The sequence below is a fragment of the Streptomyces sp. NPDC001315 genome (assembly GCF_042896175.1).
GTDB lineage: Bacteria > Actinomycetota > Actinomycetes > Streptomycetales > Streptomycetaceae > Streptomyces.
In genome coordinates this window covers 171,314-217,490 of record NZ_JBIAWZ010000014.1, presented here as the reverse complement: position 1 = coordinate 217,490, position 46,177 = coordinate 171,314, and the positions used below count along the sequence as shown (strand labels likewise).

Annotated in this window: 41 protein-coding genes and 1 pseudogene (1 of these 42 only partly in view); 18 read left to right on the top strand and 24 right to left on the bottom strand. The window is 71.9% G+C overall.

Features of this window, described 5'->3' with window-relative positions; translation table 11 throughout:
* Nucleotides 1-117 precede the first annotated feature (117 nt).
* Nucleotides 118-1,149: a hypothetical protein gene (locus tag ACFY16_RS31015; RefSeq protein ID WP_390650497.1), complete on the bottom strand. Its 1,032-nt coding sequence runs from the start codon at nt 1,147-1,149 to the stop codon at nt 118-120.
* Nucleotides 1,150-1,260: 111 nt separating this feature from the next.
* Nucleotides 1,261-2,232, bottom strand: coding sequence for an LLM class F420-dependent oxidoreductase (locus ACFY16_RS31010; protein WP_390650496.1), 972 nt, complete (start codon nt 2,230-2,232; stop codon nt 1,261-1,263).
* 97 nt (nt 2,233-2,329) lie between these two features.
* Between ACFY16_RS31010 and ACFY16_RS31005 the strand changes: the two genes are divergently transcribed.
* Nucleotides 2,330-3,784, top strand: coding sequence for a serine hydrolase domain-containing protein (locus tag ACFY16_RS31005; RefSeq protein ID WP_390650495.1), 1,455 nt, complete (start codon nt 2,330-2,332; stop codon nt 3,782-3,784).
* A gap of 47 nt (nt 3,785-3,831) precedes the next feature.
* Here the strand turns inward: ACFY16_RS31005 and ACFY16_RS31000 are convergent, their stop codons facing one another.
* The 3 genes from ACFY16_RS31000 to ACFY16_RS30990 all read right to left on the bottom strand — a co-directional run bounded on the left by ACFY16_RS31000 (nt 3,832) and on the right by ACFY16_RS30990 (nt 8,730).
* Nucleotides 3,832-5,487: a serine/threonine protein kinase gene (locus ACFY16_RS31000; RefSeq protein ID WP_390650509.1), complete on the bottom strand. Its 1,656-nt coding sequence runs from the start codon at nt 5,485-5,487 to the stop codon at nt 3,832-3,834.
* Between the two features lie 484 nt (nt 5,488-5,971).
* The gene (locus ACFY16_RS30995; RefSeq protein ID WP_390650494.1) at nt 5,972-7,399 is read right to left on the bottom strand and encodes a CAP domain-containing protein; all 1,428 of its coding nucleotides are present in this window, start codon (nt 7,397-7,399) and stop codon (nt 5,972-5,974) included.
* 95 nt (nt 7,400-7,494) lie between these two features.
* A complete protein-coding gene (locus ACFY16_RS30990; protein WP_390650493.1) occupies nt 7,495-8,730 on the bottom strand; it encodes a serine hydrolase domain-containing protein in 1,236 nt (411 codons plus the stop codon).
* 312 nt (nt 8,731-9,042) lie between these two features.
* Between ACFY16_RS30990 and ACFY16_RS30985 the strand changes: the two genes are divergently transcribed.
* Nucleotides 9,043-10,854, top strand: coding sequence for a M4 family metallopeptidase (locus ACFY16_RS30985; protein WP_390650492.1), 1,812 nt, complete (start codon nt 9,043-9,045; stop codon nt 10,852-10,854).
* Between the two features lie 298 nt (nt 10,855-11,152).
* On the opposite strand, the gene ACFY16_RS30980 is transcribed toward ACFY16_RS30985, so the two are convergent.
* The 5 genes from ACFY16_RS30980 to ACFY16_RS30960 all read right to left on the bottom strand — a co-directional run bounded on the left by ACFY16_RS30980 (nt 11,153) and on the right by ACFY16_RS30960 (nt 18,129).
* Nucleotides 11,153-14,107, bottom strand: coding sequence for an AAA family ATPase (locus ACFY16_RS30980; protein ID WP_390650491.1), 2,955 nt, complete (start codon nt 14,105-14,107; stop codon nt 11,153-11,155).
* A 60-nt stretch (nt 14,108-14,167) separates the two neighbouring features.
* The gene (locus ACFY16_RS30975; RefSeq protein WP_390650490.1) at nt 14,168-14,518 is read right to left on the bottom strand and encodes a UBP-type zinc finger domain-containing protein; all 351 of its coding nucleotides are present in this window, start codon (nt 14,516-14,518) and stop codon (nt 14,168-14,170) included.
* Nucleotides 14,515-15,975, bottom strand: coding sequence for an ATP-binding protein (locus tag ACFY16_RS30970; RefSeq protein ID WP_390650489.1), 1,461 nt, complete (start codon nt 15,973-15,975; stop codon nt 14,515-14,517). The genes ACFY16_RS30975 and ACFY16_RS30970 overlap by 4 nt, the downstream gene beginning before the upstream one ends.
* Nucleotides 15,972-17,648, bottom strand: a complete 1,677-nt coding sequence (locus ACFY16_RS30965) for an FAD-dependent oxidoreductase (RefSeq protein WP_390650488.1) — start codon at nt 17,646-17,648, stop codon at nt 15,972-15,974. Before ACFY16_RS30965 ends, ACFY16_RS30970 begins: the two co-directional genes overlap by 4 nt.
* A gap of 127 nt (nt 17,649-17,775) precedes the next feature.
* Nucleotides 17,776-18,129, bottom strand: coding sequence for a VOC family protein (locus ACFY16_RS30960; protein WP_390650487.1), 354 nt, complete (start codon nt 18,127-18,129; stop codon nt 17,776-17,778).
* Between the two features lie 65 nt (nt 18,130-18,194).
* On the opposite strand from ACFY16_RS30960, the gene ACFY16_RS30955 reads away from it, so the two are divergent.
* Nucleotides 18,195-19,067: a universal stress protein gene (locus ACFY16_RS30955; RefSeq protein WP_390650486.1), complete on the top strand. Its 873-nt coding sequence runs from the start codon at nt 18,195-18,197 to the stop codon at nt 19,065-19,067.
* A gap of 1 nt (nt 19,068) precedes the next feature.
* On the opposite strand, the gene ACFY16_RS30950 is transcribed toward ACFY16_RS30955, so the two are convergent.
* The 4 genes from ACFY16_RS30950 to ACFY16_RS30935 all read right to left on the bottom strand — a co-directional run bounded on the left by ACFY16_RS30950 (nt 19,069) and on the right by ACFY16_RS30935 (nt 23,106).
* Nucleotides 19,069-20,304, bottom strand: a complete 1,236-nt coding sequence (locus ACFY16_RS30950; RefSeq protein ID WP_390650485.1) for a DUF4032 domain-containing protein — start codon at nt 20,302-20,304, stop codon at nt 19,069-19,071.
* A gap of 78 nt (nt 20,305-20,382) precedes the next feature.
* Nucleotides 20,383-21,129 carry an MBL fold metallo-hydrolase gene (locus ACFY16_RS30945; RefSeq protein WP_390650484.1) on the bottom strand — a complete coding sequence of 249 codons (747 nt, stop codon included), beginning with the start codon at nt 21,127-21,129 and terminating at the stop codon, nt 20,383-20,385.
* Nucleotides 21,130-21,178: 49 nt separating this feature from the next.
* Complete coding sequence (locus ACFY16_RS30940; RefSeq protein WP_390650483.1) at nt 21,179-22,381, bottom strand: acyltransferase; 1,203 nt, start codon at nt 22,379-22,381, stop codon at nt 21,179-21,181.
* Nucleotides 22,382-22,476: 95 nt separating this feature from the next.
* Nucleotides 22,477-23,106, bottom strand: a complete 630-nt coding sequence (locus ACFY16_RS30935; protein ID WP_390650482.1) for an alpha-ketoglutarate-dependent dioxygenase AlkB — start codon at nt 23,104-23,106, stop codon at nt 22,477-22,479.
* 131 nt (nt 23,107-23,237) lie between these two features.
* Here ACFY16_RS30935 and ACFY16_RS30930 point away from each other — a divergent pair, with 131 nt between their 5' ends.
* Nucleotides 23,238-23,882, top strand: a complete 645-nt coding sequence (locus ACFY16_RS30930) for a TetR/AcrR family transcriptional regulator (protein ID WP_390650481.1) — start codon at nt 23,238-23,240, stop codon at nt 23,880-23,882.
* A 17-nt stretch (nt 23,883-23,899) separates the two neighbouring features.
* A complete protein-coding gene (locus ACFY16_RS30925) occupies nt 23,900-25,573 on the top strand; it encodes an FAD-binding dehydrogenase (RefSeq protein WP_390650480.1) in 1,674 nt (557 codons plus the stop codon).
* 23 nt (nt 25,574-25,596) lie between these two features.
* Here ACFY16_RS30925 and ACFY16_RS30920 read toward each other — a convergent pair whose 3' ends face one another.
* Complete coding sequence (locus ACFY16_RS30920; RefSeq protein WP_390650479.1) at nt 25,597-25,947, bottom strand: DUF488 domain-containing protein; 351 nt, start codon at nt 25,945-25,947, stop codon at nt 25,597-25,599.
* Nucleotides 25,948-26,113: 166 nt separating this feature from the next.
* On the opposite strand from ACFY16_RS30920, the gene ACFY16_RS30915 reads away from it, so the two are divergent.
* The 5 genes from ACFY16_RS30915 to ACFY16_RS30895 all read left to right on the top strand — a co-directional run bounded on the left by ACFY16_RS30915 (nt 26,114) and on the right by ACFY16_RS30895 (nt 31,025).
* A complete protein-coding gene (locus tag ACFY16_RS30915; RefSeq protein WP_390650508.1) occupies nt 26,114-27,529 on the top strand; it encodes a M1 family metallopeptidase in 1,416 nt (471 codons plus the stop codon).
* Between the two features lie 41 nt (nt 27,530-27,570).
* Entirely contained in the window at nt 27,571-27,978 is a 408-nt protein-coding gene (locus ACFY16_RS30910; protein WP_390650478.1) for a hypothetical protein, read from the top strand.
* Between the two features lie 17 nt (nt 27,979-27,995).
* The gene (locus tag ACFY16_RS30905) at nt 27,996-28,694 is read left to right on the top strand and encodes a response regulator transcription factor (RefSeq protein WP_390650477.1); all 699 of its coding nucleotides are present in this window, start codon (nt 27,996-27,998) and stop codon (nt 28,692-28,694) included.
* Nucleotides 28,691-30,526 (top strand): ATP-binding protein, encoded by a 1,836-nt coding sequence (locus ACFY16_RS30900; RefSeq protein ID WP_390650476.1) that lies wholly within the window; start codon nt 28,691-28,693, stop codon nt 30,524-30,526. Before ACFY16_RS30905 ends, ACFY16_RS30900 begins: the two co-directional genes overlap by 4 nt.
* Before the next feature lie 145 nt (nt 30,527-30,671).
* A complete protein-coding gene (locus ACFY16_RS30895; RefSeq protein ID WP_390650475.1) occupies nt 30,672-31,025 on the top strand; it encodes a VOC family protein in 354 nt (117 codons plus the stop codon).
* Between the two features lie 84 nt (nt 31,026-31,109).
* On the opposite strand, the pseudogene ACFY16_RS30890 reads toward ACFY16_RS30895, so the two are convergent.
* Nucleotides 31,110-32,329 (bottom strand): annotated as a pseudogene (locus ACFY16_RS30890) (saccharopine dehydrogenase family protein).
* Between the two features lie 118 nt (nt 32,330-32,447).
* On the opposite strand from ACFY16_RS30890, the gene ACFY16_RS30885 reads away from it, so the two are divergent.
* Both ACFY16_RS30885 and ACFY16_RS30880 read left to right on the top strand, forming a co-directional pair.
* Nucleotides 32,448-33,149, top strand: coding sequence for a TetR/AcrR family transcriptional regulator (locus tag ACFY16_RS30885; protein WP_390650474.1), 702 nt, complete (start codon nt 32,448-32,450; stop codon nt 33,147-33,149).
* Nucleotides 33,150-33,293: 144 nt separating this feature from the next.
* Entirely contained in the window at nt 33,294-34,589 is a 1,296-nt protein-coding gene (locus ACFY16_RS30880) for an MFS transporter (protein ID WP_390650473.1), read from the top strand.
* Nucleotides 34,590-34,599: 10 nt separating this feature from the next.
* On the opposite strand, the gene ACFY16_RS30875 is transcribed toward ACFY16_RS30880, so the two are convergent.
* The gene (locus ACFY16_RS30875; RefSeq protein WP_390650472.1) at nt 34,600-35,055 is read right to left on the bottom strand and encodes a cyclic nucleotide-binding domain-containing protein; all 456 of its coding nucleotides are present in this window, start codon (nt 35,053-35,055) and stop codon (nt 34,600-34,602) included.
* 407 nt (nt 35,056-35,462) lie between these two features.
* Complete coding sequence (locus ACFY16_RS30870) at nt 35,463-35,684, bottom strand: hypothetical protein (protein WP_390650471.1); 222 nt, start codon at nt 35,682-35,684, stop codon at nt 35,463-35,465.
* 183 nt (nt 35,685-35,867) lie between these two features.
* Here ACFY16_RS30870 and ACFY16_RS30865 point away from each other — a divergent pair, with 183 nt between their 5' ends.
* Both ACFY16_RS30865 and ACFY16_RS30860 read left to right on the top strand, forming a co-directional pair.
* The gene (locus ACFY16_RS30865) at nt 35,868-36,341 is read left to right on the top strand and encodes an ATP-binding protein (RefSeq protein WP_390650470.1); all 474 of its coding nucleotides are present in this window, start codon (nt 35,868-35,870) and stop codon (nt 36,339-36,341) included.
* 232 nt (nt 36,342-36,573) lie between these two features.
* Nucleotides 36,574-37,437 carry a SigB/SigF/SigG family RNA polymerase sigma factor gene (locus ACFY16_RS30860; RefSeq protein WP_390650469.1) on the top strand — a complete coding sequence of 288 codons (864 nt, stop codon included), beginning with the start codon at nt 36,574-36,576 and terminating at the stop codon, nt 37,435-37,437.
* Nucleotides 37,438-37,451: 14 nt separating this feature from the next.
* On the opposite strand, the gene ACFY16_RS30855 is transcribed toward ACFY16_RS30860, so the two are convergent.
* The 4 genes from ACFY16_RS30855 to ACFY16_RS30840 all read right to left on the bottom strand — a co-directional run bounded on the left by ACFY16_RS30855 (nt 37,452) and on the right by ACFY16_RS30840 (nt 42,731).
* Nucleotides 37,452-39,704, bottom strand: a complete 2,253-nt coding sequence (locus tag ACFY16_RS30855; RefSeq protein ID WP_390650468.1) for an FUSC family protein — start codon at nt 39,702-39,704, stop codon at nt 37,452-37,454.
* A gap of 52 nt (nt 39,705-39,756) precedes the next feature.
* Nucleotides 39,757-41,127: an NAD(P)/FAD-dependent oxidoreductase gene (locus ACFY16_RS30850; RefSeq protein WP_390650507.1), complete on the bottom strand. Its 1,371-nt coding sequence runs from the start codon at nt 41,125-41,127 to the stop codon at nt 39,757-39,759.
* Between the two features lie 277 nt (nt 41,128-41,404).
* A complete protein-coding gene (locus ACFY16_RS30845; protein ID WP_390650467.1) occupies nt 41,405-41,797 on the bottom strand; it encodes an STAS domain-containing protein in 393 nt (130 codons plus the stop codon).
* Nucleotides 41,798-41,867: 70 nt separating this feature from the next.
* The gene (locus tag ACFY16_RS30840) at nt 41,868-42,731 is read right to left on the bottom strand and encodes an RNA polymerase sigma factor SigF (RefSeq protein WP_390650466.1); all 864 of its coding nucleotides are present in this window, start codon (nt 42,729-42,731) and stop codon (nt 41,868-41,870) included.
* Nucleotides 42,732-43,190: 459 nt separating this feature from the next.
* Here ACFY16_RS30840 and ACFY16_RS30835 point away from each other — a divergent pair, with 459 nt between their 5' ends.
* The gene (locus ACFY16_RS30835; protein WP_390650465.1) at nt 43,191-43,562 is read left to right on the top strand and encodes a PRC-barrel domain containing protein; all 372 of its coding nucleotides are present in this window, start codon (nt 43,191-43,193) and stop codon (nt 43,560-43,562) included.
* A gap of 90 nt (nt 43,563-43,652) precedes the next feature.
* Here ACFY16_RS30835 and ACFY16_RS30830 read toward each other — a convergent pair whose 3' ends face one another.
* The gene (locus ACFY16_RS30830) at nt 43,653-44,087 is read right to left on the bottom strand and encodes an ATP-binding protein (protein WP_390650464.1); all 435 of its coding nucleotides are present in this window, start codon (nt 44,085-44,087) and stop codon (nt 43,653-43,655) included.
* 236 nt (nt 44,088-44,323) lie between these two features.
* Here ACFY16_RS30830 and ACFY16_RS30825 point away from each other — a divergent pair, with 236 nt between their 5' ends.
* The 3 genes from ACFY16_RS30825 (at nt 44,324) to ACFY16_RS30815 (ending at nt 45,475) form a co-directional block, all read left to right on the top strand.
* A complete protein-coding gene (locus ACFY16_RS30825; RefSeq protein WP_390650463.1) occupies nt 44,324-44,728 on the top strand; it encodes an SDR family NAD(P)-dependent oxidoreductase in 405 nt (134 codons plus the stop codon).
* Between the two features lie 322 nt (nt 44,729-45,050).
* Entirely contained in the window at nt 45,051-45,209 is a 159-nt protein-coding gene (locus ACFY16_RS30820) for a hypothetical protein (RefSeq protein WP_390650462.1), read from the top strand.
* Nucleotides 45,210-45,298: 89 nt separating this feature from the next.
* A complete protein-coding gene (locus ACFY16_RS30815) occupies nt 45,299-45,475 on the top strand; it encodes a hypothetical protein (protein WP_390650461.1) in 177 nt (58 codons plus the stop codon).
* 12 nt (nt 45,476-45,487) lie between these two features.
* Here the strand turns inward: ACFY16_RS30815 and ACFY16_RS30810 are convergent, their stop codons facing one another.
* On the bottom strand, nt 45,488-46,177 hold the final stretch of the coding sequence (locus ACFY16_RS30810) for an AMP-dependent synthetase/ligase (RefSeq protein WP_390650460.1). It continues 1,212 nt past the right edge of the window; the window shows 690 of its 1,902 coding nt (coding positions 1,213-1,902); its start codon lies beyond the right edge, outside the window; the stop codon is at nt 45,488-45,490.

Sequence of the window (46,177 nt, the reverse complement as noted above, 5' to 3'; positions counted from 1 at the left end):
AGAGCTACGCCGCAGGACTCCACCTGCGCGGATCCATCCTCTGGTTACGCAGCCTGCCAGCCCTCCCGTGATCTCAACTCAGAACAGGCCCTAGTACCCGCGCGGCGCGCGGAATGCTCAGCCCTCCGGGTGATTCCCGCGAGACCCGCGCAGCGCGGCGATGCACGTGCCGATGGCCGTCTGGAGCTCCTCGAGCTGCTGGACCATGTCGTCCTCGTAGAACTCCTGGGCGTCGTCGAAGGTCAGCTCCTCGAAGACCTTCGTCGCCTTCTGGAGGCTGCTGTAGAACTTCGTCCGCCGTTCCTGGATGCGCAGTTCGGGGTCCGCCTCCACAGCCTCGACGACGAGGGACTTCATGGTGTCGTAGGCCTCGGTGGCCCACTCGACGGTGTCCTCGTCGTCCTCCAGCTCGTCGATGAGCGACAGATGCCGTTCGGCCTCCTGGCGCAGCTGGACGGGCGCGTCGACGGTCTGTCCGGCCGGTGTCTTGATCTGCCCGGACTCGGCGATCTGGCGCACGTACCCGATGCGGTCGGCCGACCGGCTTTCGGAGGCCACCGCCTTCTTGAGGTCGTCGGTGCGTACGACGTCACGGGCCAGCTCGGTCTGGAGCTCCGGGTCCTCCCGGACGCGGTCGAGCAGCGCCTGCCGGGCCGCCCGGGCGGTGGAGGGGTCGGCGAGGATCGCGGCGCGCAGGGCGGTCGGGTTCTCGGCCACCTCCAGCGCCTTCGTCGGGCGGATGCCCTCGGCCTCGGCGGCCTCGGCGATGGCGGTGCCGCGCTCGGACGTGGCGCTGGAGCGGGAGACGTAGTAGCTCAACCACACGTCCGCGTCCGGCAGCTCCACCTCCTGGCCCGGTGCCAGCGCCTCGAAGTGGGGGACGACGCCGTCGTCGGCGGCCCGGTCCCAGGCCTTGTAGTAGCGCATGACCCGCTCGGCCGAGCAACCCGCCAGCTCGGCGAACTCCTTCGCCGACACCTTGGGCGTCCCGTCCGCGCTCTGCCCGCCGGGCCGCACGCTCCGCGCCACCATCAGGCCGAAGGCCCAGCCCCCGGTCCGCGCATAGACGCCGAACTCGCGTGCGTCCCGCGCGACGAGGTCGGACAGGGCTGCGGGGGAGGTCTCGGGCGGGACGATCGCTGGAGTCACAGGTGGCTCTCCTGGAAGCAGGGCTGGTCGGACTGCACACGTGCAGACCGACCAGCTTATATGGGCCCATTCTGTGCGCCGTGGCGTTCTCGTGTCCCCGCGTTCTCGCCCTCAGCCGAAGGCGTCACGCAGCGCGGGCAGCAGCGTCTTCTCCGACCAGGCGAGGTAGGCCGGCTGCGACTCGCCCCCGATCTGGACCAGGGCGATCTCGGTGAACCCGGCGTCCGCGTACGGGCGTACGGCCTCGACGAAGTCCGCGGGGTCGTCGCCGCACGGGATCGAGGCGGCCACGTCGTCGGGCGTCACGTACTGGGTGGCCGACTCGAAGGAGTCCGGGTGCGGCAGTTCGGCATTGACCTTCCAGCCGCCGCCGAACCAGCGGAACTGCGCGTGTGCGCGCTTGACGGCCGTGTCCCGGTCGGGGTCGTGGCAGACCGGCAGCTGCCCCACGCGGGGCTTGCCCGCGCCACCGTGCCGGTCGAAAGCGTCCAGCAGCCCCCGCTTCGGGTCCGTGGCGATCACCAGGTCGGCGAGCCGGCCCGCGAGGGCGCAGGACTGCTCACCGGAGACCGCGATCCCGAGGGGCGGCGGCTGGTCGGGCAGGTCCCACAACCGGGCCGACTCCACGTCGAAGTGCGTGCCGCGGTGGTTCACGTGGCCGCCCTCGAACAGTGCGCGGATGATCTCCACCGCTTCCTCGAGCATCTCGTGCCGCACGTCGACCGACGGCCAACCGCCGCCCACCACATGTTCGTTGAGGTTCTCGCCCGAGCCGAGCCCCAGCCGGAACCGGCCCTGCGACAGCAACTGCATCGTCGCCGCCTTCTGCGCCACCACCGCCGGGTGGTAGCGGAAGGTCGGACAGGTCACGTACGTCATCAGCGGAATACGCGAGGTCGCCTGCGCGGCTGCGCCCAGGACGCTCCACGCGTACGGTGAGTGACCCTGCGCGCGCAGCCACGGAAAGTAGTGGTCCGAGGTCACGGAGAAGTCGAAGCCCGCCTCCTCGGCCCGCACCAGATGGTCCACCAGCTCACGGGGGCCGGCCTGCTCGGTCATCATCGTGTATCCGATTTGCACCATGTTCGCCGAGTCCCCGGCCGATGGTGGACGGAAACGAGACACCCTCCGGTGTGGAAAACCCGTCGAACGGGGCCGGGCGCCGGGAGAGGATGCCGGTATGAGCGTTCCCCCGCTGCCCATGGGCACCCCCGCCGACCAGGGCGTCGACGCATCCGGCGTCCACGCCTTCCTCGACGCGCTGGAAGGCGCCCCGGACATCGAGCCGCACAGCCTGATGATCATGAGGCACGGTCACCTGGTCGCCTCCGGCTGGTGGGCGCCGTACACCCCGGAGCGCCCCCATCTCCTCTACTCGCTCAGCAAGAGCTTCACCGCGACGGCCGCCGGGTTCGCCCTCGCCGAGGGGCTGATCGGTCTGGACGACCTGGTGATCTCTTACTTTCCGGAGTTCGAGGCGGACATCACGGATCCACGCAGCCGTGCGATGCGCGTGCGACACGTGGCGTCCATGTCCAGCGGGCACCTCGCCGAGACCATCCACGAGTCCCTCGCCGTCGATTCCGCGGAGCCCGTACGGGGATTTTTGCTGCTGCCACCGGACCGTGACCCGGGCACGCTCTTCGCCTACAACCAGCCCACCACGTACACGCTGGCCGCGATCGTCCAGCGGGTGACCGGACAGCCCCTCACCGAGTACCTGCGGCCGCGGCTGCTGGACCCGCTGGGCATCGGCGCCGTGTCGTGGCTGCGGGACCGGGGCGGCCGCGAGCTCGGCTACAGCGGACTGCACGCCACCACCGACGCTGTCGCCCGGCTCGGCCAGCTGTATCTGCGCGGCGGCGTCTGGGAGGGCGAGCGCCTGCTGTCGCGGGAGTGGGTCGAGCTGGCCACGCGGGAGCACATCCCGACCGTGAGCGGCACGGCCGAGGCGGACCGGCGGGACTGGGACCGGGGGTACGGATTCCAGTTCTGGCAGTCCCGGCACGGATACCGCGGGGACGGGGCGTACGGCCAGTTCTGCCTGGTGCTGCCCGAGTACGACGCCGTGATCGCGACGACCGCGGCGACCGAGCAGATGCAGGCGCTGCTCGACCTGGTCTGGGAGCACCTGCTGCCCGCCTTCCGCCCCGCACCTCTGCCCGGCCGCGAGCAGGCGGACACGGCTCTGGCGCAGCGGCTGGGGCGGCTCGCGCTGCCGCCGGCCGTGGGCAAGAGCGCCCCGCCCGAGCGGGCCGAGGCCTGGTCCGGTGCCGAGTTCACCCCGTCCGGCGGGGTGTGCGCTGCCCAGCCGGGCCTGACCGGCGTCGCCGTCACGGCGGGCGCGGACGGCTGGACGCTGACGCTGACCGAGGACGGCGAGCGACTCCGGCTCGGGCTCGGGTCGGGTGGGTGGAACGTCGCCGAGGAGCCGCTGCCCACCGCCGTCAGCGGCGGGTGGGTCGACGCGCGGACCCTGGAGGTGCACACGGCGTTCCTGGAGACGCCGCACCGCCTGGTCGTGACCTGCTCACTCGACGACCGCACCTTCACGGCACGCTGGCGCACGGAACCACTGCACGGCGGGCGGCTGTGCTCCTTCCGGGCGCCGCATGGCTCGGTCGACTCGGTCTGACCCCGGCCGGGCCGCAGGAAGGCGTCCGGAGGAGCCCGGTGGCGGGCTCAGTCCGACCCGGGTCGGAACGTTCGCAGGAAGATGTCCAGTGCCTGCTCGTTCGCGGCCTTGTCCCAGTCGGCGGCGGGCGTCGTCCAGCGCAGCGAGAAACCGCGGTGCCCGCCGAGGAGGAAGCCGCGGCCGAAGGTGCGCACCCGGGTGCCGTCCACATCGACGAGCCACTCCATGTCGGCGGCCCGGAAACCCTGGTACGTCGTGGCACGGATCTCCCCGATCCGCTGGAACCCCGCATCCTGCTCCAGGCCGGGCTCGACGTCGTCCCGCCAGACGGCGACCGGATCCGGGCCGACGCGCTCGCTGTAGGTCACCGCGAGCGTGCGTGGGTCGTCTTCCGCGCCGAAGGTGACGCGGTAGGCCAGGTCGGACGCGCGTGAGGTGGTCAGCCGCTCCCAGCCGTCGAGTAGGGCGACGGAGAACCCCTCCGGCGCGTCGTAGACATGGTATCCGGACGGCAGGGCGGTCGCGGACACCGAGGAGGACGGTGTGGGTGTGGGTGTGGGTGTGTGCGTCGGCGTCGAAGTGGGTGTAGGCGTCGGCGCGCCGGAGGCTCTGTCGCCGTCGGCGCCGTCCGGCGCCGTGGCGGACGCGGAGGCGGGAACGGAGGGGCGAGGCCGGGCGCCGGCCGCGGAGCCGCCGGTGCCGGGCAGCTGGCCGGTCGCGGCGAGGACGGCGACCGCGACGGTGACGACGGCAAGGCCGGTCCCGGCGGCCATGGTCCGGCCGCTCCACTCCGGGCCGGCGTGGCGGACGGTGGCGTACGCGCGGCGCAGCCGGGGCGTGGGCGCGGTCGGCAGGACCATGTCGGGATCCTCGGTGAGGACGCGGGTGAGGGTCTCGCGGACGAGTGGGCGGGACAGCCGCTCACGGGAGTCCTTGCGCAGCAGCCCCTGCACGGCCTGGGCGAGCGGGCCGGCGCGCAGCGGGGTGCGCAGCGGCAGCCGGTCGACGCCCTTCAGCGTGGCCTCGGGCCGGTCCCGCTCCCGGAACGGCGGACGTCCCTCGACCATCGTGTAGAGGATCGCGCCCAGCGCCCACAGATCGGCCGCGGGACCGATGCGTTCGTCGCGTGCCTGTTCGGGTGAGGCGTACGACGGTGCCGTGACCCGGGGCGCGAGGGTCGCGCCCGCCAGCCCGAAGCCGGTGATCATGACCGGGCCGCGGTCGCGCACGTACACCTGGCCCGGGCTGAGCTCGCCGTGTGTGATGCCCTCGCCGTGCGCGGCCTCCAGCACGTCGAGCAGCTCCAGCCCGATCCGGGCCGCCCGGACGTAGTTGAACGTGCCCTGCTGGGCGAGGAGTTCGCCCAGCGGCGTACCGTCGACCCACTCGGTGACGGTCCACAGGGTGCCCGCCTCCTCGACGGCGTCGACGACCGGCACGACCCGGCCGGGGCACACGCGCGCCAGTGTCTCCGACATGCGCAGGATACGACCGGTGGTCCGGCGCGCGTCCTCCTCGCCGGCGGCGCCGACGTCACCGGCGCCGCCCGGGAACCCGATCTGGGTGAGGAGGCACGGACGCTGGGCCTCCACGTCCTCGCCGTACCAGCAGACGCGGTTCGTTTCGCGGGAGACGACGTCGAGGAGCCGGTATCTCCCGGCCACCAACTCGTGCGTGAAGACATGCGCCTTGACCATGGTCATCCCTCGCTGCACCCCGGGTTCTCACCTTTCCCATGGGTACGGCGGCCGCGACGGGGTCTGTTCAAATCCTCCCCGAATTCGGGGTCATTCCTGTCTTTCATTCAAAGAGCGGCGAGTCCTACGTGCGATGAAAAGGCGTCAGAGCGGCGGTCGGCACCAGGGAACGCCGCTCCCACCTCGGGCAGGGACGCCCGTGCACACGCACCCGGAATTCATCCGCGAGCCATCCGCGATGCGAATGCCGTTACGCCGACCTGGCGGTAACCAGCGGTAAAGGGACTTGAATGCGAACTGCCCGGCGCGGGCCTGTTCGGCGGCGCGCAATGAACGTACTCCCGTCGGAGCCCCGTCCCGGCTCAGTTCGAACCGCTCCGACCCGGACAGCACCTCCCGGTCGTGGCGTCGCCCCGCACACGACCAGCCCCAACCGGGTGTCCTCACCGACCCGTTCCAGGACCTGCCGGGCCACCGGCGGCAGGCGCCCTCAGGCGCCGAAGAGCTGGGTCCAGTACGTGCCCGCCGGGCCGCCGCCCGCGAAGCCGACCCCGATGTGGGTGAAGTCGGGCTTGAGGATGTTGGCGCGATGGCCTGGGCTGTTCATCCAGCCCTCGACCACTTCGGCGGGGGAGCGCTGCCCGCAGGCGATGTTCTCGCCGATCGTGCGCCGGGTGGAGCCCGCCGCGGCGGCCCGGTCCCAGGGCCGGCTGCCTTCGGGCGACGTGTGGGAGTAGAAGGCGCGCGCCACCATGTCCGCACTGTGCGTCCGCGCGGCGGCGTGGAGCTGCGGATCGGCGGACAGGGGGCGCAGGCCGGCCCGGGCGCGCTCGGCGTTGGTGAGGGCGACGACCTCCGCCTCCGTGCGGGCCAGCCCGTCGGCGGTGAGCGGTGTCGTCCACAGCGCGGTCCAGTAGGTGTCGCCGCCGCCCGTGACGTACGCCAGGCCGGCGTGAGTGAACGCCGGGTCCTGGAGGGTGCGCCGGGGCTGGTCGGTGCGCAGGCAGTACGCGACGAACTCGGCGGGCGTGCGCGGACCGGAGATCAGGTGCTCGCCGACGGTGAGATACGCGTAGCCGGCGGCGGTGACGCGCTGGTGGACGGAGACGCCGTCCCGGCCCTCGGTGCCGAGACGGCCGGCCGCGGCCATGGCCGCCGCATGCCCGCGCGCCGCGGAGACCAGTCGGGCGTCGAGAGCGACGGGCGGGGAACCGGCCCCGGCGCGGGCGGAGTTGACCAGGCTCACGAAGCCGTCGGGGTCGGGGGCGGGAGCGCGGTCGCGCGGGTGGAGGGAGGCGACCTCGCGGGCGGGCGCACGGCCCGGAACGGTGACCGGCCCGCGTACGGGGGCGGACCCGGCAGTGGTCCCGCCCGGCACGAGCCTCGGGGAGGACACGGGAGTGGGCACCGTGGGGGCGGCGGTGGGTGCCCCGGCCGTGTCGTCGGTGACGTCCACGCCGAAGTCCCGGGCGAGGCCCGCCAGCCCGTCGGCGTACCCCTGGCCGACGGCACGCAGCTTCCAGCCGGTGCCTCGCCGGTATATCTCCGCGAGCAGCAGAACCGTCTCCCGCTGTGGCCGTGGCGGGGCGAACCGGGCGAGCGTACGGCCGTGCCGATCGGTGACGTGGAGTGCGGGTGCGGGCAGGCGGCCCAGGGGAGTTCCGGGGTCGGCGGGGCTGACGACCACCGTGATCCGGGTGGCCCCGGCGCGCAGTGCGGGCGGGTCGACGGTCAGGGTGTCGCCGCTGAGGCGGGCCCCCGGGGCGGTCGGCTGGTTGTAGAAGACGAAGTCGCCGTCGCCCCGGACTGTGCCGCCGTCGTCGGTGATCAGCGCGGACACGTCGAACGGGCCCGGCACCCGGACGGTCAGGGCGCCGCCCGGGAGGGGCACATTGCCTCCGGGGACCAACTCGCTCATCGTGCCGCCCCTGGTGTCGTGGTGCCGGGCCTGTCGGGGTCTCGTACGGACAACGTGCACCAGGGCGGACGGGTTCCTCGGCACCGGGAGGCGGCTCAGTACCTGGCGATCCCCGGAGCGATGTCCTCGTGGCGTTCGACGGACACCTCCCGACCGCCGGCGGAGCCGGTCCGCTCCCGCTTGCCGCAGAACGCGGACTCCAGCGTGCCCAGCATCGTGTTCAGCACATCGCCGTTGTTGGAGGTGGTGGCGAGTGCGGTGAGGCTGCGCCGGCCGTCCTTGGACGTGAACGCGTAGCTGTAGTAGCCCTGCACGGCGCCTGTGTGCCCGTACACGGACACCCCACAGGACAGATCGCGCCGCCGCAGCCCGAGCCCGTACCCCTGTGTGCCGTCGACCGGAACCCACTGTTCCATCTCCGTCAGCCGCCTGGCCGAGGTCAGCCGGCCACGCAGCAGCGCCGAGTAGAAGGTGTTGAGGTCGCGGGTGCTGGAGATGATCGCGCCCGCGCTCTGCGCCCAGGACACCGTCTGCTCGGTGGCGTCGATCAGCGGGGCGCCGTCCTCGTCGGGGGTGAGGTAGCCGTGGGCGTGGCGGCCGGGGATCAGGGTGCCGGGGTGGACGTAGAAGGTGTCGCGCAGGTTCAGCGGCGTGATGATCCGGTTCTGGTACTCGGTGCCCACGGAGTGTCCGGTCAGCTTCTCGATGAGGAGGCCGGCGACGACGAAGTTGGTGTTGGAGTAGGAGTAGGCGGCACCGGGTTCGTTGGTGCGCGGATGCTGAAGCGAACGGGCCACCAGCTGGCGGTAGGTGAAGACCTTGGTGCGGACCGCCTCGAAGCCCGGGACCGACTCCGCGAACATGTCGTTCGTGTAGTCGTACAGGCCGCTGCGGTGGCTCAGCACATGCCGCACCGTGATCCGGTCGTCGGGCAGCAGGTCCGGCAGATAGCGGTTGACCGGGGCGTCCAGGTTCAGCCTGCCCGCGTCGGCCAGTTGCAGCAGGACGACGGCGGAGAAGGTCTTGGTGATGCTGCCGACGCGGAAGCGGTCGGTGTCGGCCAGGGCCCGTCCGGTGGCGCGGTCCGCCAGGCCCACGGCCGCCAGGCGGACCGTGCCTTGGTCGTCGATCCGCGCCATCGCGCCCGGCGCGCCCTGCCGCTGCGCCGTGCGCAGGACCGTGAGCAGTCCCGTGAGGTCGGGCTGCGGCAGCGCACCGGCCGTGACCGCGGCGGGGGTCGCCTCCCGGGGTACGGCGTTCGCCGGGGCCCCGAGGAGGGACAACAGGACCGCCCCCAGTGCCGTACCCGTGCGGACCGTTGCTGTGACCATTGGATTCCTCTCTTCGCCGGTCGGGCGGGCGTCAATGCGAGATGTGTCACACCCGTCCCGGGGCAACCTTCTCGTGTCTCGTCATATCTCCACGGTCGACGCACAGTTGGTCATTCGCCGATCACTGAGCGGGGCGTATGTGCAAAGTAATGCCATGAAAAGCATGTAAGAGGATCATTCGTGCTTTACATGAACATGACTCATCGGTAAGGGTTTCACTCTGGGGCTCTCCCGGCCCCCATGGCGCTCAACGGCGCCATGCGTCAGGGCGGTTGGTCACCCGGCCGTCTGTGAACGAAGGAACCCTCCGTAGTGCGTAGACCCCATATACGCAGCCTGGCGGTGGCCGTCGCTGTGACGACAGCTGCCACGGGGCTCGCGGGCACTGCCTTCGCGGACCCGTCCTCGGGGACGGCAGCGGGCGCTGCCTCGACCTCGGCCACGTCCGTCGTGGGGGCGGCGACTGCCGCCGCCTTCGCCCACGCCTCGGCGACCGGTGTCACCCTGGGCGACGAACTGCACGCCCAGGACGTGCTGATCGACCCGGAAGGCGCGCGCCACGTCCGGTTCGCCCGGACCCATCGGGGCATGCCGGTCCTCGGCGGCGACCTGGTCGTCCACCTCACCCAGCGGCTGAAGTACGCGGGCGTCACCCGCGCCGCCGACCACACGGTCCGGCCCGCCGCCGGCAAGGCCAAGCTGACGGCACGGCAGGCCGAGACGAAGGCCGCCGCCGTCGCCAAGGGCGATGCGGGCAGTGCCGAACTCGTGGTCGACGCCCGCGACGGCTCCTCGGCGCTCGCCTACCAGGTGCACGTGAGCGACAGCGACACCACCGAGGGCGGCGGCTCCCGTACGGTCGTCATCGACGCCCTCACCGGCAAGGTGCGCAGCAACACGCCCGACAGCGACGAGTTCCTGTCGCCCCAGCTGCTCGACACCCTGAGCGAGCGCGGCGAGACGCTCAACCCGGCCGTCGGCACCGCACCGCGGACCGCCTTCCTCGCCGCGAGCTCCGCCACCTCGGCGACCTCCGTGACCGCAGTCGCCGCCCGCTACCCGGCCACCGCCTTCGGCACCGGCTCCTCCCTCTTCGTCGGCAAGGTCCCGCTGGTCACCACCCGCACGGCGAGCACCACGTACGTGCTGAAGGACCCGTCCCGCTGGAACACCGAGACACGGGACGCCAAGGGCCAGGAACTGGAGAACTTCGCGCAGGGCAAGCAGTTCACCACCACGAACAACCAGTGGGGCAACGGTGCCGTCTCCAGCCGCGCCAGCGCCGCCGTCGACGCCCAGTACGGCATCGCCAAGACCCTGGACTTCTACAAGAAGACCTTCGGGCGCAAGGGCATCGAGAACAACAGCAAGGGCGCACGCGCCATGGTCCACTTCGGCGACCAGGTGGGCAACGCGTTCTGGGACCCGTACTGCGACTGCATGCTGTACGGCGACGGCGACGGGACCCTGTTCAAGAAGCCGCTCGTCGTCCTCGACGTCACCGGCCACGAGCTCACCCACGGCGTCGTCGACGCGACCGCCCGCCTGGAGCCCACCCGCGTGGACGCGCAGGGCAACCAGTACGGGGAGCCCGGCTCCCTGAACGAGTCCCTTGCGGACATCTTCGGCTCCAACGTCGAGTTCAGCGCGAACAACCCGAACAACCCGCCGAACTACCTCGTGGGCGAGAAGCTGGGCCTCTCCCAGAAGTTCCTGCGCCGCCTCGACAAGCCCTCCCTCGACAAGCTGGAGGGCACGATCGACTACTGGTCCGCGGCGACGTACGACACCGAGGTCCACGCCGGCTCCGGTGTCTCCTCGCACGCGTACTACCTCCTCGCCGAGGGCAGCGGCAAGAAGACCATCGGCGCTGTCACCTACGACTCGCCGACCTACGACGGCCTTCCGGTGACGGGCATCGGCCGTACCAAGTCCACGGCGATCTTCTACCGTGCCCTGACCCGCTACATGGTCTCCACGACCGACTTCCACGACGCGCGCGTCGCGACGCTGAAGGCGGCGAAGGACCTCTACGGGGCGGACAGCACGGAGTACAAGGCGGTGGACCGCGCCTGGGCCGCCGTCAACGTCACCGCCGCCAACACGCCGGCCGCGCGCAACTGACACCAGGCCGACCCGGACGGTCCGGGTGCCCCGCCGACGGGCGGGGTATCCGGGTGCCGTATCTCAGATCCACTGCCGCTCCACCTCCGCGATCCCGCCCTGGCCCGCCGTCACCGCCTCCCGGTACACCGTGCCCCGATGCCGTATACGGCTGATTGTGCCGCCGGGCACTGACAACGCCGCCGACCGGCCGTCCGCTCAGATGCCGGGCAGAGGTCGGTGGGCACGGCGTCGACGATCCGCGGTTTGCCCTTGCCGAACTCGTCGGGGGTGACCTGGCGACGTGGGGGGGCACGGATCAGCCGGAAGAGTTCGGGTCCGGCGCGATCAGCCTCGCCCGGTAGGCGATCGCCACCGCCTCCGTACGGCTCGCGGCGCCCAGCTTGGCGAGGATGTTGGAGACGTGGACGCTCGCCGTCTTGCCGGTGATGAACAGCTCCTCGCCGATCTGGCGGTTGCTGCGGCCGAGCGCGAGGAGGCGCAGCACGTCCTGCTCACGAGCCGTCAGGGGCGACACGCCGTTGCCGGTCGGCCGGCTGTCCGTGAGGCGGCCGCGCCGGACCAGGGCGTCCACCCGCTCCCGCAGCAGTGTGGCGCCGAGCCGGTCGGCTGTCTCGCGTACCTCCCGTGCCTCGGTGGCCGCTTCGTCGCGGCGGTCGGCGACGAGGAGTGCCTCGGCGAACCGCAGCCGACAGCGGGCCCCCTCGTACATGTCGCCGTAGTCGAACGCGGCCACCGCCTTCGCCCAGGCCGCCGGGTCCGGTCCGGACACCGCCCGGGTCCACTCCGCCTCCGCGCGGGCCAGCCACGCCTGGCCTTCCGGGCCCTGCGGTGGTCCGGACTCGCTCTGCGCGGCCGTCTCCCGTGCCAGCCGCACCAGTTCGGCCGCGGTGTCCGTCCACCGGCTCAGCTCCGGTTCACTGCCGGTCGGGCGCAGTTCGGCGGTCCGGTCGGCGACCGCGGACAGCGCGAGGGCGGCCAGCCGGACCGCGGCGTCGGGTCGCGTGCCCCCGTCGGAGAGGGCCGCGATCGTGGAACGCGCCCGCTCCACGGCGTCCTCCGGATCCCCGCGCAGCGCGGCGGCGTCGGTCAGCACAAGGCCCGCGACAAGCGTCGCCAGCCAGTTGAAGGGCCCCTCCAGCAGGTGGCGGGCCCGGTCGACGGCCGCCCGGTCGCCGCGCGCGACGCCGACGTACCACGCGGGTCCGAGCGCGTACCCGCCCGACGCGGGCAGCACCTCGGCAGTGGCCGCCGCGCGCAGGCACTCCTCCCAGCGCCCCAGCGTGTACATCACGAGCAGTTGGAGGTAGCGCATCTCCAGCGGATACTCCGAGGACAGCAGCCCCGCGCGGCGGGCCCGGTCCAGCCCCTCGGCCAGCCAGGGCAGGCACTCCTCCAGGTCGCCCGACTCGAAGCAGCCGACGGCCAGATGGAACAGCGCGCGCATCTCCACCGTGCTGTTGCCCGACCGTCGGGCCAGGTCGCGGGCCTGCCTGAGCCGCTCGCGGCCCTCCGGGGCGCGCCGCGTGCCCCCTTCGAGGCCGACCAGCGAGATGAGCAGGTCGGCCTGCGCATCGGTCACGCGCAGCGTTTCGGCGACGGGCAGCGCCTGGCGGGCCACGCGGAGCGCGGTCTCGGTCTCCCCGAGCTGACGCGCCGCCACGACGTGGGTCGCCGCCGCCCACACCCAGGTGGGCGAGGGGGGATCGGCGGGTATGAGCGCGAGCGCCTCGCTGCTCTGGGCGAAGGCCGCCTTGAGACTGTCGACCTTCAGCAGGTTCCCCGCGAGGGTGTAGCGGACGCGGGCGGCGAGCTCGGAGTCCGGGTCCTGCCCGATGCCGGCGAGGGCGGCCCTGGTGAGGGAGACCGCGCGATGGCCCTCACCTGCCTGCGCGGCAGCCACCGAGGCCCGCAGCGTGAGCGTCACCTGGTCGACTCCCTCGCCCGCGGGCCGCGCGGCCGGGTCCACCGCCGACCACAGATCCAGGGCCGCCTCCAGGTGCCGCAGTTCCTCCGCGGGCGCCCCGACCCGCTGGGCGTGCCCGGCGGCCTCCAGCGAGGCCGCGAGCGCCTCCGTCAGGTCGTGGCTCTCGCGGTAGTGGTGGGCGCGCTCGGCGGCACTCTCGGCCGGGTGGCCGCGCCCGGCCAGCAGCCGGGCGAACGCCCCGTGCAGCCGCGCCCGTTCGCCGGGCAGCAGATCGGCGTACACCGCCTCGCGGGCAAGCGCGTGCCGGAAGGCGTACGTGTCCCCGTCCCCGGTGACGAGGAGCTGGTGCCCGACGGCCTCGCGCAGCGCCGACTCCAGCTCGTCCCCGGGCAGCCCGACCGCCTCGCTCAGCAGGTCGTGCTCGATTTGACGCCCCGCCACCGCGGCGGTACGCAGCACCAGTTGCGCGGTCTCGGACAGCTGCTCGACGCGGATGAGGAGGACGTCGGCCAGGCCGCTGGGCACGCCGCCGGCCTGCGCGTCCGTCGCCGCGAGCAGCTCCTCCGCGTAGAAGGCGTTGCCCTCGGCGCGCTCCACGATCCCGCGGACCGTGGCGTCGGGCAGCGGGCGGTCCTGCCGGGCGCGTACCAGCCGGGTGACCTCCGTGTCGGTCAGGGGCCGCAGCTCCAGGCGTTCGACGGAGGGCAGCCGCACCAGTTCGGCCAGCAGTGGGCGCAGGGGGTGGCGGCGGTGCAGGTCGTCGGCGCGGTACGACGCGAACACCGCGAGGCGGTGCGTGGGCGCACCGCCGGCGGGGCGTTGGAGGATGCCGCGGCTGAGCAGGAACCGCAGCAGGTCCCGGGAGGACTGGTCGGCCCAGTGCAGGTCCTCCACGACGAGCAGCAGGGGGGCGGTCTTCGCCAGGTCGGCCAGCAGCGCCGCCACCCCCTCGAAGAGCCGCAGCCGCCCGCCCGCGTCCCCGGCGGCGTCCGTCCCCGCGCCCAACAGTCGGTCCACCGCGGGATGCGCGGCCAGCACCGCCGCGAACCGCTCGTCGGCGGCCACCGCCCCCAGGATCTCGGTGAACGGCAGATACGGCAGGCCCACGTCACCCAGGTCGACGCAGTGACCGGTGAGCACGGTCGTCCCGGCCGCGGCCGCCTGCCCGGTGACCTCGTCCAGGACCCGTGTCTTGCCGACCCCGGCGTCCCCGGCGATCAGCACGGCACGGGCCTCACCGGCCCGGGCGCGCTCCAGTACACCGGCGAGGCGGGAGAGTTCCCCCTCCCGGCCGACGAGAGGCGTGGTGAAGATGGTCTGCGGCACGGCCCCATCCTGGCACGCGCCTGTGACAACGCTCCTGCCGCAGCCCGGACGGAGGACGGTTCAGTGCAGCTTCTCCGCCCAGTTCGCCGGCACCCGCCCCGCGGGCCCCGGAATGGGCTGGTCCGCGGGGTGGCTCTCCGGCGGTGCGAGCTCGGGCCCGGACTCGTACAACTCGTTCGTCTCGTAGTTCCAGAACCACTCCTCGCCCGGCTCGAAACTGCGTATCAGGGGATGCCCGGTCGCCTTGTGGTGCGCGGTGGCGTGCTGGGAGGGGGAGGAGTCGCAGCAGCCGATGTGCCCGCACTGCGCGCAGCGCCGCAGATGGAACCACCAGCCGCCCGCCCCGTCGCACTCGACGCAGCCGGTACCGCTCGGCGGGACGCTCGTGTCGATGCCGTCATTGCCGCTCATGCCGCCTCCTCGGGGATGGTGTCGGGGTCCGCCGCCGTGAGCGGGAGGAGGACCCGGAACCGGGTGTCGCCCGGCACGGACTCGACCTCGATGTTGCCGTGGTGCTTGTTGACGACGATCCGCCAGGAGATGTCCAGGCCCAGTCCCGTCCCCTGGCCCACCGGTTTGGTGGTGAAGAACGGGTCGAAGATGCGGCTGCGGATCTCCGGTGGCACGCCGGTCCCCGAGTCCCGGAACTCCACCAGCAACTGGTCGTTCTCCAGCGCGGTCCGCACCGTCAACGTCCCGTCGCCGCCCGCGCTGTTGACGGCGGAGACCGCGTTGTCGATCAGGTTGGTCCACACCTGGTTGAGCTCCGCAGGGTACGCCGGGATCCGCGGGAGCGTACGGTCGAACTCCTTCACGACCTTGATCCGCTCCCCGATCTTCCCCGAGAGCATCAGCAGGGTGCTGTCGAGGAGTTCGTGCACGTCGGCGACCTGGTAGGGGGCACGGTCGAGCTGCGAGTACTGCTTGGCGGCGTCGACGAGGTGCGAGATGCGGGTGGTGGAGTCCTCGATCTCGTCCATCAACAGCTCGGTCTCGACGGTGTAGTTGAGCCAGCCGACCGCGCCCGGCAGGATCTCCTCGTCCACGGCCGCCGCGACCTGGTCCAGCCAGTCGATGTCGAGGCCGGCCTGCACGAAGGTGGGAGCGAGCCGCCAGCCGTCCGGGATGTCGTGGTCGTCGAGCCAGTCGGTGAGCGCGTCCTCCCGGTCCGCCGCCTCCAGCGGGCTCAACGCGGGTGCCTTGGCGACGCGTTCGGCGGTGCGTTCCTGGATCTCGATGAGGTTGGCGAGGGCCTCGCGCGGATACGGGCCCGCGGAGATGACGGCGAGCTTGTGCCGCATCTTGGCGACCCGTTCGCGCAGTGTGGCGGTGGCGCGGACAGCGGCCGCCGCGGGGTTGTTCAGCTCGTGCGTGAGGCCCGCGGACAATGAGCCCAGTGCCAGCAGCCGTTCACGCTGCCCGATGGCCCGCTGTGTGCTCTTCGACCCGAAGAACAGCCCCTCCAGCAGATGGACCGCCATCGGGAACCACTCCTGCATGATGCTCGCGAACGTGTCGGCGGGCAGCACGAAGAACCGCGTCGGTTCCGTGACGCGCATGGAGTTGTTGTAGCCCTGTCGGACCCGGTCCCCGAGGTATGCCTGCATGGCCCCTGAGTAGACGCCGGGCTGCGAGGTGCGGGTGACCTCCACGTCGTCGCCGCCGACCCGCCGGGACAACACGACCGTGCCCTCGATCATCACGAAGAAGCAGGTGGCCGGCTCACCCTCGGCGTACACGGGTCCGGGTGCGAACTTCTCCACCCGCCCCTCGCTGCACAGCCGCCCGAGTTGCTGAGGTGTCAGCTTCTCGAACAGGAACAGCGAACCGATCTCCTGCGCGCTGCAGGGCATCACCTGCCCGCTCACGACTGCTCCAGATACCGGTGGACGAGCATCACGGCCATGGCTCCCTCTCCGACGGCGGACGCGACACGCTTGGCGGACTCGGCACGCGCGTCGCCCGCCACGAACACGCCGGGAATGTTGGTCTCCAGGTGGTACGGCGGCCGGTCCAGCTCCCAGTCCGCCGGTGGCCGCCCGTCCGGGGTGAGGTCGGGGCCGGTCAGGATGAACCCGTGCTCGTCCCGCAGCACCGTGCCGTCCAGCCAGCCGGTCAGCGGGGCCGCGCCGATGAACACGAACATCCACTGCGCGTCGACCAGTTCGGTCCGGCCCGTGTCCATGTCGCGCAGGGTGAGCTGCTCCAGGTGGTCGGAGCCGTGCGCGGACTCGACGACGGTACGCGCGCGAACCGAGATGTTCGGTGCCTCGCTGATCTGCTGGATCAGGTAGTACGACATCGACGCGGACAGGTCGGCGCCGCGCACCAGCAGGGTCACCGACTTGGCACCCCGGGCCAGGTACATGGCCGCCTGCCCCGCCGAATTGGCGCCCCCGACGATGTACACGTCGTGCCCCTGGCAGGAGGCCGCCTCGGTCAGCGCCGACCCGTAGAACACTCCGCACCCGGTCAGGTCGTTGCAACCCGGCGCCTGCAGTTGCCGGTACGACACGCCGGTCGCGAGGATCACACTGTGCGCGGCGACCGCCGACCCGTCCGAGAACCGCACCGTCCGCGCGGCACCGTTGACCTCCAGCCCCGTCACCTCGCGCGCGGTGAGGATCTCGGCGCCGAACTTCGCCGCCTGCCGCCGGGCCCGGTCGGTGAGCTGCGCCCCCGACACGCCGTCCGGGAAGCCGAGGTAGTTCTCGATCCGCGAGCTCTGCCCGGCCTGCCCGCCGGTCGCCGACCGCTCCACGAGCACGGTCCGCAGACCCTCCGAGGCCCCGTACACCGCGGCACCCAGCCCCGCGGGCCCACCGCCGATCACGACGAGGTCGTAGAAGTCGGCCGTCGGTGTCGTCGCCAGCCCCACCCGCGCTGCCAGCTCGGGCGCCTGCGGCTCGACCAGCGGCGCCCCGTCCGGGGTGATCACCAGCGGCAGTCGCTGACCGTCCTGGCCGGCCGCCGCCAGCAGCCGCTGCCCCTCGGGCTCCTCGGCCGAGTACCAGCGGTACGGCACCTGGTTGCGGGCCAGGAACTCCCGCACGTCGGACGAGCGCGCCGACCAGCGGTGGCCGACCACCTTGGTGCTGGGCACCGGCCGGAAGTCACTGCAGCGCCACGCCTCCAGCAGGTCGTCCAGCACCGGATAGAGCTTCTCCTCCGGCGGATCCCACGGTTTGAGCAGATAGTGGTCGAGATCGACGACGTTGATCGCGTCGATCGCGGCGCCGGTGTCCGCGTACGCGGTCAGCAGTATGCGCCGCGCGCCCGGATACACGTCCAGGGCCTGTTCCAGGAACTCGATGCCGTTCATCTGCGGCATGCGGTAGTCGGCCAGGATCACGGCCACGAGGTCGCCGCGCAGCTTCAGCTCGCGCAGCGCGTCCAACGCGGACTCGCCGGACTCCGCGCGCACGATCCGGTACGACTCGCCGTAGCGCCGCCTCAGATCCCGGGCGACGGCACGGGAGACTCCCGGGTCGTCGTCCACGGTCAAGATGACGGTCCGCGCTGCCTCGGCAGCCTGTGCCATACGTCTCCCACCCCGAGTGATCGGATGTGCGGCACGGCGCCTCCTTCGCCGCCGCGCCGGCTCCCGCCATCGTATGTTCGATCGTCCCGCTTCGCTCGGGTACGCGGCGCAGGCCGGACGGACGCCGTCAGGACCGACGCTCACCCAGGACGCAGAACTCGTTGCCCTCCGGGTCCGCGAGCGACACCCACGGCTGTTCGCCCTGGCCCACGTCCGCGTGCCGGGCGCCCAGGGACAGCAGGCGTTCCACCTCGGCGCGCTGGTCCTCGGGGCGGAAGTCGAGGTGCAGCCGGTTCTTGACGGACTTGGCCTCCGGGACCGGCACGAACAGCAACCCCGGCAGGCGCTCGGGCGTCGGGCGGATCTCGTACTCGTCGGGGGAGTCGTTCACCACCGCCCAGCCCAGCGCCTCGGCCCACCAGCGCCCCAGGGCCGCCGGATCGGCCGCGTCCACGATCACCTGTTCCCATTCCAAGGTCATGGAGGCGAGCGTAGTGAAGACTGGGGCTCACGGACTTCGCACACGACAACAGGGAGGCAACGCGCATGACGCGCCCCATCACGGCCGGCGTCGACGGAACGGACGAGAGCCTGGCCGCACTCGCCTGGGCGGCCCGGGAGGCCGTCCGCAGAGGGCTGGCGCTGCGCGTGGTGCACGCCTGGCGGTTCCAGTCGGCCGTGCCGGCCGACGTCGCCGACCGGGACACACAGGCGCGCTGGGTGCGGGACGCGGTGGCCGCCGCAGTCCGGACGATCACCGAGCGGCACCCGGACCTGGAGCTGTCCACCGACGTCAGGGAGGGCCCGGCGGCCGAGACGCTCGTCGCCGCCGCGGCGGACGCCGAGCTGCTGGTGCTGGGCTCGCGCGGGCACGCGGCCGTCGTGGGCTTCCTGCTGGGTTCCGTCGGACAGCAGGTCATCGCCGAGGCCGTACGGCCCGTGGTCCTCGTGCGGGCCGGGGACCAGGCCGCCGCCGAGGCGGGCGGCCGCGAGATCGTCGTGGGGCAGGAGGGCAGCCCCGACGACAGCGCCGAAGCCCTGCGGTTCGCCTTCGAGACGGCGGCGGTCCGTGGCGCCACCGTGCGCGCGGTACGGGCTTGGACGCTGCCGCCGGTGTTCGCCTACAGCCCGGGCTCGTTGAAGCTCCTCGACGACGCCGGGGGCTTGGAGCCGTACGAGAAGACGGCGCTCGGCGAGGCCCTCGCACCGTGGCGGGCGCGCTTCCCCGATGTGCCGGTGGTCGAGCACCTGGAGATGGGCAGCGCGGGCCAGGTCCTGCTGTCGGTGACCGGGCGGGCCCAGCTGATGGTGGTGGGACGCCGGGCCCACCGTACGGCCGTGGGCGCCCGGATCGGTTCGGTCGCGCACGGGGTGCTGCACCACGCCGAGTGCCCGGTCGCCGTCGTCCCGCACGGCTGAGTCACTCGGGCATCGTCGGCTCCAGCGTCTCGCGCGCCCTGGGGAGGATCTTCTTGATGTAGTCCTCCACGGCCGTGTCCAGACCGATGTCGTGCTGGGCGCGCTCGGACAGGTACCAGCGGTGTTCGAGCAGCTCGTGGTAGATCTCGGCCGGGTCCATCGAGCCGCGCAGGTCGAGCGGTACGGCGCGCACGGTGGGCCGGAACACATCCCGCACCCACCGGTGCGCGAGCACCTCCGGGCGGGCGGCGAGGGGGTCGCCCGGCGCGTAGTCGTCCTGGGTCGCCATCCAGCTCTCCAGGTCGTTGAGCAGCCGCCGGGCCTGGTTCTCCTCGGTGTCCAGGCCCGTCAGGCGCAGCAGCTGGCGCTGGTGGTGGCCCGCGTCGACGACCTTGGGCACGAAGGTGACCGTGTCGCCGTTGGAGGAGTGCTCGATCTGCATCTCGGCCACGTCGAAACCGAGGTCGTTCAGCCGGCGTATCCGGCGTTCTATGTAGTGGTACTTGCCCGCCGGATAGACGGAGGTGCGGGTCAGCTCCTGCCACAGGCTCCCGTAGCGGGCGCAGATCTCCATGCCGAACTCGATCGGATCCACGGAGGGGTGCAGCGCCCCGGAGGCCTCCAGGTCGAGCAGCTCGCCGCTGATGTTGACCCGGGCGAGGTCGAGGTCGTAGTCGCGCTGCCCGGGGCTCAGCTGCGGATGCAGGTCGCCGGTCTCCGCGTCCACCAGGTACGCGGCGTAGGCGCCCGCGTCGCGCCGGAAGAGCGTGTTGGACAGGGAGCAGTCGCCCCAGGCGAACCCGGCCAGATGCAGACGCACCAGCAGCACCGCCAGGGCGTCCATGAGCCGGTGCATCGTCGCCGGGCGCATGGTCGTCTCGAACATCGAGCGGTACGGCATCGAGCCGCCGAGGTGCCGGGTGACCAGCACCGGCTCCAGCGGGCCGCCCGCGGCGTCGGTGCGGCCGGTGACCACGGCCAGCGGGTCCACTGCGGGGATGCCCAGGCGGTCGAGGTCGCGCAGCAGCTCGTACTCGCGCAGCGCGGGCCGTTCCGCGAGCTCCTTGACGGCGATGACCTCGTCGCCGGCGCGCGCGTAGCGCACGACGTGGCGGGAGATGCCGCGCGGCAGCGGCACGAGGTACTCCTCCGGCCACTCCTCCAGGGGCACGTCCCAGGGGAGTTCGAGCAGGAGCACGGGATGCTCCGGATTGGTGGCGCTGATCTGCAAAGCCATGGCCCGAGCTTAGGCGGGCCGCCGCGTCGCCTGCCGACCCGTCCACTTCCTGGCCTGCTGGGCCGGCTCCCGGGCCTGCTAGGCCGCCCGCTCCCGGGCCTGCTGCGCGGCCGCCTTCACCGACCCCTGGTGCACGGGTCCGTGCCCGGGCAGCAGTACATCGGCGGCCAGGGCTTCGATCACGTCGAGGGAGGCCACGGCTCGGGCGCGCTCGTGGTGGAACATGTCGGGCAGCAACTGCGGTCCCTCGGCGCGCGAGGTGGCGTGGCCGCTGACCAGGGCGTCACCGGATACGACGATCCCGGCGTCCGGAAGATGGAAGACGGTGTGTCCGACCGTGTGGCCGGGCGTGTGCACGGGCACGGGCCGGCCGGGCAGGTCCAGCGGGCCCGTGCCCGGGAAGGGCTCGGGCGCGGTGACGGGGTGCTGCTCGGTGCCGCCGGAGCGCAGGACGTGCGCCATCCAGGGCAGGACGCCCGGACGCCACGCGTTCCTCAGCACCTCCCCGACGGTCACCTGCTGGAGGAAATCCCGGCGCGCGTGCGGCACTTCGGCCTCGTGCAGGAACACCGGCGTGCCGTGGGTGGTGCGCAGGTACTCGGCGGAACCCAGGTGGTCGTTGTGCGCGTGGGTGATCAGCACGGCCGCGACCGCCTCCGGTGAACTCCCCACCGCCGCAAGGGACTCCATGACCAGCTGCCGGTCGCCGGGGTAGCCCGTGTCGATCAGGGTGACGGCGTCCCCGTCGGTGAGGATCACCCAGTTGGTGTTGCTGCCGTGCACCAGGTAGGTGCCGTCCGCGACTTGCCGCACATCTGCCCGCATGATCGTCCCGCGTGGTGAGGTCCGTGCCCGATGGGGACAGCAAAGCAGATCACGACGGTGTCCTGCCTGGCGGGGCGGCCCGCATTCCGAACAGGAACCGCGTCAGTCGCGTCCGGCGGACCCCGTACTCGTACAGCAGGAGGATCACCGCCAGCGAGCCGGTCACGATCACCGCGTACTTGACCACGATCGGCGCGGACCATCCGACCACGCCGTAGGCGAACGCGACCACGACCGGCTGGTGCAGGACGTACAGCGGCAGCGCGGCCACGGCGAGATATGCCGTCACCCGTCGGCGGCTGACGCCCGCCTCCTGGGGTTCGTGTGAGCCGCCTTCGCCTGGGCGACCTTCGCGTGCCCGGTCCAGCAGCCCGACGATGGCCAGTACCCAGCACCAGCCCGCCGCGCCGAACAGCGCGCGGGTGACCAGCGCGAACGGGGTCCACGCGGTGAACGGGTCGTCCTGCGTGACGAACCCCGGCGCGGTGCCCGCGAACAGCAGGAGTCCCAGTACGCCGACCGGCACGGCGAGGCGGCGCGTGGCGGCGCGGATCCGGTCGTCGTCGGCGAGGGCGTGGCCGTAGAGGAAGAACAGCAGGTACGCCCAGCGGTTCCAGCCCGCGAAGTCCTCCTCCATGCCCAGCAGCGAGTCGATCGCCGCGAGGGGCAGGGCGGGCAGCAGGAGCAGGGCGGGGTGGCGGGCCACGAGGGGGCCGGAGCGCTCCGCGGCGGCCGCGAGGGGTGCGGCGACCGGTGCGAGGAGCAGGCAGAAGGTGAGCAGCAGGACGACGAACCAGAGGTGCCCGGTCTCGAAGTAGCGGCCGGCGAGGACGAAGGGGAAATCGCCGAGGTCGAGGTGCACGGTGAGAAAGCGGGGCCAGAAGTGCCAGTACGACTCGTGATGGCCGGGGTCGGCGGCCCGCAGCCGCAGCCACTGGGGGAGCGGGTCGAGGGCGAGCGTGGCGAAGACCAGGGGGACGCCCAGGCGCAGCAGGCGCTCACGGGCGAATCCGCCCGCACCTCGGCGGCGGATCGAGTGCCGCGCGCCGAGCCCGGCGACGAGGAACAGCATGGGCATCGCCCACACCACGCCGAACCCGGCGAGCACCGTGATGGCGCCGGTCGTGTCCGCGTTCTTGACGTAGTAGTCGTCGTCCGGGGAGAAGACCAGGGCCGCGTGGAAGAAGACCAGGCCCACCACGACGAGGGTGCGCAGGGAATCCAGTTCGCCGCGCCGTCCGCGCACAGGCATCGTCGGGCCTCCCCCCTGTCCGGCCCAGTGTGAGGGAGGGGGGCGCGAGGAGGACAGGGTTCCGTCCGGTCGGTCCCCGCGACCGGGCGCGCGTCTCACCGCACGCCGTGCGGGCGGAACTGCACGCTGATGCGCGGTCCCGAGGCGCGCGCGGTCTTGGGTACGCAGTGCTCCCAGGTGCGCTGGCACGAGCCGCCCATCACGATCAGGTCGCCGTGCCCCAGCGGACGCCGTACCGTGTCGCCTCCCCCGTGCAGCGGACGCAGCAGCAGGTCGCGGGGTGCGCCCACGGAGAGGATCGCGACCATTGTGTCCTCGCGCGCGCCCCGCCCGATCCGGTCGCCGTGCCAGGCGACGCTGTCCCGGCCGTCGCGGTAGTAGCACAGCCCGGCCGTGGTGAACCGCTCGCCCAGCTCGGCGGCGTAGTGCGCCGAGAGCAGCTCGCGGGCCTCGGTGAGAACCGGGTGGGGCAGCGGGGCGTCGGCGTCGTAGAACGCGAGCAGCCGGGGCACGTCCACGACCTGGTCGTACATCTTCCGTCGCTCGGCATGCCACGGGACCTCGGCCGCCAGTTGTTCGAACAGGGCGTCGGCTCCGGTGAGCCATCCGGGCAGTACGTCGATCCAGGCGCCGTGCCCGAGCTCCGTCCGGCGTATCCCGTCGAGCCTGCCGAGCCGGAGCTCGTCGGTCTGGTCGAAGAGCGAGCCCTGGAGGTGCATGGTCATGGGTCCAGCGTACGCCTAATCGAATACATGTTCCCCTTGATTTCATCCTGGTGGATTCACTGCCGGGTGCCGCACTCTTTCGATGCATTGGTGTATCGGATACATTCGCGTATCGAACGGGAGGTCCGGGCATGGCAGCGGCAGCACAGACGACCGGGCGCATCACCAAGCGCCGTGTCCGCACGCGCGCCAACCTGCTCGACGCCGCCTTCGCGGTGTTCGCCGCCAAGGGCTTCGGGCGGGTCTCGATCGAGGAGGTCTGCGAGGCCGCCGGCTACAGCAGGGGCGCCTTCTACTCGAACTTCGACAGCCTCGACGAGCTGTTCTTCGCTCTCTACCGGCAGCGCGCCGACCTCATCGCCGACCAGGTCGCCGGGGCGCTCGCCCTCGACGGACCCGACCTCGACGTACCCGCCGCCGTGGACCGCGTCACCGAGGTGCTCCTCCTCGACCTGGACTGGCTCCTGGTGAAGACGGACTTCCTGGTGCACGCCGCCCGCGACCCGCTCGTGGCGCGGACGCTGCTGGACCACCGGGCCCGGCTGCGGCAGGCGATCGCCGACCGGCTCGCCCGGGCCCGGGGGCACACCGAACTGCCCGCCGTACTCGGCGACGTCGAGGGCGCCGCCCACGCCGTGGTCGCCGCGTACGACGGAGTCACCACCCAACTGCTGCTGGACAAGGACGTCGAGCGCGCTCGCGCCTGGCTCAAGCAACTGCTCACCGCGCTGCTCACCGACGGCAGCGACAAGCCCGCCGCCCACAGCGGCGGATGAGGAAGGAAACGGTCGCCATGGACGCGGACGTCATCGTCGTCGGAGCGGGCCTCGCCGGCCTGGTCGCGGCGCACGAACTCACCAGCCGGGGCAGGCGCGTCGCCCTGGTCGACCAGGAGAACGCCGCCAACCTCGGCGGCCAGGCGTTCTGGTCCTTCGGCGGGCTGTTCCTCGTCGACTCCCCGGAACAGCGCCGCCTGGGCATCAAGGACTCCATCGACCTCGCCTGGAACGACTGGCAGGGCAGCGCGCAGTTCGACCGCACCGAGGACGAGGACTCCTGGGCGGTGCGCTGGGCGCGCGCCTACGTCGAGTTCGCCGCGGCGGAGAAGCGGTCCTGGCTCGAGGGCCACGGCATCAAGCTGCTGCCCACGGTCGGCTGGGCGGAGCGCGGCGACCTGCGCGCCGGCGGACACGGCAACTCCGTACCCCGCTTCCACATCGCCTGGGGAACGGGCACCGGCGTCGTGGAGCCCTTCGCCCGCTACGCCAAGCAGGCCGAGCGCGACGGACTGCTCACCTTCTACCACCGTCACCAGGTCGACGAGCTCGTCATCGAGGACGGCGCCGCGCGCGGGGTGCGCGGGACCGTCCTGGCCGACGACGACTCGCCGCGGGGCGTGGCCTCCAACCGGGAGCCGATCGGCGACTTCCACCTCACCGCCCAGGCTGTCGTCGTCACCAGCGGCGGCATCGGCGCCAACCACGACATCGTCCGCCGCCACTGGCCCGAGCGGCTGGGCACGCCCCCGGCCGAGATGGTCACCGGCGTACCGGCGTACGTCGACGGGCGCATGCTCGACATCAGCGCCGGCGCGGGCGTGCGGCTGGTCAACCGCGACCGCATGTGGCACTACACCGAGGGCCTGCAGAACTGGAACCCGGTCTGGCCCGGCCACGGCATCCGCATCCTGCCCGGCCCGTCCTCGCTGTGGTTCGACGCCCTCGGCCGTCGGCTGCCCGACCCGTGCCTGCCCGGCTACGACACGCTCGGCACCCTCAAGCACCTGCGCACCACCGACGACATCGCCGGCCACGACCACTCCTGGTTCATCCTCACCCAGAAGATCATCGAGAAGGAGTTCGCGCTGTCGGGCTCCGAGCAGAACCCCGACATCACCGCCAAGGACCGCAAGGCGTTCCTGCGCGACCGGGTGCTCGGCAAGGGCGCGCCCGGCCCGGTCACGGACTTCGTGCGGCACGGCGCCGACTTCGTGGTGGCCGACACCCTCGAGCAGCTCGTCGAGAAGATGAACGGGCTGACCGAGAAGCCGCTGCTCGACGCGGCCGAGGTGCGCCGCCAGATCGAGGCCCGGGACCTCCAGGTCGCCAACCCCTACAGCAAGGACTCCCAGATCCAGGGCATCCGCAACGCCCGCCGCTACATCGGCGACCGCCTCGGCCGCGTCGCCACCCCGCACCGCGTCCTCGACCCGGCAGCCGGACCGCTGATCGGCGTCAAGCTGCACATCCTCACCCGCAAGACCCTGGGCGGCATCCAGACCGACCTCGATTCCCGCGCCCTGGGCGCCGACGGCACCGCGATCGACGGTCTGTACGCGGCCGGCGAGGTCGCCGGATTCGGCGGCGGCGGCGTTCACGGCTACAACGCCCTGGAGGGCACCTTCCTCGGCGGCTGCCTCTTCTCGGGGCGGGCGGCGGGCCGCGCGGCGGCGAAGCAGACGGCCTGACCGGGACCCGACGGTCCGTCTCCTCAGGTCTCGAGGAGACGGGCCAGGACGGTCGCGTGACTGCGTTCGGGGAACTTCGAGGCGGTCAGCAGGGTGACGGGCCCCTTGCCGGCCGAATCGCGGACGCGATCGAGGAGTTCGGCCGCTTCCGGCGCGGCGAGCTCCGCCTCGTAACGGCTCGCGAACTCCTCGTACGACCCCTCGCCCGCGTGGTACCAGCGGCGCAGCTCGGCGGACGGGGTGAGGTCCTTGGGCCACTCGTCCACCCGTGCCGCGTCCTTGGACAGGCCGCGCGGCCACAGCCGGTCGACCAGGACACGCACGCCGTCGTCGGGTTCCGGCGGTTCGTAGACGCGGCGCACACGCACGCTCATGGTCGGCCCTTCCGCGGTGGCACCAGTGGTGCTTCCGAGCGTAAGGCGGGCGGGTCGGGTGACGCCGCGTGACTTGACCTGAACGAGGGGGTTTACCAGGCGGACGGCCCCCTAGTCTGAGGGGGTTTGATCATCGCCACCCCCTCAAGGAGCGCATGTGAGGCACATCCGGCAGCAGTCCACCAGACGCAGTGCCGTCCTCGGCCGCGGAGCCGTCGTCGCTACCGTCCCCGTCGCCGTCGCGGCCCTGCTCGCGACCGCCGGGCCCGCGGCGGCGGGCAGCACGGGCGCGTCCGGTGCCGGAGACCCGTACTTCCCGCTCGCCGGAAACGGCGGCTATCACGTCAGCCACTACGGCCTGACCCTCGACTACGACACGGCGAGCCGCCATCTCGACGGCACAGCCGTCCTCACCGCCCGCGCCACCGAGTCACTGGCGCGCTTCGGCCTCGACTTCGAGGGCCTGAAGGTCACCGGCGTCACCGTCGACCGCCACAAGGCGGACTTCCGGCGCAACGGACAGGAACTCGTCGTCACTCCGCGCCACGCCCTGCGCAAGGGCCAGGAGTTCCGCGTCACCGTCGCCTACAACGGCACCCCCGGTCCCGTCACCGACCCGGACGGCTCTCTCGACGGATGGATCCCCACCGACGACGGAGCCTTCGTCGCCGGTGAGCCGCAGGGCGCCATGACGTGGTTCCCGGCCAACAACCACCCCAAGGACAAGTCCTCCTACGACTTCACGATCACCGTCCCCGAGAGCCGGACCGCGGTCGCCAACGGCGTCTACCTCGGCAAGCAGACCGCCCACGGGAAGACCACGTACCGCTGGCGCCAGTCCGAGCCCATGGCCGCCTACCTGGCCACGGCGACCGTGGGCAAGTTCAAGGTCGAGCAGTACACCACCCGCGACGGCATCAAGGTCTACAACGCCGTCGACCCGCGCGAGGCGACCGACGCCGCACGTGTGCTGAAGAAGCTGCCGTCCGTGCTGGAGTGGGAGAGCAAGGTCTTCGGCCCGTACCCGTTCCGCGCCGCCGGTTCGATCGTCGACCACGCCCCGGACGTCGGCTACGCCCTGGAGACCCAGACCCGGCCCGTGTACGACTCCGCGCCCAGCACGAGCACGCTCGTCCACGAGAACGCCCACCAGTGGTTCGGCGACTCGGTCTCGCTCACCAGCTGGAAGGACATCTGGCTCAACGAGGGCTTCGCCACCTACGCCGAATGGCTCTACAGCGAGCAGCACGGCGGCGACAGCGCGCAGAAGACGTTCGACGACCTCTACTCCCGCCGGGCGAGCGACGACCTGTGGGACTTCCCGCCGGCCGACCCCGGCAGCGGCAAGAACATCTTCGGCACACCCGTCTACGCCCGCGGTGCCATGGCCCTGCACGAGCTGCGCACCGCCGTCGGGGACCCGACGTTCTACCGGATCCTGCGCGCCTGGGCCACCGAGCACCGCGCCGGGCACGGTACGACCACGCAGTTCGAGCGCCTGGCGGAGCGGGAGTCCGGAAAGAACCTGGACGAACTGTTCCAGACCTGGCTCTACAGCGAGGGCAAGCCGAACAAGCCGTAGACCCTGACGAGTTCCTCACACGCGTCGGCCACGGTCGACGCATGATCACTCGCACCACGCCTCGGCTCGCCCTGCTCGCTGCCGCATCCCTGCTGGTCACCGGATGCGGCGGCGCGGCGGCCCTCCAGGGCGCCGCCGCGCCCGCCGTCACCTCGGCGCCGGCCCGGCCCTCGTCCTCGCCCGAGATCCCGATCGAGGTGGCCCCGCAGCGGGTGCCCGGCGTCGGACCCGTCAACTGCAACCGCGAGCCCCGCACCCGGCCCCTCGACTGGACCCGCCCCCTCGGCGACGGCCGTGGCGGGAGCACCTGGCTGCATGTCGACCACGGCGGCCCCACCCACGGCTGCGTCAGCATCTCCCGGGATCACATGAAGGACCTCCTGCCGGCGCTGGATCCGGACCGTCACCCCGTCGTCGTCATGGGCGACGCGGCATCGCTCGCCCGCTGACGCCTAGGATTCGCCCTGTGTGCGCACATGTACTGGTGGCCGAGGACGACGAGATGCAGGCCGAGCTCATACGCCGCTCGCTGCTGGCGGAGGGGCACTCCGCGACCGTGGTCCACGACGGCCGATCCGCCCTCGACGTCGCCCGGCGGGACCGGCCCGACCTCGTCGTGCTCGACCTCATGCTGCCGGTGATCGACGGCTTCGGGGTGTGCCGGGTGCTGCGGCGGGACGACGACATCCCCGTGCTGATGCTCACCGCCCGCTCCGCGGAGGACGACGTCCTGCTCGGCCTCGAGCTCGGCGCCGACGACTACATGACCAAGCCGTACAGCCCGCGCGAGCTGATGGCCCGTATCCGCACCGTCCTGCGGCGCAGCGGGCGGGCCGGCGAAGGCCGGCCGGAGGACCCCGTCGTACGGGCCACCGGCATCGAGGTGGATCCCGTACGGCACGAAGCGCGGTGCGACGGGCGCCCGGTGGAGTGCACTCCCGCGGAGTTCAAGATCCTGCTGGCCATGGCCGCCGAACCCGAGCGGGTCTTCTCCCGGCGGCAGTTGCTGGAGTACACCCGCGGCGCCGACCGGGCCTCCACCGAACGGGCCGTGGACGTGCACATCATGAACCTGCGCAGGAAGATCGAGCCCGACCCGCGCCGCCCGGTCCGGCTGCTGACCGTCTTCGGCGTCGGCTACAAGCTCAGCGGCGGCCGCGCTTGAGCCGCACCGGCATACCCCTGCGCAAGCGGCTGCTGGTCCGGCTGCTGATCGCCTCGGCACTCATCGCCGGGTGCTCGGTGGCGGCGACGGCCTGGCTGGCGACGGAGACCACCACCCGCGCCCTGCGCGAGGAGCAGGGGCAGGACCTCGCCACCGACATGGAGATCCTCGCCGAGCTGAGCGGATACGCCGCCACCCACCCCGACTGGACGGGAGCCGAGAAGACCGTACGCACCCTGTCCGCGAAGACGGGCCGCCGTATCGCCCTGACCACCGCCGACCGCGCCCCGCTCGCCGACTCCGCACCCGACGGCACCTCCCTGCCGCTGCGTCCCGCCGCCACCGTCGACCCGCTGCGCACCGACACCTTCACCCAGCCGGGCGCGCAACTCAGCGGCATCGACCCTCGGGTGGTCGGCCCCTACCGGCTGCCGGCCGTGGAGCGAGCGAAGTTGGACGTGCTGGCGAAGGCACGGCAGAAATGCTTCGCCCGCGCCGGCATCCAGACCACGATCGAGCGGACGCCCAGCGGCCGCCCCGTCCTCACGGACCCGGACGCAACCGTCGACTCCGGCTATGTGCCGGACGCCTGCGCCGACGGCAAGCTCAACTCCGAGACGCCCACCGAGATGAAGGCCCTGGACGCGCTGAACACACGTGCCGCCCCCTGTCTGAAACGGGAGGGGCTGGACCCGCACGTTCCGCTCCGCGTTTCGATCAACCGCGACGAGGGGGGCGGCGGGTTGAGTTTCGTCGTGGGGAAGTTCGCCGAACTGGAGAAGTCCGACGCCGTACGCAAGGCCCAGGCCTGCGTGGACAGCGTGCGCCGCGCGCAGCTCGATCCCTATGTCGCGCCGATGGCCCAGCTGTTCCTGGGCGGCGGGGACAGCAGCGCGACCCGCTTCGACATGTCCCCGGCCAACAAGGCGAAGATCGTCGGCGCGGCCGGTCTGGTCCTCGCCGTCACCGTCGCCGTGACCGCCATGGTCGCCACCCGGCTGGTACGGCCGCTGCGCACGCTGACCGCGGCGGCTCAGCAGCCGCCGGAGCGGTACGTACGTGTGCCCGTCACCACCCGGGACGAGACCGGCATCCTGGCCGTGGCCTTCAACGAGCTGGCCGAACGCCGGGAACGCCTCGAAGTCCAGCGCAAGGCACTGGTCAGCGACATCGCCCACGAACTGCGCACCCCGCTCACCAACATCCGCGGCTGGCTGGAGGTCACCCGGGACGGCCTCGTCGCGCCCGAACCGGAGCTGCTCGCCTCCCTGCACGAGGAGGCCCTGGTCCTCCAGCGCGTCATCGACGACCTCCAGGACCTCGCGGCCGCCGACGCCGGCACCCTGCGCCTGCACCGCGAACCCGTGAGCGTCGCCGAACTGCTCGACCAGGTCGCCGCGGCCCACCGCGTCGGGGCCGACATGGCCGACGTCGGCCTGCACACCGCGACCGACGGCAGCCCGTGGCTGGACGCCGACCCGGTCCGGATGCGACAGGCACTGGGCAACCTGGTCTCCAACGCGCTGCGCCACACGCCGGCCGGAGGGACCGTCACCCTGACCGCCCGCCGCGCCGCCGACGACGTCGTCGTCCTCCAGGTCGCCGACACCGGCAGCGGCATCGCCCCCGACGACCTGCCGCACGTCTTCGACCGCTTCTGGCGCGCCGAGAAGTCCCGCAGCCGCCGCACCGGCGGCAGCGGGCTGGGTCTGGCCATCGTCCGGCACCTGGTTGCCGCACACGGAGGCACGGCCGAGGCCGCGAGCGAACCCGGCGTCGGCGCCACCTTCACCCTGCGCCTGCCGGCGGGCCTGGCGCCGAAGGAGGGTTGACGTCCCCCGGGAGGGCCTGACCCGAGTGCCGTCGGGAGGTCGGCCGGCGCTTCAGCGCCCGCCGTTCCGACGCGCTCGGGCCGTGTTCTCTGAACGAAGCGAAACTGCAGGCCAGTTCGGAGCCCTGGTGATCTAAGCTCGGCTGATGACCTTGAAATGGCAACATGTGATTGTCCACTCGGCGGATCCGGCGGCCCTGGGGCAGTGGTGGGCCGAGGCTCTTGGTTGGGTTGTGGTGCACACCTCGGATGTGGAGTTCGCGATCCGCCCGGAGCCGGATCGCCTGCCGGGGTTGGAGTTCGTCCTGCTTGATGAGCCGAAGAAGGCCAAGAGCCGACTGCATCTCGACTTCGTGCCAGATGATCAGGACGCCGAGGTGGCCCGCCTCGTGGCTCATGGCGCGAAGCGCGTTGACATCGGCCAGGGCGACCAGTCGTGGGTTGTCTTGGCAGACCCCGAAGGTAACGAGTTCTGTGTCCTCGGCCAGCGGCGTCAGTAACTGATCCAGGCTCCGTCAGCGTGCCGGCGGAGCCGGGATCCTCGCTCGGACGTGTCGCCCGGCGTCGCGCGATGAGTACCGACGTCAGTGTTCCCGGATCCCCCACGGCGAGCCGTACGCCGTGAGCAGGTCAGGAACGGGCGGGCCGGGAAGGCCTCCGGACCGAGGACGCCGGCGCCGGTCCAGGCGCCCGTGGCGAGGAGTTCGAGGGCCACGACGGGGTTGACGGCGGTCTGCCACACCACCGCCTGGCAGCCGTACTCCGCCATCGACCACTGGTTGTCGACCACGTGGTACAGGTACACCTCGCGCGGCGCGCCGCCCTTCACGCCCCGTACCCAGGTGCCGGCGCAGGTCTTGCCGTGCATGCGCTCGCCCAGTGTCGCCGGGTCGGGCAGACAGGCGGCGACGACGTCCCGAGGCGAGACCGCGACCGGCCCGTCGGCGCCCGGCACCGTCACCGGGTCGGTGCGGTCGAGGCCCAGCTGGTGCAGGGTCTTGAGGGTGCGGATGAAGTCCTCGCCCAGGCCGTACTTGAAGGTGACGCGGCGGGCGTCGACCCAGCGCGGTACCAGCAGCACCTCCTCGTGTTCCACGTTCACGCACTCGACGGGGCCGATGCCCTCGGGGAAGTCGAACACCTCGGGCTCGCTGAAGGGCGCGGTGGTGAACCAGCCGCGATCGGCCTCGTAGACCACCGGCGGGTTCAGGCACTCCTCGATGGTGGTCCAGATGCTGAAGGACGGCGCGAAGTCGTGGCCCTCGACGGTGAGGTTCGCGCCGTCGCGGATGCCGATCTCCTCGATCTCGTCGAAGAGTTCGTCGGCGGCGTACCGCGCGAAGACGTCCGACAGACCCGGCTCCACCCCCATGCCGACGAGCGCCAGCGCGCCCGCCCTCTCCCAGTCGGCCGCCTGCGCGAACTGTGCGTCGCCCAGCTTGACCCCGCACTCCTCGTACGGCCGTTCCTCATGCGGCCGGGACAGCGACATCGCCATGTCGACATAGGTGGCGCCGGTGCTCAGAGCCGCCCGGAAGAGGGGCTCGACGAAGCGTGGGTCGGTGGCGTTGAGGAGCACGTCGCAGGCGTGCCGGCGTAGCAGCCGAACCACCGCCTCCTCGTCACCGGCGTCGACGCGCTCGGCGCGGAACCGCGCCGCGTCGCAGCCGAGGGCCGCGACCGCGGCCTCGGCCCGCGCCGGGTCGTAGTCGGCCACCACCATCGCGTCGAAGAACGACCGCCGGGCCGCGATCCGGGTGATCGCGGTACCCACACCGCCGGCTCCCACGAGCAGAACACGCATGACGAGAACTCCTTCTCGAGTGAACAAAAGACGTGGGGCCCCTGGGCCGAGATACAACGCCGCCCTCCGCCGTAAGGTCAATGGCGTTGGCATAAGGCACACAGGCGAGGAGACGGTGATGCCCAAACCGGTGGTGCCCGAGGAGAAGCGGCGCCGACGCCGGCCCACCCGGAGCGGCACCGTGCTGTCCGAGCGGCTGATCGTCGACACGGCGCTGCGGATGCTGGGCGAGCACGGCAGCGCCGGACTCACCGCCCGCCGCCTCGGCCTGGCCCTGGACTGCGACCCGAGCACGCTGTACCGGTACTTCCGTGGCATGGACGACCTGACCCTGGCCATCGGCGACGCCCTCATCGGACGGGCCCTGCGCGGCTGGCGGCCGACGGGGGAGTGGCGGACCGACCTGCAGACCATCGGGCTGCGCATCCACACCGCGTACGTGGCCCACCCGCAGGCGGCCCTGCTCACCGCGAGCCGGGTCACCGGCCGCACCCACGAACTGGCCGCCGACGAGGCCGTCCTGGACGTCCTGCGCACCGCTGGTTTCCCGCTGCCGGACACGGTCCGCATCTACCACGCCTTCATCGACCAGACCCTCGCCTTCGCCGCCCTCGACGCGGCCTCGCTGGCCCTGCCCCGCGCCGCGCTGCGCGCCGACGAGGACAAGTGGCGCTCGACCTACGCCCACCTGCCGGCCGCCACGCACCCCCGCATCGCCGAGGCCGCCCCCCTGCTGGCGACCCGCATGGTCACCAGCGCCTATCCGACGGCGCTGGAGATGCTGCTGGACAGCGCGGCGGCCCGGCTGGCGGCGGCCTGATCCGAAGGGCAGGCCTCAGGTGCCCGGCGCCTCGGCCGCCGGCACCTCATCGCCGCAAGGCAAGACTGCGAACTCCGATGCCCCAGCCGGTGCTGCGATAGTGATCCCCGGACCCGAAAGATGTAACGAGCAACCAGGAAGCCCGTGGACACGAGCGAGAGCAGTACCGATTCACAGACAGCGGCCCCGGCGGCTCCGGCGCCGCCCCGGCGCGGCTGGCGCCGCTGGGCCATGGACACCCGCCCCCTGCGCCGCCCGGCCTACCGTCGGCTGTGGTCGTCGACGATCGTCACCGCCGTCGGCAGCCAGCTCACCGCCGTCGCCGTGCCCAAGCAGATCTACGACATCACCGGCTCCTCGGCCTGGGTCGGATTCGCGAGCCTCGCCGGCCTGCTGCCCCTGATCGTGTTCGCGCTGTGGGGCGGCGCGGTCGCCGACACCGTGGACCGCCGCAAGCTGCTCCTGATCACCAACAGCGGCATAGCCGTCACCTCGCTCCTGTTCTGGGTACAGGCGGCCGTCGGACTCGACTCCGTGGCCGCGCTGATGGTGCTGCTCGCCGTGCAGCAGGCGTTCTGGGGACTGAACGCGCCGGCCCGCAACGCCTCCATCGCCCGTCTGGTCCCCGAGGGAGAGCTGCCCGCCGCGAACGCCCTCGGCTCCACCGTCATGCAGACCGGGCAGGTGGTCGGACCGCTGCTGGCCGGCGTCCTCATCCCCGTCATCGGCCTGCCCGAGCTGTATCTCATCGACGCGGTGGCGCTCTGCGTCACGGTGTGGGCGGTCTACCGGCTGCCCTCGCTGCCGCCGCTCGCGGCGACGGCGCGACGCGCGGGTCTGCGCGAGATCGCGGCCGGTTTCCGCTACATCTCCGCGCACAAGGTGCTGCTGCTGTCCTTCCTCGCCGACATCATCGCGATGGTCTTCGGCATGCCGCGGGCCCTGTTCCCGCAGCTCGCCGCGCAGACCTACGCCCCTTACGGCGAGGGGCTCGCGCTCGGTCTGCTGTTCGCGGCGATCCCCGTCGGCGCGGTGGCCGGCGGGCTGTTCTCCGGCACGTTCTCCCGGGCACGCCGGCACGGCTGGATGGTGATCGGCGCGGTCGTCGCCTGGGGCGCCGCCATCACCGGCTTCGGGCTGAGCCGCAACCTGTGGCTAGCGGTGGTGTGTCTGGCCGTCGCCGGGGTCGCCGACATGGTCTCCATGGTGTTCCGCGGGGCGATCCTGCTGTCCGCCGCCACCGACGAGATGCGCGGCCGGATGCAGGGCGTCTTCACGGTCGTGGTCGCGGGCGGCCCGCGTATCGCCGACGTGCTGCACGGCACGGCCGGCTCGGCCTTCGGCCCCCGCGCGGCCGTCGCGGGCGGCGGCCTCCTGGTCGTGGCCATCATGCTGGGCCTGGCGGCCGCGGTGCCCGCCCTGCGTCGCTACCGCATCTGAAGCCCCGCCCCTACGGGACGCTGCGCCGGTGCAGCGTGTACTGCTCCAGCAGCTTGCCCCGGGTCATCTCCAGCCGGTGGGCGAGGATCTCGGCGACGGTCCGCACCAGTACCAGCCCGAGCTGCGGATCCTCCTCGCTCAGGTTCCGCACGGGCTGTGCGTCGAACTCGTAGGCGCGTACCTGGCTGAAGGCCTCCGCGCCGAAGTCCCACACGTACGGCGGGAACAGCCAGGACCAACCGAGCAGGTCGCCCGCCCCGAGACTGGCCACGGTCACCCGCCGCGCGGACGTGACCTGCTGGTCGAGGGAGACGGCACCGGAGCGGATCACCCAGAAGCGGTCGGCGGTGCCACCCGACTCGAAGATACGGGTGTCCTCGGGGAAGGAGACCTCGCGCGCGAGCGACATCAGGCGCTGACGCTGGGGCTGGGGCAGGGCGGTCAGGAGTTTTGTCGCTTTGGTCATGACGCGGGGCTCCTCGCCGGCGAAGTGGAGGGAGGTCGGCCGCGCGGCGGTGTGCCACCGCTCGCGGTGTTTCCCCTACGCCCCATTTCAGCCGCTGCCGACGTCTGGGGCACCTCGGCGGACGTGCACCGGAGGTGGTCCGTCGGCATGCGGGTGGGGGTGGTAGGAGCAGTTACCCAGGGCCCTCGCCGTTCAACCGGCCGAGGAGCGGTGGCCGCGGTCCGGGGCAGTGAAAAGCCCTGGCTGGACGGGGGAGGCCAGCCAGGGCCGTAACGCGGTGGTGCACGGAGGACGGTACGGTCGACTCCGTCACCACGTATGAATGAACGCTAAACCATTCAGCGGGAATTCGCGTAACCGAAACCCGGTTGCGTGACCTGTTTCACTCGTTTCCCTGCCTGCGGCCGTCAGGCCTCCTCGCGGTGCCTGCCGGGGGTGAGGATCTCGTCCATCACCCTGACCACCGCCTCGTAGGCAAGCGTCCGTACGGCCGCCTCGCGCGCTCCGTCCGGATCGGTCGCCCTCATGTCCCCGCTCCGCGCCCGCCAGGTCCGCGCCTCCTGTTGGGCGCAGGCCCTGGCTCGGTGCATGCGGCGCAACAGCTCGTCCGAGTCCACGACATCCGTCATGTCATCCGACTACCCCCATCGCGCCCGTCGATGACGAAGCCCCCGGTCCGGGAACGGCAGGTTTGACGGACTCCCTTCAGGTGAGGCGAATAGAGGAGGCTTCCTCGACCGCTTGATCATCAGGTCACTTGATCACTCGGGCGGTCGATCACTCGGTCATTCGACCACCCAGGGAGCGCGACGATGCGTGCGAAACACCCGACCGGACCCATCACCGAGCCCGCCCGCGGCCCGGACCACTCGCACGGGCCGTCCGGGACGACAGGCCTCGGCGAGGGGGAATCATGCAGCCCGGCCGACGTCCGCAGCGCCGTGCGGCGCGTGGTGGACAGGCAGTGCCGGGCCGCGGGCTCGCCGTGCGACGAGACCGCCCTCGCCGACGCGCTCCTCGTCGCCTCGGAACTGACCACCAACGCCATCCTGCACGGCGGCGGCGTGACGGGGTTCGACGTCGGTGTGGAAGGGCGGGGTGTGCGTGTTTCCGTTTGTGACCGCAGTGAGCGATTGCCGGTGGTCACTCCCTCCGCAGACGTCCGGGGGCGCTGCCGGACCGGGGGCCGCGGCTGGCCGATCGTGTGCAGGCTGTCGCGGGACGTGCGCGTCTCGGACCTGCCGACGGGCGGCAAGCGGATCACCGCCGTGGTGCCCGTCTTCTGAGCCCTGTTTCCGGTGAGCGCTCGTGCGTCCCGTGCGTCCCGTGCGTCTTCCGGGCGTTTTTCCCGTGAGGCCGAGTTTGCCCCCGAGGAGGCAGGGCAGACGGAGGTTCGTGCTTCGGACCGGAGGCGCGCCGGCGGGAGCGGTATGTCCGTCCCGGCGCCTCCGGGCCGTCCGAGCGGAGCCGTTCCCGCGGCAAGTCCCTGAAACCACCTGTTCAGGAGCGAGAATCCGCATGCTCATTGATATGTCGACAAGCCGCCCCGACGTGCCGGCCCGCCCCACCACGCAGACAGGGCGCCCGTACGACGACGCCCCCGACACGGCAGCCCTGTTCACCCGTCTGACCGAACTGGAGGAGGGGCCGGAGCGGGACGCCGTCCGCGACGAGCTCGTCGCGGAGTGGCTGCCCATGGCCCACCGGATCGCCGGCCGGTTCCGTGACCGTGGCGAATCCCTGGAAGACCTGCGGCAGGTGGCGGCGCTGGGGCTGGTCAAGGCGGTCGACCGTTTCGACCCGTCCCGCGGCGCCTTCGAGAGCTATGCCGTGCCCACCATCACCGGTGAGGTCAAGCGTCACTTCCGCGACCGGATGTGGGCACTGCGCGTGCCCCGCCGGGTCCAGGAGCTGCGCAACAAGGTGCGGGTCGCCCGCCGCGAACTCGCCCAGCACCCGGGTACCCCCGAACCCGCGGTCGCCGACATCGCCGCCCACACCGGGCTCACGGAGGACGAGGTCAGCGCGGGCATGGAGGCCCTCGAGAGCTTCAGCACCCTGTCGCTGGACGCCGAACTCTCGTCCGGCGACGACGGCTACAGCCTCGCGGACACGCTGGGTGCGCCGGACACCGCGTACGACGTCGTGGTCGACCGCGAGGCCGCCAAGGAAGGCTTGCGCCATCTGCCCGAACGTGAGCGCGCCATCCTCTACATGCGCTTCTTCGAGGACATGACGCAAAGCCGGATCGCCGACCGGCTGGGCATCTCACAGATGCACGTCTCCCGGCTCATCAGCCGCAGCTGCGCCCGCGTGCGCGACGAGGTGCTGGAGCAGCACGGGAGCCGACGCGCCGCCGACGGCCGTACGACAGGGTTCTGAGCCGCCCCCGTCGGTCATCGCTCGGGTGTCGCCACCGGAATGCCCAGGGGGCGCGCCAGGCCCGTCACTGCCTCGTCCAGGCGTTGTACGTGGCGCAGCACCCGGTCGGTGATCCGGCCGTACCGGGGGGTGGTGTCGGGTCCCAGCAGCGAGGCGATGCTCGGGCCGGTCTCCACCTGGACCTCGGGAGCGCCCTCCTCGTGCGCGACGCGCGCGGCGATCGCCGCGATGTTGTGCACCACGCGCCGTCCCGCCCGCCGCAGCCGCGGGTCCGCCGCGATCGACGGATGGGTGGGCAGCAGCTCGGCCGCCGCCGCCAGGGTGCGCGCGTGATAGGCGCACGTCTCCAGCAGCGCCACCACGTACTGGGCGGTGTTCCGCCGCGCCCGCAGCGGCGTGATCGGATGCGTCAGCGGCTTGGTGGCGGCGCGCAGATCGGCCAGCGCCTGGTCGAGTGCGCGCGCCTGGTCCAGCAGGTCGCCCGCGGCCCCGCCGCTGAGCTGCCCGACCGCGGCGTCCGTGACCTCGGCGAGCCGGTCCAGCACGGTGACGAGAAGCTCGTCCGTACGGCGGGCCGTGCGCACCGGCAGGACCACCGCCGCCGCGATCACCCCGCAGGCCGCCCCGAGCGCCGTCTCCTCCACCCGCAGCACGAGGACCGACATGCTGTAGGTGTGCAGCAGGGTGTAGAGCACCCCGAGTGCCGCCGTCACGAAGAACGAACTCAGCGTGTACGACAGCGGAGCCGTGTAGAACATCGCGAAGAGACAGACCAGCACCAGCGTGAACGCCGTCCAGGTGTGGTGGCCGACCAGTCCCGCGAGCCCGATGCCGGCCACCACGCCCAGCACGGTCCCCATGAGCCGGCGATACCCCTTGACCAGGATCTCGCCGGTGGACGCCGTGTTGATGAACACGATCCAGCAGGTCAGCACCGCCCAGTACCAACGCTGGCTGGAGAGGAACTCCCCGCCCACGATGGCCAGCGCCGACCCGACGGCGACCTGTACGGCCGCCCGGGTGGTGGGCCGCTCCAGCCCGGTCGGCCTGGCCGCCTTCTCCGGCTCGGCCTCCTCGGCACCGGCGATGGCGGCGTCCTCCGCGTCCAGCTCCTCGCGGGAGCGGGTCGTCGAGGGGGTGTCGGCGGATTCGTCCTGCGGCCCGTCGAGCGCGATCCGCAGTCCGAGCACCGCCCGCGCGGCCTCACCGATGCCTCGGAAGACGTCCTTGACGGCGGGTGAGGCGGGCGGCAGGTTCTCCTCGTCCCGGTAGCCGAGGAGCCGGTTGCGCACCTGGGCCAGCCCGGTGCCCTGTGCTCCGGAGACCGGGCGCAGGACGATCACGCGCAGCGCCTCCAGATCCCGGCGCAGCAGGTCCGTGGCCTCCTCCCGCACCGGCAGTCGGCCGCCCGACGGGACGGGCGCGCCGGGCAGGTGCAGTGTGAGCGTGTCCGCGCGCTCGGCGCTGCGCGCGGTCAGCAGCAGGAGCCCCAGCCGCTCGGCGGCGATCTCGGCGTCGGCGATACGTCGTTGCAGCAGCCGTGCCACCGACTCGTCGGACGTGCCGTCCTCCAGCCGGCCCTGGATCATCATCGCCGTCTCGTGCAGGCGTGCGGTGCCGCTGCGCACATGCTCCAGGGCCTTCTCGATCTCGTCGGGACCGGCGTCGAGCAGCTCGAGCTGCGCGGACACCAGCTGCGCGAGCCGGGCCCGGAACGCCTGGCGCAGCCGGTCCAGCACGCCCTCGGGGGTCTCGGGCACGAGCACGAACCGCGCCACGGCACTGGAGAGGAACGCGACACCGATGGCGCCGTACAGCCCGGGCAGGGCCGGGACCGTGGCGCTGACGAAGAGAGACAGGAAGTAGATCTGGAAGCCGATCAGCCCCAGCGCCGTCCCGCGGTCACCGAACCGGCGGCCGTAGACGGCGCAGAAGATGAGTACGACGAAGAAGAGGTCGCCCAGCACCACCCGGGAGTTCAGCAGCGCGCCCAGCGTCACCGAGGCCAGGGCCACCGGCAGGCCCACCGCCAGCGTGACGGCCTGCCGGTCGCGCCGCTTCTCCCGGATGGCGAACGTGGCGACCATCGCCGCGATCGCCCCCGCCACCAGATGGGGCACGTCGGCCCGCAGCAGGGCGAGCACGGCGAGGGTGAGGGCGACGGCGCCCACCGTCCGCAGCCCGGCGGCGAGCCGCAGCAGCCCGGGATCGGACGCCGCGACGTGGTCCCGCAGCCGGGTCCGGACCGACCGTTCACCTGCCCTCACGCCCGCCGTACTCTCTCCCGGCTCACGGCACTCGTGCGCGCCGCGTGCCGTGTCACTGCTGCGGTGAATCCGAACCGGCCAGGTGTGCGCGCACCTGTTCGGGCGTCATGTACCTGTCGGTGTGCTCGAAGTCCTTCAGCTTGGCCGGCCTGCGGTCCTGGAACCCGGTGCGTACGAAATCGTCGCCGGCGATCGCGTTGAGCGTCCAGTTGGTCAGTACGCGCGTCTTGGCGACGTTGGTGCGCAGCGCCGACCAGTGGTAGCCGCGCGCCACGATCTGGGCCGGCAGACCGCGCAGCTCGATGCCCAGCGGCTTGGAGACGGCGTCCGTGCCGCCGAGATCGACGACCAGGCCGAGGTCCTTGTGGACGTAGGGGCGCTGCGGCTGGTTGCGGAGCGTCGCGATGACGTTGTCGGCGACGCGCTTGCCCTGCCGCATGGCGTGCTGGGCGGTCGGCGGGCAGATCGCGTTCTCGTCGCCCTTGGCCTTGTCGGGTACGGCGGCGGCGTCGCCGAGCGCGAACACCCCGTCGTGGCCGGGCAGGTTCATCTTCGCGTCGACCGCGAGCCGCCCCCGGACCGTCTCCGCGCCGAGTGTGCCGATCAGCGGACTGGCGACCACTCCGGCGGTCCAGATCAGGGTGCGGGTGGGTACTACCCGGCCGTCCGTGAAGGTGACCTCCTCGGGACCGGCCTTCTCGATGGAGACGCCCAGGGAGATCTCGATCCCGCGCCGGCCCAAGATCTCCTGGGCGCTGCGGCCGAGCTTGTCGCCGAGTTCGGGCATCAGCTTCGGGGCGATGTCGATCAGATGCCACCTGATCAGGGATGGGTCCAGCCTCGGGTAGCGCTTGATGGCGCTGTGCGTGAGGCGTTGCAGGCAGGCGGCGGTCTCGGTGCCCGCGTAGCCGCCACCGACCACCACGAACTGCAGCCGTGAGGCGCGCTCCGCCGGGTCGTCGCTGGCGTCGGCGAGGTCCAGCTGGGTGATCACGTGGTCGCGGATGTAGGCGGCCTCCGCGAGCGTCTTCATGCCGAACGCGTGATCGGTGAGCCCCGGGATGTCGAAGGTGCGGGTGACGCTGCCCGGCGCAAGCACGATGTAGTCGTAGCGCTCGTCGACGATCTTGTCGGTGATGGTGCGGACGACGCAGACCTTGGCCTTGAGGTCCACGCCGATGGCGCCGCCCGGAATGATCCGGGTGCGGTACTTCTTGCTGCGCCGCAGGGAGAGGGCGATCGACTGGGGCGTCAGTACACCCGAGGCGACCTGGGGCAGCAGCGGCAGGTACAGCTGGTAGGCGGACGGTGTCACCAGGGTGATGTCGGCCTCGCCGGGGGAGAGCTTCCGCTCCAGGCGTCGCACGCACGCCACTCCCGCGAAGCCCGCACCCACCACCAGGATCCTGGGTCGTGTCACGATGGTTCATCCCTTCTGCGGCTCCAGGCGGTCTGCCTCGACGTCATTCGCGTGCCCGCCGATCGCTGCTTCGCACCTCTCGATCCCACCGCGCCCGAACCCCTCCCGCCAGCCGGGTGCGGCATGCAGACGAATGAACGATTCCTCAGTCTGCCCGCTCGAGCGCCGAAGCGCGTGGGGAGCACCGAAGTACGGGTGATCTACGCGTGTTCCGGTCCGCACGAGGGCCGTGTACCCCGCCCGGGCCCGCGTGCGCCCGCACCCGGTGTGCGGGGCGCGGTCAGGCCTCCTGGGCCGGTACGCCCTCCGGCTGTCCCTCGACGAGGGCGAGGGCGTCGTCGACGCTCTCGGAGACGGGCACCGTGATGCTGACGCCGGTGAGGTCCAGGATCCGCCGTACGGCCGGGGTGGGAGAGATGATGTGCACGCTCCCCGAAACGTCGCGGGCCTCCTGGTACACCCGCACGACGATGTTCATGCCGGACGAGTCCATGAACGGGACCGCCGAGAGGTCGAGCAGGAAGTGCCGGCGGCCGTGGTGGAGCTGGTTGGCCAGGTGATGCTGGAACTCGGTCGCGGTGTCGAGGTCCAGATGGCCTACGACCGCGACCTGGGCGATGTCCTCCCGGACCACGGTGACCTCGACGGACAGCGGGTTCTGGGCAAGAGTCATGACTACCTCCACACGTACTGACGGCCTGACCTGGTCCCCCGTTCGGACGGTGCCGACGGGGCACGGGGTGTCAGGCGACCTCGGGGCCCAGCAGCCCGGTGCGCAGCCGCCGCACCATGCGGCTGAGCAGGCGGGACACGTGCATCTGGGAGATGCCGAGCTCCTTGCCGATGTCCGCCTGCGTGCGCTCCTCGACGAAACGCATATGGATGATCAGCCGCTCCCGCTCGTCGAGTTCGGCGATGAGGGGCGCCAACGAGTGGAAGTTCTCCACCAGTTCGAGCGCCGGTTCCTCCTCGCCGATGAAGTCGGCCAGCACGGACTCGCCCTCCGCGCCTCCGTCGGGGGTGAGGGCCGCGTCGAGGGATGAGGAGGTGTAGCAGTTCGACGCCTTGCGCGCCTCGATGACCTCGTCCTCGGACAGTGACATGAGCTGCGACAGCTCCCGCGTGGTCGGCATCCGGTCCAGCCGGGTCTGGAGTTCCTCGGTGGCCTTGGCCAGTTCGACCCGGGCCTCCTGCAGCCGCCGGGGGACATGGACGGCCCAGCTCGTGTCACGGAAGAAGCGCTTGATCTCACCGACGATGTAGGGCACGGCGAACGAGGTGAACTCGACCTCGCGGGACAGCTCGAACCGGTCGATGGCCTTGATCAGACCGATCGTCCCGACCTGGACGACATCCTCCATCGAGTCCCCGCGGCTGCGGAAGCGGGAAGCCGCGTAGCGCACCAGGGACAGGTTCATCTCGATCAGTGTGTTGCGCACGTACTGGTGCTCGGGCGTGCCCTCCCCCAGAACCGCGAGGCGGTCGAAGAACCGGCGCGAGAGCTCGCGTGCGTCCTTCGGGCTGACCTTCGAGGGAGTGCCGATGAGCGGAAGCCCTCCCCGGAGATCGTCCGTGACCGTCTGCTCCACTGCCGTCACGGCATCCATGCCGCCCACTCCGTTCGTCGCGCCGGTTGCTGACGGCATCCGACTGCCCCGAGTTCCATATCTCATGTCAGGCGCGCGGAAATAGAGAGACATCTGTCTCAAGTGCATGTCCGGAAAGCGCTGTTGGAGAGAGCAGCCGTGTCGCCTCCGTCCTCTGCCCCTACGAGGCCCACGCCCTGGCCGCCGGGGCGCTCGCCGACGCCCGCGCCAAGCACCCCGTCGCCGTCACCGGCGGCCGTACGACGGTCAGTTGCGCAGACGACCACCGGCCGGTGCCGCACGCCCACCGACAAGTACGGCACCACCACACGCGCCCGCCTCGGCCTCCGCTCCCGCGCGCGATGGTCCCACACCCGAATGCGCGTGCGGGGAAAGGGTATTTGGTGCTGTGGGACAGGCGGGCGCCGACCGTCCGCCCGCACGGGTACGAAACGCCCGGGAGGAAGAGGAAGGAGCAGTGTGACCACAGGCAGAATCTGGTCGTACGCGCCGGACAGCGGTCACGTCGAGGGGCAGGACCTGACGGGCTACGCCGTCGTCGCGACCGACGGCGCGATCGGACACGTGGACCGGCAGGCCGAACCCCACGGCATGCGGCACCTGGTCGTCGACAGCGGTGTCTGGCTGTTCGGCAGGAGCGCCGTCGTACCGGCGGGCATCGTCGCCGGCATCGACCCACAGGCCCGTAGGGTCTCGCTCGCCTGCACCGGAGGCGAGGTGAAGGCGGCGCCCCGGTTCCGGATCGACAGCGAGACGAGGGATCCGCGGTACCTGGCGACCGTCGGCGAGCACTACGAGCGGCTCGTCACGCCCAGGACCACGACGGACTGACCCCGGTGGGCCCGCCCGGAGGCGGGTCCGGGCCGGCGCGTCCGGACCAACGCCGTCCGGTGTCGTACCGGGCGTCCTGAGGGCGCTGACTCACCAGGGGAGAAAGACGTGAATGTCCTTGCCCCGGTCGGTGGCCACCACGCTGACCTGGGTGCACAGCGCGTGGACCAGGTGCCAGCCGATTCCGCCACCACCGGTCCTGGGGTGGAAGGGACGGGGCGCGGGAGGTGTGGTGCTGGTGTCGTGCAACGTGACGTGCACGCCGTCGAACGTCCGGCGCAGGCGCAATTCGAAGGGACCCGGCGCGTACTGGACGGCGTTGGCGGCCAGTTCCGTGACGATCAGCACGATGTCGTGCCAGCACTCCGCAGCCGCGGGCGGTGAGACACCGGCCAGCTCACGGAGGAAGTCCTCCGCGGCCAGGCGCGCACTCGTCACGTCCGCAGGCACACCCACGAAGCCGACGGTGCGGCTCGCGATGTCCTGGGAAGCCACTGTTCCGTCCCCACGCGGCTCGGTTGCCATGTCGCCTCTCCAGGCCCTGGTGTCAGCAGGGCTCTCGTCCCTTCCCGTACGCCTCTCGCTTCGTCACCCCTGCGAGTTCCCGAGGGTGCGCCGGGTACGCGTCCGAGGCGGCAGGCGGATGGGTGATCCCGTCCGGGGCGTCCTCGGAACACGGCGGGCCGCCCCCTGGCCACGGAGCGTACGCGGCCCGACAATCCGTCGGAAGCGGTCGGCGCGACCAGGGGGAGGGGTTCGACATGACCGGGACATCGGGAATGGCCGCGACATCCGTACTGCACGGCCGGATCGCGGTGGTGACGGGTGCGGCCCGTGGCCTGGGCGCGGCCGTGGCCCGTGCCCTGGCCACGAGGGGGGCACGGGTGGCCCTGCTCGGCCTGGAGGAGGCGGAACCGGCCCGGGTGGCCGCCTCCCTGCCGGCCGGGTCCGCCGTGTACCGGGAGGTCGACGTCACCGACGACTGCGGCATGGCCGCCGCGGCCGAGTGGGTCGGGCATCGGCTCGGCGCACCGTCCGTGGTGGTGGCGAACGCGGGAGCGGCGGAGGCGGGACCGTTCGTCGGCGTGGGGATCGCCTATCTGAGCTGGGCGGAGACGGGCATGACCGAGGAGGCGGACGCCCACGGCGCCCTGACGGTGCGGTGATTAGCTTCGGGGAGCTGCTGGACGCTGGATCCGACTCGGGCGTAACCATAAGGACCTCCTGTCGTTTTACCTGATACCTGCCGCGTGCTTGAAATGCGCGCGGTCCCCGCCACCGACATCGCGGCCCCTCTGTGGTGATCGGTTCAGCGTCCGGCGGGGCGGCGATCCCAGGGCGCGCCTGCTCGAAAGAGCCAGGTGCAGTCCAGACGCCGGCATCGCGTCACCGCCAGTGACGCCGCACACGGGCTCTACCCAAGGATCGGCCCGGACTCGTCCGCGCTCGTTACCGCTTCCACCCTTCGGGGCCACGTGGCTGCGCGCGGTGGCGGCCGTACGGCCCCTGCTGCCGGGGCTGGTGGCGTTGCAGAGCCGACTGGACGGTGCCGCCGGCCGCCTGGAGGACATCGAGGCCACCGGGCTGCTGGGGGTGGGTGGCCGGGCGGCGACACGTCCCGCGGGAAGCCGTGCCTCCGGGCAGTGAGGTTCCGCCGTTCCGCGCTCGGCGCGGCTGCGCCCGCTGTTCCGGGTAACTCGGACTGCCATGGGAAGAGACCGACGAGGGGAGAAGCTGTGCCGGCCGTCGTTGCGGCGGTCCTGCTGTTCATCGCGTTCCTGATCAACGCCGCGGACATCTCCACCAACGACGTCTTCACGTCGACCGACGTCATGCTCCTCGGCCTCGTCGCCCTGAGCCTGCACCTGGCGGGCGTGGGCGGCGCAAGGGTGGGCCGCGGCCGGCGGCGCTGAGGAAACCGGCCCCTACCGGAACACGTTGTCCGAATCGTCCCAGCCGAGCACCTCCTCCGCCGGGCTCTGCCGCGGCAGGCGCGAGCGTGCCTGGTACATCGCGTCGATCTCGAAGGCGTAGTGCCGCACGATCGCGTCCCGGCGCAGCTTCATCGACGGCGTCAGCAACCCGTTGGCCTGGTCGAACGGTTCAGGGAGCACCCGGAACACCCGGATGGACTCGGCGCGGGACACGGCGTTGTTGGCCGCTGCCACGGCGCGCCCGATCTCCTCCCGCAGCGCGCTCTCCTCGCGGGCCTCCCGGTTCGGCGTGTCGCTCTGCAGGGTCAGGGCCGCCCGCCAGTGCGTCAGGAACTCCGCGTCCAGCGTGATCAGCGCGCCCACGCAGGGGCGGTCGTCACCCACGACGACCGCCTGGTGGATCAGCGGATGCATCCGCAGCCGCTGCTCCAGCGGGGCCGGGGCCACGCTGTTGCCGCCGCTGGTGACGATGATGTCCTTCTTGCGGCCGGTGATCGTGAGGTAGCCCTCGGAGTCCAGCTGTCCGAGGTCCCCGGTGGCGAGCCAGCCGCCGCGCAGCGCGGCCCGCGTGGCGGCCTCGTCGTTGACGTACCCCTGGAAGACCGACGGGCCGTGCACGAAGATCTCCCCGTCGTCGGCCACCTGGATCTCGGTGCCGGGCAGCGCCTGCCCGACCGTCCC

Coding starts and splice junctions, on each gene's coding strand:
- ACFY16_RS30930 (WP_390650481.1), top strand. CDS start 23,238: ATGGCAGCGGCAGCACAGACGACCGGGCGCATCACCAAGCGCCGTGTC.
- ACFY16_RS30840 (WP_390650466.1), bottom strand. CDS start 42,731: ATGGATGCCGTGACGGCAGTGGAGCAGACGGTCACGGACGATCTCCGG.
- ACFY16_RS30975 (WP_390650490.1), bottom strand. CDS start 14,518: ATGAGCGGCAATGACGGCATCGACACGAGCGTCCCGCCGAGCGGTACC.
- ACFY16_RS31000 (WP_390650509.1), bottom strand. CDS start 5,487: ATGACCATGGTCAAGGCGCATGTCTTCACGCACGAGTTGGTGGCCGGG.
- ACFY16_RS30965 (WP_390650488.1), bottom strand. CDS start 17,648: ATGGCACAGGCTGCCGAGGCAGCGCGGACCGTCATCTTGACCGTGGAC.
- ACFY16_RS30925 (WP_390650480.1), top strand. CDS start 23,900: ATGGACGCGGACGTCATCGTCGTCGGAGCGGGCCTCGCCGGCCTGGTC.
- ACFY16_RS30940 (WP_390650483.1), bottom strand. CDS start 22,381: ATGCCTGTGCGCGGACGGCGCGGCGAACTGGATTCCCTGCGCACCCTC.
- ACFY16_RS30885 (WP_390650474.1), top strand. CDS start 32,448: ATGCCCAAACCGGTGGTGCCCGAGGAGAAGCGGCGCCGACGCCGGCCC.
- ACFY16_RS31005 (WP_390650495.1), top strand. CDS start 2,330: ATGAGCGTTCCCCCGCTGCCCATGGGCACCCCCGCCGACCAGGGCGTC.
- ACFY16_RS30865 (WP_390650470.1), top strand. CDS start 35,868: ATGCGTGCGAAACACCCGACCGGACCCATCACCGAGCCCGCCCGCGGC.
- ACFY16_RS30955 (WP_390650486.1), top strand. CDS start 18,195: ATGACGCGCCCCATCACGGCCGGCGTCGACGGAACGGACGAGAGCCTG.
- ACFY16_RS30845 (WP_390650467.1), bottom strand. CDS start 41,797: ATGACTCTTGCCCAGAACCCGCTGTCCGTCGAGGTCACCGTGGTCCGG.
- ACFY16_RS30990 (WP_390650493.1), bottom strand. CDS start 8,730: ATGGTCACAGCAACGGTCCGCACGGGTACGGCACTGGGGGCGGTCCTG.
- ACFY16_RS30950 (WP_390650485.1), bottom strand. CDS start 20,304: ATGGCTTTGCAGATCAGCGCCACCAATCCGGAGCATCCCGTGCTCCTG.
- ACFY16_RS30935 (WP_390650482.1), bottom strand. CDS start 23,106: ATGACCATGCACCTCCAGGGCTCGCTCTTCGACCAGACCGACGAGCTC.
- ACFY16_RS30910 (WP_390650478.1), top strand. CDS start 27,571: ATGATCACTCGCACCACGCCTCGGCTCGCCCTGCTCGCTGCCGCATCC.
- ACFY16_RS30960 (WP_390650487.1), bottom strand. CDS start 18,129: ATGACCTTGGAATGGGAACAGGTGATCGTGGACGCGGCCGATCCGGCG.
- ACFY16_RS30860 (WP_390650469.1), top strand. CDS start 36,574: ATGCTCATTGATATGTCGACAAGCCGCCCCGACGTGCCGGCCCGCCCC.
- ACFY16_RS30830 (WP_390650464.1), bottom strand. CDS start 44,087: ATGGCAACCGAGCCGCGTGGGGACGGAACAGTGGCTTCCCAGGACATC.
- ACFY16_RS31010 (WP_390650496.1), bottom strand. CDS start 2,232: ATGGTGCAAATCGGATACACGATGATGACCGAGCAGGCCGGCCCCCGT.
- ACFY16_RS30825 (WP_390650463.1), top strand. CDS start 44,324: ATGACCGGGACATCGGGAATGGCCGCGACATCCGTACTGCACGGCCGG.
- ACFY16_RS30875 (WP_390650472.1), bottom strand. CDS start 35,055: ATGACCAAAGCGACAAAACTCCTGACCGCCCTGCCCCAGCCCCAGCGT.
- ACFY16_RS30920 (WP_390650479.1), bottom strand. CDS start 25,947: ATGAGCGTGCGTGTGCGCCGCGTCTACGAACCGCCGGAACCCGACGAC.
- ACFY16_RS30995 (WP_390650494.1), bottom strand. CDS start 7,399: ATGAGCGAGTTGGTCCCCGGAGGCAATGTGCCCCTCCCGGGCGGCGCC.
- ACFY16_RS30945 (WP_390650484.1), bottom strand. CDS start 21,129: ATGCGGGCAGATGTGCGGCAAGTCGCGGACGGCACCTACCTGGTGCAC.
- ACFY16_RS30895 (WP_390650475.1), top strand. CDS start 30,672: ATGACCTTGAAATGGCAACATGTGATTGTCCACTCGGCGGATCCGGCG.
- ACFY16_RS30870 (WP_390650471.1), bottom strand. CDS start 35,684: ATGACGGATGTCGTGGACTCGGACGAGCTGTTGCGCCGCATGCACCGA.